Origin of the sequence: Bradyrhizobium uaiense (genome assembly GCF_010811875.1) — a bacterium.
GTDB lineage: Bacteria > Pseudomonadota > Alphaproteobacteria > Rhizobiales > Xanthobacteraceae > Bradyrhizobium > Bradyrhizobium uaiense.
Genome location: NZ_VKHP01000024.1, coordinates 1 through 56,695 on the forward strand (window position 1 = coordinate 1; position 56,695 = coordinate 56,695).

Annotated in this window: 51 protein-coding genes, 1 tRNA gene and 1 pseudogene; 24 read left to right on the top strand and 29 right to left on the bottom strand. The window is 63.5% G+C overall.

The window, feature by feature from the left end; all coding sequences use genetic code 11:
- Positions 1 to 43: 43 nt before the first annotated feature.
- Positions 44 to 1,366, bottom strand: coding sequence for an ABC transporter substrate-binding protein (locus FNJ47_RS08835; RefSeq protein WP_163152659.1), 1,323 nt, complete (start codon positions 1,364 to 1,366; stop codon positions 44 to 46).
- 112 nt (positions 1,367 to 1,478) lie between these two features.
- Positions 1,479 to 2,546, bottom strand: coding sequence for an ABC transporter ATP-binding protein (locus FNJ47_RS08840; RefSeq protein WP_163152661.1), 1,068 nt, complete (start codon positions 2,544 to 2,546; stop codon positions 1,479 to 1,481).
- A 205-nt stretch (positions 2,547 to 2,751) separates the two neighbouring features.
- Between FNJ47_RS08840 and gntR the strand changes: the two genes are divergently transcribed.
- The 4 genes from gntR (at position 2,752) to FNJ47_RS08860 (ending at position 7,617) form a co-directional block, all read left to right on the top strand.
- Positions 2,752 to 3,780 (top strand): HTH-type transcriptional regulator GntR, encoded by a 1,029-nt coding sequence (gntR, locus tag FNJ47_RS08845; RefSeq protein WP_163152663.1) that lies wholly within the window; start codon positions 2,752 to 2,754, stop codon positions 3,778 to 3,780.
- A gap of 213 nt (positions 3,781 to 3,993) precedes the next feature.
- Positions 3,994 to 5,832, top strand: a complete 1,839-nt coding sequence (locus FNJ47_RS08850) for an IlvD/Edd family dehydratase (protein WP_163152665.1) — start codon at positions 3,994 to 3,996, stop codon at positions 5,830 to 5,832.
- Positions 5,833 to 5,951: 119 nt separating this feature from the next.
- A complete protein-coding gene (locus FNJ47_RS08855) occupies positions 5,952 to 6,683 on the top strand; it encodes an SDR family oxidoreductase (RefSeq protein WP_163152667.1) in 732 nt (243 codons plus the stop codon).
- A gap of 187 nt (positions 6,684 to 6,870) precedes the next feature.
- Positions 6,871 to 7,617: an SDR family NAD(P)-dependent oxidoreductase gene (locus tag FNJ47_RS08860; protein ID WP_163152669.1), complete on the top strand. Its 747-nt coding sequence runs from the start codon at positions 6,871 to 6,873 to the stop codon at positions 7,615 to 7,617.
- Here the strand turns inward: FNJ47_RS08860 and FNJ47_RS08865 are convergent.
- Positions 7,614 to 8,483: a LysR substrate-binding domain-containing protein gene (locus FNJ47_RS08865; RefSeq protein ID WP_163152671.1), complete on the bottom strand. Its 870-nt coding sequence runs from the start codon at positions 8,481 to 8,483 to the stop codon at positions 7,614 to 7,616. The genes FNJ47_RS08860 and FNJ47_RS08865 overlap by 4 nt on opposite strands.
- A 93-nt stretch (positions 8,484 to 8,576) precedes the next feature.
- On the opposite strand from FNJ47_RS08865, the gene FNJ47_RS08870 reads away from it, so the two are divergent.
- The 4 genes from FNJ47_RS08870 (at position 8,577) to FNJ47_RS08885 (ending at position 12,173) form a co-directional block, all read left to right on the top strand.
- Positions 8,577 to 9,479 carry a DMT family transporter gene (locus tag FNJ47_RS08870; protein WP_163152673.1) on the top strand — a complete coding sequence of 301 codons (903 nt, stop codon included), beginning with the start codon at positions 8,577 to 8,579 and terminating at the stop codon, positions 9,477 to 9,479.
- Positions 9,480 to 9,562: 83 nt separating this feature from the next.
- Entirely contained in the window at positions 9,563 to 10,243 is a 681-nt protein-coding gene (locus FNJ47_RS08875) for a site-2 protease family protein (protein ID WP_163152675.1), read from the top strand.
- Positions 10,244 to 10,345: 102 nt separating this feature from the next.
- Positions 10,346 to 10,753 carry a hypothetical protein gene (locus FNJ47_RS08880; protein WP_163152736.1) on the top strand — a complete coding sequence of 136 codons (408 nt, stop codon included), beginning with the start codon at positions 10,346 to 10,348 and terminating at the stop codon, positions 10,751 to 10,753.
- A 196-nt stretch (positions 10,754 to 10,949) separates the two neighbouring features.
- Positions 10,950 to 12,173 carry an ABC transporter substrate-binding protein gene (locus tag FNJ47_RS08885; protein ID WP_163152677.1) on the top strand — a complete coding sequence of 408 codons (1,224 nt, stop codon included), beginning with the start codon at positions 10,950 to 10,952 and terminating at the stop codon, positions 12,171 to 12,173.
- 60 nt (positions 12,174 to 12,233) lie between these two features.
- Here the strand turns inward: FNJ47_RS08885 and FNJ47_RS08890 are convergent, their stop codons facing one another.
- The 7 genes from FNJ47_RS08890 to FNJ47_RS08920 form a co-directional block, all read right to left on the bottom strand.
- Positions 12,234 to 13,031 carry a TonB family protein gene (locus FNJ47_RS08890; protein WP_163152679.1) on the bottom strand — a complete coding sequence of 266 codons (798 nt, stop codon included), beginning with the start codon at positions 13,029 to 13,031 and terminating at the stop codon, positions 12,234 to 12,236.
- A gap of 12 nt (positions 13,032 to 13,043) precedes the next feature.
- Positions 13,044 to 13,508, bottom strand: a complete 465-nt coding sequence (gene exbD / locus FNJ47_RS08895) for a TonB system transport protein ExbD (RefSeq protein WP_163152681.1) — start codon at positions 13,506 to 13,508, stop codon at positions 13,044 to 13,046.
- A gap of 3 nt (positions 13,509 to 13,511) precedes the next feature.
- The gene (exbB, locus tag FNJ47_RS08900) at positions 13,512 to 14,561 is read right to left on the bottom strand and encodes a tonB-system energizer ExbB (RefSeq protein ID WP_163152683.1); all 1,050 of its coding nucleotides are present in this window, start codon (positions 14,559 to 14,561) and stop codon (positions 13,512 to 13,514) included.
- 3 nt (positions 14,562 to 14,564) lie between these two features.
- Positions 14,565 to 15,254 (bottom strand): Fe2+-dependent dioxygenase, encoded by a 690-nt coding sequence (locus tag FNJ47_RS08905; RefSeq protein WP_163152685.1) that lies wholly within the window; start codon positions 15,252 to 15,254, stop codon positions 14,565 to 14,567.
- A gap of 20 nt (positions 15,255 to 15,274) precedes the next feature.
- Positions 15,275 to 17,827, bottom strand: coding sequence for a TonB-dependent receptor (locus FNJ47_RS08910; protein ID WP_163152687.1), 2,553 nt, complete (start codon positions 17,825 to 17,827; stop codon positions 15,275 to 15,277).
- Between the two features lie 253 nt (positions 17,828 to 18,080).
- A complete protein-coding gene (locus tag FNJ47_RS08915) occupies positions 18,081 to 18,320 on the bottom strand; it encodes a hypothetical protein (RefSeq protein ID WP_163152689.1) in 240 nt (79 codons plus the stop codon).
- Between the two features lie 119 nt (positions 18,321 to 18,439).
- Positions 18,440 to 18,901 carry a MarR family winged helix-turn-helix transcriptional regulator gene (locus tag FNJ47_RS08920; protein WP_163152690.1) on the bottom strand — a complete coding sequence of 154 codons (462 nt, stop codon included), beginning with the start codon at positions 18,899 to 18,901 and terminating at the stop codon, positions 18,440 to 18,442.
- A 182-nt stretch (positions 18,902 to 19,083) separates the two neighbouring features.
- Between FNJ47_RS08920 and FNJ47_RS08925 the strand changes: the two genes are divergently transcribed.
- The 3 genes from FNJ47_RS08925 to FNJ47_RS08935 are packed head-to-tail and all read left to right on the top strand — an operon-like array spanning position 19,084 to position 24,014.
- Positions 19,084 to 20,253 carry an efflux RND transporter periplasmic adaptor subunit gene (locus tag FNJ47_RS08925; RefSeq protein WP_163152692.1) on the top strand — a complete coding sequence of 390 codons (1,170 nt, stop codon included), beginning with the start codon at positions 19,084 to 19,086 and terminating at the stop codon, positions 20,251 to 20,253.
- On the top strand, positions 20,250 to 23,396 hold the full coding sequence (locus FNJ47_RS08930; protein ID WP_163152694.1) for an efflux RND transporter permease subunit: 3,147 nt from the start codon (positions 20,250 to 20,252) through the stop codon (positions 23,394 to 23,396). The genes FNJ47_RS08925 and FNJ47_RS08930 overlap by 4 nt, the downstream gene beginning before the upstream one ends.
- Before the next feature lie 57 nt (positions 23,397 to 23,453).
- Entirely contained in the window at positions 23,454 to 24,014 is a 561-nt protein-coding gene (locus tag FNJ47_RS08935; protein ID WP_163152696.1) for an invasion associated locus B family protein, read from the top strand.
- Positions 24,015 to 24,132: 118 nt separating this feature from the next.
- On the opposite strand, the gene FNJ47_RS08940 is transcribed toward FNJ47_RS08935, so the two are convergent.
- Positions 24,133 to 24,807: a DUF262 domain-containing protein gene (locus FNJ47_RS08940; RefSeq protein WP_163152698.1), complete on the bottom strand. Its 675-nt coding sequence runs from the start codon at positions 24,805 to 24,807 to the stop codon at positions 24,133 to 24,135.
- Positions 24,808 to 25,319: 512 nt separating this feature from the next.
- Between FNJ47_RS08940 and FNJ47_RS08945 the strand changes: the two genes are divergently transcribed.
- Together FNJ47_RS08945 and FNJ47_RS08950 are read left to right on the top strand one after the other, a co-directional pair.
- The gene (locus tag FNJ47_RS08945; protein ID WP_163152700.1) at positions 25,320 to 26,021 is read left to right on the top strand and encodes a hypothetical protein; all 702 of its coding nucleotides are present in this window, start codon (positions 25,320 to 25,322) and stop codon (positions 26,019 to 26,021) included.
- Position 26,022: 1 nt separating this feature from the next.
- Positions 26,023 to 26,487, top strand: coding sequence for a hypothetical protein (locus tag FNJ47_RS08950; RefSeq protein WP_163152702.1), 465 nt, complete (start codon positions 26,023 to 26,025; stop codon positions 26,485 to 26,487).
- A gap of 381 nt (positions 26,488 to 26,868) precedes the next feature.
- Here the strand turns inward: FNJ47_RS08950 and FNJ47_RS08955 are convergent, their stop codons facing one another.
- The 3 genes from FNJ47_RS08955 to FNJ47_RS08965 form a co-directional block, all read right to left on the bottom strand.
- Positions 26,869 to 27,276, bottom strand: coding sequence for a GNAT family N-acetyltransferase (locus FNJ47_RS08955; protein WP_163152704.1), 408 nt, complete (start codon positions 27,274 to 27,276; stop codon positions 26,869 to 26,871).
- A gap of 187 nt (positions 27,277 to 27,463) precedes the next feature.
- Positions 27,464 to 27,537: transfer RNA gene (locus FNJ47_RS08960), tRNA-Gln, on the bottom strand.
- Between the two features lie 910 nt (positions 27,538 to 28,447).
- Positions 28,448 to 30,922 carry a penicillin-binding protein 1A gene (locus FNJ47_RS08965; RefSeq protein WP_163152706.1) on the bottom strand — a complete coding sequence of 825 codons (2,475 nt, stop codon included), beginning with the start codon at positions 30,920 to 30,922 and terminating at the stop codon, positions 28,448 to 28,450.
- 480 nt (positions 30,923 to 31,402) lie between these two features.
- Between FNJ47_RS08965 and FNJ47_RS08970 the strand changes: the two genes are divergently transcribed.
- On the top strand, positions 31,403 to 31,831 hold the full coding sequence (locus FNJ47_RS08970; RefSeq protein WP_235999691.1) for a hypothetical protein: 429 nt from the start codon (positions 31,403 to 31,405) through the stop codon (positions 31,829 to 31,831).
- Between the two features lie 64 nt (positions 31,832 to 31,895).
- Here the strand turns inward: FNJ47_RS08970 and ggt are convergent, their stop codons facing one another.
- The 11 genes from ggt to FNJ47_RS09025 form a co-directional block, all read right to left on the bottom strand.
- Positions 31,896 to 33,632, bottom strand: a complete 1,737-nt coding sequence (ggt, locus tag FNJ47_RS08975; RefSeq protein ID WP_163152708.1) for a gamma-glutamyltransferase — start codon at positions 33,630 to 33,632, stop codon at positions 31,896 to 31,898.
- Between the two features lie 124 nt (positions 33,633 to 33,756).
- Positions 33,757 to 33,942 (bottom strand): amino acid permease C-terminal domain-containing protein, encoded by a 186-nt coding sequence (locus FNJ47_RS08980; protein WP_163152710.1) that lies wholly within the window; start codon positions 33,940 to 33,942, stop codon positions 33,757 to 33,759.
- A gap of 108 nt (positions 33,943 to 34,050) precedes the next feature.
- Complete coding sequence (locus FNJ47_RS08985; RefSeq protein WP_163152712.1) at positions 34,051 to 35,622, bottom strand: porin; 1,572 nt, start codon at positions 35,620 to 35,622, stop codon at positions 34,051 to 34,053.
- A gap of 239 nt (positions 35,623 to 35,861) precedes the next feature.
- Positions 35,862 to 37,346 (bottom strand): amino acid permease, encoded by a 1,485-nt coding sequence (locus FNJ47_RS08990; RefSeq protein ID WP_165445607.1) that lies wholly within the window; start codon positions 37,344 to 37,346, stop codon positions 35,862 to 35,864.
- Between the two features lie 147 nt (positions 37,347 to 37,493).
- The gene (locus FNJ47_RS08995) at positions 37,494 to 37,793 is read right to left on the bottom strand and encodes a BA14K family protein (RefSeq protein WP_235999695.1); all 300 of its coding nucleotides are present in this window, start codon (positions 37,791 to 37,793) and stop codon (positions 37,494 to 37,496) included.
- A 177-nt stretch (positions 37,794 to 37,970) separates the two neighbouring features.
- A complete protein-coding gene (locus tag FNJ47_RS09000; RefSeq protein ID WP_430649367.1) occupies positions 37,971 to 38,468 on the bottom strand; it encodes a c-type cytochrome in 498 nt (165 codons plus the stop codon).
- Between the two features lie 34 nt (positions 38,469 to 38,502).
- Positions 38,503 to 39,780 carry a sulfite dehydrogenase gene (gene soxC / locus FNJ47_RS09005; protein ID WP_163152716.1) on the bottom strand — a complete coding sequence of 426 codons (1,278 nt, stop codon included), beginning with the start codon at positions 39,778 to 39,780 and terminating at the stop codon, positions 38,503 to 38,505.
- A gap of 102 nt (positions 39,781 to 39,882) precedes the next feature.
- Positions 39,883 to 40,374, bottom strand: a complete 492-nt coding sequence (locus tag FNJ47_RS09010) for a DUF1801 domain-containing protein (protein ID WP_163152740.1) — start codon at positions 40,372 to 40,374, stop codon at positions 39,883 to 39,885.
- Positions 40,375 to 40,523: 149 nt separating this feature from the next.
- Complete coding sequence (locus FNJ47_RS09015) at positions 40,524 to 41,480, bottom strand: catechol 2,3-dioxygenase (protein ID WP_163152718.1); 957 nt, start codon at positions 41,478 to 41,480, stop codon at positions 40,524 to 40,526.
- 144 nt (positions 41,481 to 41,624) lie between these two features.
- Positions 41,625 to 41,810: a hypothetical protein gene (locus tag FNJ47_RS09020; RefSeq protein ID WP_163152720.1), complete on the bottom strand. Its 186-nt coding sequence runs from the start codon at positions 41,808 to 41,810 to the stop codon at positions 41,625 to 41,627.
- A gap of 95 nt (positions 41,811 to 41,905) precedes the next feature.
- Positions 41,906 to 43,798 carry a putative bifunctional diguanylate cyclase/phosphodiesterase gene (locus tag FNJ47_RS09025; RefSeq protein WP_430649366.1) on the bottom strand — a complete coding sequence of 631 codons (1,893 nt, stop codon included), beginning with the start codon at positions 43,796 to 43,798 and terminating at the stop codon, positions 41,906 to 41,908.
- Positions 43,799 to 44,195: 397 nt separating this feature from the next.
- Between FNJ47_RS09025 and FNJ47_RS09030 the strand changes: the two genes are divergently transcribed.
- The 3 genes from FNJ47_RS09030 (at position 44,196) to FNJ47_RS09040 (ending at position 47,156) form a co-directional block, all read left to right on the top strand.
- A complete protein-coding gene (locus FNJ47_RS09030; RefSeq protein WP_163152723.1) occupies positions 44,196 to 45,944 on the top strand; it encodes a helicase HerA domain-containing protein in 1,749 nt (582 codons plus the stop codon).
- A 98-nt stretch (positions 45,945 to 46,042) separates the two neighbouring features.
- A complete protein-coding gene (locus tag FNJ47_RS09035; protein ID WP_163152724.1) occupies positions 46,043 to 46,621 on the top strand; it encodes a peroxidase-related enzyme in 579 nt (192 codons plus the stop codon).
- 22 nt (positions 46,622 to 46,643) lie between these two features.
- Positions 46,644 to 47,156 (top strand): MgtC/SapB family protein, encoded by a 513-nt coding sequence (locus FNJ47_RS09040; RefSeq protein ID WP_163152725.1) that lies wholly within the window; start codon positions 46,644 to 46,646, stop codon positions 47,154 to 47,156.
- Here FNJ47_RS09040 and FNJ47_RS09045 read toward each other — a convergent pair.
- Entirely contained in the window at positions 47,117 to 47,743 is a 627-nt protein-coding gene (locus FNJ47_RS09045) for a ParB-like protein (RefSeq protein WP_163152726.1), read from the bottom strand. The genes FNJ47_RS09040 and FNJ47_RS09045 overlap by 40 nt on opposite strands.
- 87 nt (positions 47,744 to 47,830) lie before the next feature.
- Between FNJ47_RS09045 and FNJ47_RS09050 the strand changes: the two genes are divergently transcribed.
- The 7 genes from FNJ47_RS09050 (at position 47,831) to FNJ47_RS09080 (ending at position 53,561) form a co-directional block, all read left to right on the top strand.
- Entirely contained in the window at positions 47,831 to 48,712 is an 882-nt protein-coding gene (locus FNJ47_RS09050; protein WP_163152727.1) for an ion channel, read from the top strand.
- An 87-nt stretch (positions 48,713 to 48,799) separates the two neighbouring features.
- Positions 48,800 to 49,156, top strand: coding sequence for a hypothetical protein (locus FNJ47_RS09055; RefSeq protein WP_163152728.1), 357 nt, complete (start codon positions 48,800 to 48,802; stop codon positions 49,154 to 49,156).
- 181 nt (positions 49,157 to 49,337) lie between these two features.
- Positions 49,338 to 49,637 carry an acyl carrier protein gene (locus tag FNJ47_RS09060; protein ID WP_163152729.1) on the top strand — a complete coding sequence of 100 codons (300 nt, stop codon included), beginning with the start codon at positions 49,338 to 49,340 and terminating at the stop codon, positions 49,635 to 49,637.
- 9 nt (positions 49,638 to 49,646) lie between these two features.
- Entirely contained in the window at positions 49,647 to 50,123 is a 477-nt protein-coding gene (locus FNJ47_RS09065; RefSeq protein WP_163152730.1) for a 3-hydroxyacyl-ACP dehydratase FabZ family protein, read from the top strand.
- Complete coding sequence (locus FNJ47_RS09070; protein ID WP_163152731.1) at positions 50,116 to 51,300, top strand: beta-ketoacyl-ACP synthase; 1,185 nt, start codon at positions 50,116 to 50,118, stop codon at positions 51,298 to 51,300. Before FNJ47_RS09065 ends, FNJ47_RS09070 begins: the two co-directional genes overlap by 8 nt.
- A 27-nt stretch (positions 51,301 to 51,327) precedes the next feature.
- The gene (locus tag FNJ47_RS09075; RefSeq protein WP_163152732.1) at positions 51,328 to 52,605 is read left to right on the top strand and encodes a beta-ketoacyl-ACP synthase; all 1,278 of its coding nucleotides are present in this window, start codon (positions 51,328 to 51,330) and stop codon (positions 52,603 to 52,605) included.
- A 20-nt stretch (positions 52,606 to 52,625) separates the two neighbouring features.
- Positions 52,626 to 53,561 carry a lipid A biosynthesis lauroyl acyltransferase gene (locus tag FNJ47_RS09080; protein WP_163152733.1) on the top strand — a complete coding sequence of 312 codons (936 nt, stop codon included), beginning with the start codon at positions 52,626 to 52,628 and terminating at the stop codon, positions 53,559 to 53,561.
- Positions 53,562 to 53,586: 25 nt separating this feature from the next.
- On the opposite strand, the gene FNJ47_RS09085 is transcribed toward FNJ47_RS09080, so the two are convergent.
- From FNJ47_RS09085 to FNJ47_RS09095, 3 genes and pseudogenes are all read right to left on the bottom strand, one after another.
- A complete protein-coding gene (locus FNJ47_RS09085) occupies positions 53,587 to 54,531 on the bottom strand; it encodes a pyridoxal-phosphate dependent enzyme (protein WP_163152734.1) in 945 nt (314 codons plus the stop codon).
- Positions 54,532 to 54,686: 155 nt separating this feature from the next.
- Positions 54,687 to 55,796 (bottom strand): polyamine ABC transporter substrate-binding protein, encoded by a 1,110-nt coding sequence (locus tag FNJ47_RS09090; protein WP_163152735.1) that lies wholly within the window; start codon positions 55,794 to 55,796, stop codon positions 54,687 to 54,689.
- A gap of 7 nt (positions 55,797 to 55,803) precedes the next feature.
- Positions 55,804 to 56,571 (bottom strand): annotated as a pseudogene (locus FNJ47_RS09095) (aminotransferase class I/II-fold pyridoxal phosphate-dependent enzyme); the annotation flags it as partial.
- Positions 56,572 to 56,695: the final 124 nt, after the last annotated feature.

Here is a 56,695-nt window from a genome sequence, read left to right on the forward strand (position 1 = left end):
CCTATGGACTGGAGCCGGCGCGGCTTGCCGCGCCGGCCGTCACCTAGCGGAAGATGCGCTTGGCCGCGCGCTCGGCCGAAGCCATCGCGGTCTTCACATCTTCACGTCCGGTGCAGTAGTTCGCATACATGTCGACGACGACAAAGTCGGCGATCGCGGCAGCGGCGTTTTCGCTCATCTGCGCTTCGCCCGCCGGGGTCGATGCGGTCTGGGCCACGCTCCGATACGGCGTCGTCTTCGGGTCAGCCGTCCAGACCGGATTCTTGTCGTAGTCGAGCAGGAAGTGCGACAGGTAGCCCTGCGCCGCCTCGATCCACGGATTGAACTGATCCGGCTCGAGCATGAAGGCCGTGAACGCCTTGCAGGTCTGCGGATATTTCGAGAAGCTGAAGATCAGGATCGGGAAGCCGAGATGCAGCTCCCGCGTCTTGCCGTCGAGACCGGCCGGCAAGTGGGCGTGATTCATGTCCTCGGCGATCTGCGGATTTTCCTTCTTCGCCGTGACATAGATCGAAATGCCGTTGACGGTGAGATGCAGCTGCCCGGCAAGGAACGCCTTGTTGTTGGAGCTGTCGTTCCATGACGCTGTGCCCGGCACGAAATTGTCGTAGAGGCCCTTGACGTATTCGAGCGACTTTGCGGTTTCCGGCGAATTGACGACGACCTTATTGTCCTTGTCGATCAACTTGCCGCCATGCGCCCACAGCGCCCAATGCAGCCAGCCATTGGCGTCGCCCGAGGCGTGGCCGAGCGCCATGCCGGCCGGGGTGCCGTTCTTGTTCATGCCCTTCACCAGATCGGCGAAGCCGGCGAGATCCTTCGGGAACTCCTTGTGGCCGGCCTTTTCCATGGCCGCGACACGATAGTTGACGAGGCCGCCGGTAGCGGCGACCGGAATGCCGATCCACTTCCCGTTCAGCATGCCGTACGCCTTGCCGGAATCGGCCCAGCCACCGCACTTCTTGCCGAGATAATCGGCAACATCGGTGACGTCGACGCACTTGCTCGGGAACAGGAAGGGCAGCGAATAGAGGCCCCAGACCATGTCGAGGCCCTGCCCCGTATTGGCCGCGACCGACGCCTTCGGCTGAATATCGTCGTAGGATTCGTTGGAGACGTTGATCGTGACGTTGTTGGCCTTCTGGAAGGCATCGACGATCTTCATGAAGGCCACGTCTTCGGCTTCCACGAAGCGCTTCCAGCGCAGCAGATTGATCTTGGCGCCCGGCTCCGGCTTCCATTGCGAGGTCTGGGCCCAGGCCTTGGCATAGCCGAGCAGTTGATCGCTCGACATCGTCGCTGCGGCGGCCAGCATCGTGGCGCCGCCCTTGAGCAGCGAACGGCGGTCGGTGTTGAACATGGACATTGGCAATTCTCTCCCGATTTTTGGTTGTTGCTTAGAAATGATCCCCGCCGCTTGCGCGACGGCCGAAACCCCGGTCGAAATGATGCGCTGACGGGACGTGCGGGCGCGGGTGTCAGCTATTCAGTCGCTTCCCCGTCGAATCGTCGAACAGATGAACCAGCCCGGGATCCGGCTTGAGCCGAACCTTGTCGCCCGGGTTGAACAGATGGCGCTCCCGGAACACGGCGACGACCTGCTCGCCGCCGAGCTTGGCGAACACCTGGGTCTCGGAGCCGGTCGGCTCGACCACCACGATCTCGGCCTCGGCGCCGTCATCGGCGATGGTGAAATGCTCGGGCCGCACGCCGTAGACGGCAGGCTTGCCGTCGGAATTGGCCGGAGCCGATTTCAGCGGCAGCTTGACGCCGTTCGGCCCCTCGAAATAGGCGGCGCCGTTGACCCTGACGCTGCCCTTGAGGAAATTCATCGCGGGCGAGCCGATGAAGCCGGCGACGAACTGGTTCGCCGGCGTGTCGTAGAGCTCGAGCGGAGAGCCCATCTGCTCGACGATGCCGTCATGCATCACCACGATCTTGTCGGCCATGGTCATGGCCTCGATCTGGTCGTGGGTCACGTAGACGGTCGTGGTGCGCAGCCGCTGGTGCAGCTCCTTGATCTCGGTACGCATCGCCACGCGCAGCTTGGCATCGAGGTTCGAGAGCGGCTCGTCGAACAGGAACACCTGCGGATCGCGCACGATGGCGCGGCCCATGGCGACGCGCTGGCGCTGGCCGCCGGAGAGCTGGCGGGGATAGCGGTCGAGCAACGGGGTCAGCGCGAGGATTTCGGCGGCGCGCTTGACGCCGGTCGAGATTTCCTCGGGCTTCGCGCCGCGCAGCTTGAGCGAGAAGCCCATGTTGTCGGCGACGGTCATGTGCGGATAGAGCGCGTAATTCTGGAACACCATCGCAATGTCGCGCTCTTTCGGCTGGACATTGTTGACGACGCGGTCGCCGATCGAGATCGTGCCCGAGGTGATGTTCTCGAGCCCCGCCAGCATGCGCAGCAGGGTCGACTTGCCGCAGCCGGAGGGGCCGACCAGAACGACGAATTCGCCGTCCTCGATCGGGATCGACACGCCGTGCAGGACTTCAAAATTACCGAACGATTTCCGCACGTCGCGAATCTGGACCGACGACATCCACTTCCCTCCTCAAATTCCCGACGGCATACGACGAGTGCCGCCACCGCTCTGTTTTGTTCCGACCGCGCTGGGTGCGCGGCACTGTTGGACTGAGTTTATTGTCCGCAGTTTATCCGGTTTTGGCAATCGTTCGATTAGCAATCGCTTGGTAGCGCTGTCAATATCGGTTTGTCTGCGACGAACGTCGTGATATGAGCGGCAGATGGCCCGAAAGCGCATCACGCCAGGCAAGATCCGGCTCGCCGAAGTTGCGAAGCTCGCCGGTGTCAGCCCGATTACGGCCTCACGCTTCTTCAGGAATCCAGACGCGCTATCGGCCGGCAAACGCGCACGGGTCGAAAGTGCGGCAAAAGAGCTCGGCTACGTGCCCAATCTCGCGGCACGCGCGCTGGCGTCGCAGCGCACCGAGGTGATCGGTGTCCTGATCCCGTCGCTGACCAACAACGTGTTCTCCGATGTGCTGCGCGGCATCTACGACACGCTCGACGGCAGCCGCTACAGCATCCAGCTCGCCAACACCCGCTACAGCATCCTGCAGGAAGAGCGCCTGCTGCGTCTCTTTCTGGCGCAGAAGCCGGCCGGCCTCATTGTCACCGGGATCAACCAGACTGCCGATTCTCGGGCCATCATGGAGACGGTCGATTGCCCGATCGTCCAGATCATGGAGCTCGGCCCCACCCCGATCGACATGATGATCGGATTCTCGCATTTTGACGCCGCAAAAGCGGCCATCGGCCATCTGCTTGCACAGGGTTACCGCCGGATCGGCTTCCTCGGCGCGCGGATGGATCCACGGGTGCAGCGCCGGCTCGACGGCTATCGCGCCGCGATGACCGACGCTGCACTGTTCGATCCGCAGAACATTGTCACCACGGCAATTCCGACCTCGGTGACGTTGGGCGGGACGTTGTTTGCCGACCTGCTCGCCAAGGCGCCTGACATCGACGCAGTATTCTGCGTCAATGACGACCTTGCGCTCGGCGCGCTGTTCGAATGCAAGCGCCGGCACATGGCGGTGCCGGAGCAGATGGCGATCGTCGGCTTCAACGACCTCGAATTCATGGCGTCGAGCGAACCGACGCTGAGCAGCGTGCGCACCAACCGCTACGAAATGGGCAGGAACGCTGCCGCGATGGTGATCGAGACGCTGGAGGGCCGCCGACCCACCGAGCCCGTCGTCGATCTCGGCTTCAGCGTCATTGAGCGGCAAAGCTCGGCGCGACGCGGCTGACATCCGCCCGACACCTGCCTGTCACAAGGGAAGCGAAAAATGACAAAATGGTAGCGCAACCAAGTCCCTTCAACTAAGGTCCAATCCATCCAGCGAAACACCACTGCGTGATCGTCGAGGTTTGTAATGCGCGATGATTTGCGCGAGGTAGAACAACGCTGAACCAGAGCCCTTGTATGGGCCCATCAAGAGTTTGCATTGCGGGAGAAACAGATGACAAAACCCCACACCAACGGGCACAGCGCCGCAGGCGAAACCACCAAGGGCAAGGGCCGCAGGCTCCGCTCCCAGGAATGGTTCGACAACCCGCACAATCCGGGAATGACCGCGCTCTATCTCGAGCGCTACCTCAATTACGGCCTGACGCGCGAGGAATTGCAGTCGGGCAAGCCGATCATTGGCATCGCCCAGACCGGCAACGATCTGTCGCCCTGCAACCGGCATCACCTCGAGCTTGCGCACCGCGTCCGTGAGGGCATCCGCGCCGCAGGCGGCATCGCGATGGAGTTTCCGACCCATCCGATCCAGGAGACCGGCAAGCGCCCGACCGCGGCGCTCGACCGCAACCTCGCCTATCTCGGCCTGGTCGAGGTGCTGTTCGGCTATCCGCTCGATGGCGTGGTGCTGACCACCGGCTGCGACAAGACCACGCCGGCCTGCATGATGGCGGCGGCAACGGTCAATCTGCCGGCGATCGTGCTGTCGGGCGGGCCGATGCTGAACGGCTGGCACGAGGGCCAGCGCACCGGCTCCGGCACCGTGGTGTGGAAGGCGCGCGAGCGGCTCGCCGCGGGCGAGATCGACTATGAGCAGTTCCTCGAGATCGTCGCCTCCTCGGCACCCTCGGTCGGCCATTGCAACACGATGGGCACCGCCTCGACCATGAACTCGCTCGCAGAAGCGCTCGGCTTCTCGCTGCCGGGCTGCGCGGCGATCCCGGCGCCCTATCGCGAGCGCGGCCAGATCGCCTACGAGACCGGCAAGCGCATCGTCGACATGGTCTGGGAAGACCTCAAGCCGTCCGACTTCCTGACCCGCGAGGCGTTCGAGAATTGCATCGTGGTCAACTCCGCGATCGGCGGCTCGACCAACGCGCCGATCCACATCAACGCGCTGGCGCGCCATGTCGGCGTCGAGCTGTCGATCGACGACTGGCAGAAATACGGCCATGACATACCGCTGCTGGTGAACATGCAGCCGGCCGGCTTCTATCTCGGCGAGGAATATCACCGCGCCGGCGGCGTGCCCTCGGTGGTGCGCGAGCTGATGAAGCACAAGCGCATCCATGAAGGCGCGCTCACCGTCAACGGCCGCACCATGGGCGAGAACTGCAAGGAAGCGGCGAAGCCCGACGGCGACGTGATCTGGGGCTACGACAAGCCGCTGGTGAAGGACGCCGGCTTCCTCGTGCTGCGCGGCAATCTGTTTGATTCCGCGATCATGAAGACCAGCGTGATCTCGAAGGAATTCCGCGACCGCTATCTGTCCAACCCGAAGGACCTCAACGCCTTCGAGGGCCGCGCCATCGTGTTCGAGGGCCCAGAGGATTATCACGCACGGATCGAGGATCCCGCGCTCAACATCGATGAGCACTGCGTCCTGTTCGTCCGCGGCACCGGCCCGATCGGCTATCCCGGCGGCGCCGAGGTGGTGAACATGCAGCCGCCGGCGGCGCTGATCAAACGCGGCATCCTGTCCCTGCCCTGCATCGGCGACGGCCGGCAGTCGGGCACCTCGGGCTCACCGTCGATCCTCAACGCCTCGCCGGAGGCCGCCGCCGATGGCGGGCTCGCGATCCTGAAGACCGGAGACAAGGTGCGCATCGACCTCAACAAGGGCAGCGCCAACATCATGATCTCGGAGGATGAGCTGCGCACCCGCCGCGCCGAGCTGAAGGCCAAGGGCGGCTTCCCGCACCCGGCCAACCAGACGCCGTGGCAGGAGCTCTACCGCCAGACCGTCGGCCAGCACGCGACCGGCGCCTGCCTCGAGCTCGCGACGCGCTACCACGACATCGCCGGCAAGGTCGGCGTGGCGCGCGATAATCACTAGCACGGTACCCAACGCCGTCATTCCGGGGTGGTGCGTTAGCACCAGACCCGGAATCTCGAGATTCCGGGTTCGCGCTGCGCGCGCCCCGGAATGACGAACACAAGAAAGGGAAGAAACGCATGTCAGACAGACTGAAGGGAAAGCGCGCCGTTGTCACCGCCGCAGCGGCGGGCATCGGGCGTGCATGCGCGATCGCATTCGCGCGTGAGGGCGCCACCGTGATCGCCACCGACATCAATGAGAGCGGCATCGCCACGCTCGGCAAGGACGGCATCGCCGAGACCGCTCGGCTCGACGTTCGCAGCACGGGTGACGTCAACAGCTTCGCCGGGCGCGTCGGAAAGATCGACATCCTGCTCAACGCGGCAGGCTTCGTGCATCACGGCACCATTCTGGAATGCTCGGACGAGGACTTCGACTTCTCGTTCGATCTCAACGTCAAATCCATGCACCGGACCATCAAGGCGTTTCTGCCTGCGATGCTGAAGGGCGGAGGCGGCAGCATCGTCAACATTTCGTCCTGCGCGGCGTTGCGGCCGCCGGCCAACCGCTATGTCTACAGCGCGTCGAAGGCTGCCGTTTCGCTGCTCACGCGCGCGGTTGCGCTGGACTTCATCAACCAGGGTATCCGCTGCAACAGCATCTGCCCCGGCACAGTCGAGACGCCCTCGATGCTCGAGCGCGCGGCTGCGGCAGGCCCGGACGGACGCGAGAAGTTCGTCGCCCGGCAGAAGATGGGCCGGCTCGGCACCGCTGAGGAGATCGCGGCCATGGCGGTCTATCTTGCGAGCGACGAAGCCGCATTCACCACCGGCGTCGACATGGTCGTCGACGGCGGCTTCATGCTCTGATCTTCAAACCTCTCCCCGCTCTTTGCGGGGAGAGGTCGGAAGCGAAGCTTCGGGTGAGAGGCGAGGCACAATACCTCCGCACCAATATGCGGAGACAACCCCTCACCCCAACCCTCTCCCCGCAAGTGCAGGGCGAGGGAGCAGAACGTCCGTGCGGCCGCACCGAGGAAATCAAAGGACAACACCAATGAACAAGATCGATCTCAACGGCCGCTGTGCCGTCGTCACCGGCGGCGCGCAAGGGTTCGGCCGTGCCATCACCGAGCGCTTCGTCGCTTCGGGCGCCAAGGTCGCGATCTGGGATTTCGACCAGCCGCTGGCCGAGACGACCGCGCGGGCGATCGGCGAGAACGTGATCGCAATCAAGACCGACGTCACCGATCCCGATGCGGTCGACGCCGCGCGCGATCAGACGCTGCGGGCGTTCGGCAAGATCGACATTCTCGTCAACAACGCCGGCATCACCGGAGCCAACAAGCCGGTGTGGGAAACCGACCTGGACGACTGGCGGAGGGTGATGCGCCTCAATCTCGAGGGTCCCTTCATCTGCTGCAAGGCGATCGTGCCGACCATGATCGGCCAGAAATACGGCCGCATCGTCAACATCGCCTCGATCGCCGGCAAGGAAGGCAATCCGAACGCCGCGCACTATTCATCATCGAAGGCGGGCCTGATCGCGCTGACCAAATCGCTCGGCAAGGAGCTCGCGCAGCACGACATCCTGGTCAATGCGGTGACGCCGGCAGCGGCGAAGACCGCGATCTTCGACCAGATGACCCAACAGCACATCGACTTCATGCTGTCGAAGATTCCAAAAGCCCGCTTCGTGCTGGTCGAGGAGCTTGCCGCGATGGTGGCGTGGCTGGCGTCGGAAGACTGCGCGTTCTCGACCGGCGCGGTGTTCGACATCTCCGGCGGACGGGCGACGTACTAGCTCGTTCGCTTCGCCGGCTGCCGCAGCGCGGCGACGAGATGATCGGCGAGCAGAGACGCCGCGCGCGAAAGATTTTGCGCGCGGTGCAGCCGGATTTCGGCCCCCGGCAACCGCGGCATGCCGTCGCGCGCGGTCAGGCGCCGCAGTGTGGCCGGAAAGGTGCCCGACTTCACCACGGTCACGGCGAGCCCCTGCGCCGCGATCGCCTCGACCGCGGACAGGCTGTGGCTGACGAAGGCGAGCCGCCACGGCCGGTTGGCTTCGTCCAGCGCCTGCATCGCCCAGCTCCGGAACAGGCAGCCCTGCGGATAGAGCGCGACCGGCAACGGATCGAGCTCTTCGACACGATGCGCGGCGCTTGCGGCCCACACCGCCTGCTCGGTGCGCAGCAGCTCACCCTCGCCGCGCCCCTCGGGGTGCATCGCGATCACGAGGTCATAGGCTTCGCCGAGCCGGTCCGTCATCGACGACGTCAGCCCGGTCTCCATCTCGACATGGATCAGCGGATAGCTGGCGATGAAATCCTTGAGCAGCGACGGAATGATCAACGTCCCGTAGTCGTCCATCACGCCGAGACGAACCCGCCCGTCGGTGCCGTGCGCACGCACCCGCCCGACCGCCTCCGCGTTGAGGCTCAGAATCCGTCGGGCGTAGCCGAGGAGCCCTTCGCCGGCCGCGCTCAGATCGACACTGGTCGTGCTGCGGTGAAACAGCTCGGCCTGCAACCGCTCCTCCAGCCGCTTCACCTGCATGCTGACGGCCGATTGGGTCCGGTTCAGCGCCGAGGCGGCACGGGTGAAGGAGCGATGGTCGGCTACCGCGACAAAGGCCTGCAGGAGATCAGGGTCCAGGGCGGGCGCGCTCATAACGATCCGTGATTCAATTGATCAGATTTATTCGATTTCCTGATTATGACCTCTTCCCTAGATTGCGCAAGCGGAACAGCGGGATCGAAACGGATGGGCGAAATCTGGGGGGTGTTGGCGGCGGTGCTGTCGAGCGCGCTCGGCGGAACCTCGATCGGGGCGACGCGGTTTCTGGTCGGTGCGATTGATCCGTTGGCGATCGGCGCGTTCCGCTTCGGCATCGGAGTCTTGTTGCTGCTGCCGCTGGCACTGCTGCAACGCGGCAGCTGGCCGCAGCGGGGCGACTGGCTCGGCACCGCCGGGCTCGGCCTGCTGTTCTTTGCGGCGTTTCCGATCCTGTTCAACGCCTCGCTGATCTTCACCACGGCGGCGCGCGGCGCGCTCGCGCTCTCGACACTGCCGCTGCTGACCATGCTGGTCGGCGCAGCACTCGGCGCCGAGCCACTGACCGCGCGCAAGACCATCGGCGTCTTGGTCACGATCCTCGGTGTCTCGATGGCGCTGCTATCCGGCCTCGCCACGGCGCCGCCGGGCGCCTGGCGCGGCGATCTGCTGATGGTCGCAGCCGCGCTGTGCATGGCGCTCTACAGCATCTGGTCGAAGCCCTACATCCGCCGCTCCGGCCCGATCCCCTTCACCACGCTCGCCATGGCGGCCGGAGCTGCGGTCCTCGTCGCAGCCTCGTTGTTGCGCGGCAGTTTTGCGCCGGTCGCCGACTTCGGTGCGCCGCAATGGTTCGGCGCGACCTATCTCGGCGCCTTCGGCGCAGCGCTCACCTTCTATCTCTGGGCTTTCGCTCTGGAGCGGACGACGCCGACCCGGGTGGCGATCTCAGTCACCGTCAACCCGATCGCGGCATCGCTGGTCGGTGCGGCGCTGCTCGGCGAGCCGCTGAGCTGGAATCTGATGGCCGGCATCTTCACCGTCCTTGCCGGGATCTGGATCGCGACCACCCAGCCGCAACAGGCCCGCGTGGTCGCGCCGGATACACACTGAGCCGCGGCCACTCGCCGGCAAAGCCGTCAGCGAATCCGTGCTAGCCTGAGGCCCGGTCCAGGCGAACCCGAGGCGGCACGCAGTTGAATATTTCCCTCTCCGTCGTCTCCGTCTGGGTGCTGCCGCTGGTCATCGCGATCACCTTCCACGAGGCCGCGCACGGCTTCGTCGCGCATCGGCTCGGCGACGACACCGCCTGGCAGCTCGGCCGCGTCAGCTTCAACCCGCTGAAGCACATCGATCCGTTCGGCACGCTGATCCTGCCTGCGATGCTGCTGTTTGCGCATTCGCCGTTCCTGTTCGGCTACGCCAAGCCGGTTCCGGTGAACTTCCGCAAGCTGAACCATCCCAGGCTCGACATGGTCTGGGTGGCGCTGGCCGGCCCGGTCACCAACATCATCCTGGCGACCGCGGCGGCGCTGGCATTCCACGCACTGCCATTGGTTCCGGCCGATGCGGCAAAATGGACCGCGGACAATCTGAAAAACGCGTTCCTGATCAACATTGTGCTCGCGATCTTCAACATGATGCCGATCCCGCCGCTGGACGGCGGAAGGGTCGCGGTCGGGCTGTTGCCGCGGCCGCTGGCGCTTCCGCTCGCCCGGCTCGAGCCCTACGGCATGCTGATCCTGATCGGGCTACTGATCCTGCTGCCCGTGATCGGCAGGCAGGTCGGCCTAAATCTTGATGTTATTTCAACGATACTGCGAACTCTGACCGGCTATGTGATCAATGCCCTTCTCCTCATTACCGGAAACACATAGCTTTCATGAGCGCATGACCCGATCGGAAAACCGGTGCCCGCTTATCGGGGTCATGCATGGGGACAGGAACGCTTCGAGGCCATGGTGATCAAAGCTGCCGATATGCTGATTGCACGACGCGCCGACACGCGTGCACGGGCTGACTTTGCAACCTGGAAGATGATGGCCAAGCTGAACGGCGCCTCTGCGCTGCCGCCAGAAGCGCAGAATTTCCTCGCCATCTACAAGAAGATCGCGGAGCAGATGAGCGACGCCGAGGCCAGCGAAGCGACCATCCAGGAGATGTATCGCACCTACTATGCGGAGATGGGCGGCGCCGGCAAGGCACCGGAGGTTCCGGCGCGCACGCGCGAACCGGTCGCCGACACCGGCAACGTCACCGCGTTCCGCCGCCTGCCCGCCAAGAAGACGACTGCAGCCGATCCGAACGCCAAGCGTCCGATGCCGGTGGCGCTGATCTTCGCGTGCCTCGTCGTGGTCTACGTCGCGATCCGCTACTACTGGAAATAGCGCGCTCCGCGCTTCTCTTCATCTCCGACACTCATGATCGATAACGGACGCCGCGGCATCCGGTCGCGCGTCGGCGGTCGCTCAATCGCCGCGGCGTGGAATATCGCGCGCGGTCGCACGCGTCGGCGCCCTAGGCGATGCGCCCGATGCCGGGCATAATGAGGAACTCAAAAGCAAAAATCATACTGGAGGAAAGATGAAGCGTTCCATTGCAGCAGCCCTGGTCATGACCACGAGCCTCGCGTTCGCCGGCGGCGCATCGGCGCAGACGATGGACAAGGTCGCCAAGGTTGGCGCCCTCGGCGATCAGTCTGGTCTCTATCAGGATATCGGCGGTCCCGGCTCGACGGTGGCGGCGCAGATGGCGATCGAGGATTCCGGGCTGCTGGCAAAGGGCTGGAAGATCGACCTGATCTCGGCCGATCACCAGAACAAGCCGGACGTCGCGGTCAACATCGGCAAGCAATGGATCGATGTCGAGAAGGTCGACGTGTTCGTCGATCTCGCGGCCTCCAATGTCGGGCTCGCGATTGCCAACCTCGCCAAGGAGAAGAACGTCGTCAACCTGAACTCCGGCTCCGCCTCGTCCGATCTCACCGGCGCGCAATGCTCGCCGAACACGGTGCATTGGGTCTACGACACCTACATGCTCGCGAACGGCACCGGCAAGGCGCTGGTCAAATCCGGCGGCGACACCTGGTTCTTCCTCACCGCGGATTATGCGTTCGGCCAGGCGCTCGAGCGCGACACTTCGGCGGTCGTCACCGCGAATGGCGGCAAGGTGCTCGGCAGCGTCAAGCATCCGCTCAACAATGCGGACTTCTCGTCCTTCCTGCTGCAGGCGCAAAGCTCGAAGGCCAAGATCGTCGGTCTCGCCAATGCCGGCGGCGACACCACCAACGCGATCAAGCAGGCCGCCGAGTTCGGTATCGTCTCGGGCGGCCAGCGGCTTGCCGGCATGCTGCTGTTCATCACCGACATCAACGCGCTCGGCCTCAACGTCGCGCAGGGCCTGAATTTCACCGAGACGTTCTACTGGGACATGAACGACCAGACCCGGGCCTTCACCAAGCGCTTCATGGAGCGTTTCAAGAAGAACCCGCCGACCATGGTGCAGGCCGGCGTCTATTCGTCGCTGATCCACTATTTCAAGGCGCTGGAAGCGCTCGGCGGCAATCCGCATGACGGCCGTGCCGTCGTTGCCAAGATGAAGGAGCTGTCGACCGACGATCCCCTGTTCGGCAAGGGCTCGATCCGCGTCGACGGCCGCAAGATCCATCCCGCCTATCTGTTCGAGGTGAAGAAACCGTCGGAGTCAAAATATCCCTGGGATTATTACAAGCTGGTGGCGACCATCCCCGCGGATGAAGCCTGGCTGCCGCTCGAGAAGAGCGTCTGCCCGCTGGTGAAGAAGAGCTGAGATAACGTCATTCCGGGCTCGCCAACGGGTCCGCGCAAGGCGCGGCCCGGAATGACACAGCTACTTCTTCGGCTGATTGAACGTAACGGGGAGCGTGAACGAGAACTGGTCCTCGGTCAGTCCGGCCGGCGGCGCCGGCACCGGATCGGAGCGGTGAACCATCGAGATCGCCGCGTCGTCGAAGGCGGCATCGCCAGACGATTCCGTCACGGCGACCGACAACACCTTACCGAGACGATTGAGCACCAAGGCAAGCTTCACGTTAGCCGACTTGGTCTTGCCCTTCTCGGGGTATTTCTTGTGCAGGTCGAGATAGGCGCTGATCTTCTTGCCCCATTTGGCGGTCAGCGCGAACTTGTCCTTGCCGATGCCCGGGTTGGGCGCCTTGGTGGTCTCCGATTGTCGCGTCGCGTCCTCCAGCTTGGTCGGCGAACGGTCTTCGTGCTTCTCGGAGGCTTCGCTGGTCTCGGTTTGAACCTTGGCGACCTGAGCATCCTCCTCCTTCGGCTTCTTGCTGTTGTCTTCCGTGACGATGCGATCGGGATCCTCGGCCTCAGTCGGTTGAGCCTGGGGAAGATCGGTATCCTTCACCTCGGCCTTCTGCTGCACCATTTCCGGCGCAGCTTCCTGTGCACGGTCCGGCGGTCCGGGTGGCGCTGGGTCATCCTCCTCGCTTGCGGTGGCAAGCTCGACGGCGTATTCCGCGCCGGCAGCACCGAGCCCCTCGTCGCCGTCGTCGCCGCGCAAATTGGTCAGCGCCAGCGCCGCGCCGCCCAGATGCAGCCCGACCGCCGTCACGGCAGCGATCACCCAGAGCCGCTTGGACGTCCGCAGGTCGAGTTCGGGGTTGCTTGACATCGCTGTTCGCCGTCAGGGTTTGGCCGGCTCGGCCTGTAGGGCTGCGGGCGTTCCCGGCACGCCCTCGAGCGTGACCAGCTTCACATGCGTGTAGCCACCGGTGCGCAGCAGCTCCATCACGCCCATCAACTCGCCATAGGGGACCATGCGATCGGCTCGCAGGAAGACGTATTTGTCCCGGCTCATGTCGGGCACCGCATCGAGCGAATTGACCAGATCGGTCCGCTTCACTGCATTCTCCCCGATCGCCAGCGTGAGGTCGGGCTTGATGCTGACATAGGTCGGCTTGTCCGGCTTCTTCTGCGGCGTCGCACTCGACGTCGGCAGATCGATCGGCAAGTCGACGGTCGAGAGCGGTGCCGCCACCATGAAGATGATCAGCAGCACCAGCATCACGTCGATGAACGGTGTGACGTTGATCTCGTGCGATTCCTCGAAATCGTCGTCGCCATCGTTCTCGGAGATCGAGACGGCCATCGCCTACTCCGCCGCGGCACGCGCGTGGGGAGCGCGCGGAACGTCGCCATGGGTGCGATCGAGATCGCGCGACAGCAGCCGTCCTGCGGCACCCGAGGCGCGGCTGACGAGCTCGAGGTAAACCTTCGTGACGCGCGAGAAATGATTGTAGATGATCACGGCGGGGATCGCCGCGACGAGACCGATCGCGGTTGCGAGCAGCGCTTCCGCGATGCCCGGCGCCACCACGGCAAGGTTCGTGGTCTGCGACTTCGAGATGCCGATGAAGCTGTTCATGATGCCCCAGACGGTGCCGAACAGGCCGACGAAGGGCGACGTCGCGCCGATGGTCGCGAGCAGGCCCGTGCCGACGCGGATCTTGCGGGCTTCGGCGCGCATGATCTCGGCGAAGCTCGAGGCCGCGCGCTCCTTGATGCCGCTGTCGCTCGAGATGCCCGCCGACAGACGTCCCTCGCGCATCGCAGCCGCAATGAACGACGACAGCACGCTGCCCTTGGCGCCGAGTGCGAACTGCGCTTCGGCCAGCGACCGCGATTCAGCGATCTTGGCGAGCGCGCCACGCAGCTTGCGCTGCGCCACGGTCAGCTCGACCATCTTGGCGATGAAGACCGTCCAGGTCACGAGCGAGGCAAAGGCGAGACCGAGCATCACCGCCTTCACGATGATGTCGGCATTCAGGAACATGTTCCACGGCGACAATTCGTGCAGGCCGGTCGAGGTCGACTTCAGCGGTTTGGCGTCGCCGCCCGCGGGTGCAGCCCGGGATGCCTCATTCGCCGTCGGTGCCGGAGCCGCCGCGGCAGGTGCCGGCGCGGCTTGTGCCTGAGGCGTCGCGGGCGCCGCCTGCGGGGCCACGGGCGCGGTCTGGGCAGCGGCCGCAGGCTGGGCCTGGGCAGCCGGCGCCTGAGCCACGGGTGCGGGCTGAGACCGGGTCGCGGGCAAGGGCTGCGCGGCAGGCGCCGTTTGCTGCTGCGCCGAAGACGGCGCGGCAAGCATCAGCATCGCCAGCGAGGCGATCATGGCGGATGCAGCGGGGAACTTGAATGTCATCATCAGTTACACTTCAGCCCAGTGACGGATCAGGTTGTGATAAATCCCGGTCAATTTGACCGTTTCAGGGTCATCGCGCCCCAGCCGCTCCACCAGAGCCTGGATGGCAGTATCGAGATCAAAGATCAGGCTGCGCGCGTGTGCATCCCGTACCATGCTCTGCAGCCAGAAAAAAGACGCTACCCGCACTCCCCGCGTGACCGGCGTGACCAGATGCAGACTGGAAGCAGGATAAAGTACCAGATCGCCTGCCGACAGCTTGATTTCATGCGATCCGTAGAGGTCCTCGATGACGAGCTCGCCGCCATCGTAGTCTTCCGGCTCCGATAAAAACAGCGTGACCGACAGGTCGGTCCGGATCCGCAAGCCGGTCAGCTTGTCGCCTCGCACCGCATTGTCGACGTGCAGACCGAAATGGTGGCCGTCGCTTGCCGAATAGCGGTTGAACAAGGGTGGAAAGATTTGAAGCGGGATCGCCGCCGAGATGAACTGCGGGCTTGCCGACAGTGCCGTCAGGATACGGTTGCCGAGCTGCCGCGCGACCTCGCTGTCGGGCGGCAGCTGCTCGTTGCGTTTGACCATCGCGGAAGCAGCACCCGCGGTGGAGCGGCCGTCCTCCCATTCGGCTTGCTCCATGATGCGGCGGAAGTCCGCCACATCAGCCTTGCTCAATACGTTGGGAACACAGACCAGCATCTCGTGCCGCGAAGCCTCCGTCAGTAACGCGCAGACACAACCAGATACGCAGCGCGTCCCGGCGCTTCGAGCACGAACGGTGCCGCGCTCTGGTACAGCGCGTCGTAGTAGCGCTTGTCGAAGATGTTGTTGACGAACAGCTTCATGGTCCAATTCTTGTCGATCTTTGCCTCAGCGAACGCGTCGAAGCGCCAGTAGCTCGGGATCGAGGTGCCCTGGTTGGCCGCGAGGAAGGTGCCGCCATACACCTTGGAGCGATACACCGCCTGCCCGCCGATCTCCCACATGTCGGTCAGCTGGTATTTCGAGAGCATGCTGAACGACTGATGCGCCACGTTGGCGAGCGGCAAGCCGACGTTCGAGGTGTACAGAAGCGTGTTCGCTGGCGGAATATTCGATTTGGTCACTTCCGACTGCATCAGCACGAGACCGCCGAACACGCTCCATTTGTCGGTGATCTTGCCGCCCACTCCGAGATCGATGCCCCGGATGCGATAGGCCGCGCCAGCGCTGATGCAGGAGACAGTGCCGGTCGTACCAGCCGGATAAGGACATGCGGCAGTTGCGGTCGCCGCGGTGATGTTCATGGATTCGCGCGCGTTCTCCTTCTCGGTCTGGAACAACGCCGCGGTCACCAGCAGATGGCGGTCGAACAATTCCCACTTGGTGCCGACTTCAATGGCCTTGTTCTTCTCCGGCCCGAAGATCTGGCTCGGATTGCCATTGAGAACCGGCGCGAGGCCACCATACTGAATGCTCGTGCCGTCAAACTCCGCGCCGACCGGGTTGGATGATGTGGCATAGGCGGCGTAGACGCTTCCGTTCGGCAACGGCTTCAGCGTCAAGCCGAGGTTGAAGTTCGGCATGCCGTAGTCTTGCTGCTGCTGGCCGAAGACGTTGGCGACACCATTGACCGTACCGTAGCCGCTGGTCTTGATGGTGTAGTCGTCATAGCGGACGCCGCCGTTGAGGATCACGAGGTCGTTGTAGTTGGCGCTATCCAGGACATAGACACTCTTCGTATCGACGGTGAGTTTGGTCGGCAGCCCGGACAGCCCCGACGGAATCGGGAACGGAATGTTGGTGTATTGCGGATTGAAGACGCTGACGCCTGAGAGCGATCCGCTGCCGCTGAATCCGCCGGGCAGCGCCTCCGAGTTCAGACCGAGATATTTGTCGAACGAGGACCTTTCGTTGTTGTACTCGAACCCGGCAAGCGCCGTGTGCTTGAAGCCGGCGCCGTCGTTGAACTTGTAGGTCGCCTCGGTCTGGTTGGCGAACACGTCGGTGGCTTGATAGCGGCTCTGCGGATTGGCACTCAGCGTCGAGGCCGAGAGCGGATTGGCCAGCACCGGCGATTCCGGCAGCGTTCCGATGTAGTTCTGGGTCGAACGCGATTCCCGGATCTTGTTGCTGATCGTCAGGTCCGGCGTGATCCGCACTTCGGCATTGATCGTACCGATATCCTGCCCGGTCCTGAAGAAGTCACGATTGACGAAGCCATAGAAATTGTTGCGGTTGACACCGAAATCCGGGAACGGGCCACCGGCGGTGCTCGCCGTACTCGGCCGGTAGTAAGGCACGCCGAAATCCGGGATACCGGTGAGTTCGGTGTGAATGTAGTTGCCGCTGATCGTCACCGCGTCGACCGGCTTCCAGGTGCCGGCGACGAATGCACCATCGCGGTTGTCGGTGACATAGCTGCGGCCGGCGACGCCGGCATCCTGGAACAGGCCGCCGGCACGGATCGCCAGCGTCGGGCTGATCACCTGGTTGACGTCGAGCGTCACCCGCTTGGTGCGATCGGTGCCGAACGAGGTGTCCATGTTGTAGAAGCTCTTGTCCGTCGTCGCCTGCTTGGTGACGATGTTGATCGCGCCGCCGGTGGTGCCGCGGCCTGCGAAGGAGGAGCCCGGGCCGCGCAGGATCTCGACCTGCTCGGTGAAGAAGTTCTCGCGAACGCTGACGCCGGCGTCGCGCACCCCGTCGATGAAGATGTCGTTGCGCGCATCGAAGCCGCGGATGAAGAAGCGGTCGCCGAACGCATTGCCGCCCTCGCCCGTACCGAGCGTGACGCCGGCGGTCGACAGGATCGCCGATTTCAGCGAGGTGGCGTTCTTGTCTTCGAGCACGTCCTTGGTCAGCACCGTGACCGACTTCGGCGTGTTCAGGATCGGCTCGGGATACTTTCCGGATGCCTGCAAACGATCGCCCTTGTAGGGCGCCGCCGGATCCGCATAGCGGTCGCGGTCGGCGGGAAGACCACCGGCACTGGGAAACGGCACCGGCGCCTGCTGTGCCTGCTGGTTGTTGCGGCGCGCGGCGCGGCGCAGGGCGTTGCGGGCGCGGACCTGGTCCGACGTGGGCTTTGACGTGACGGGCCGCGGGCGAGCGACCGGGGCATCGACATTGACCGGCGGCAGATTCGATTGCTGCGCTTCGGCTCCCGAAAACGACGCCACCGCGATCAGGCTCGCGACCGCGGAGACCTTCGTCGCGGAATGACCGGTATCATTGGCCGAACCGACCGCGGCATCGAAGCGCAGCGATCGCGGCGCCTTCACATTGCTCATTTCTTGCACGCCCCCAGAAAACCAAGTTCGTTCGCGAAATCACGCTGCGACGAACTGTCTCTTTCGGTTATCGAGCGTGAGTTTTTTTATCAATGCGACGAGCGCCACACTTCGCTTGAATCGCCCCAATTCAAAGCGATTCTAATCTGTGGTTTGAAATCGTTCTAAACTCCAGTTTTTAAGCGTTCTAATTGCCGTTCTAAACTGGTGTCATTGGCCGCGCCGTGCACGGCCCGTCAATGCGCCTCCCCGATCACTCGGCGCTTGGTGGCTTCATCAGCGAAAACAGCTCGTCGATGGTCCGCTGTGCGACCTGACGCACGCGGTCGCTGTTGTCGAGGCCGGCGATATTGACGCCGTTGACGACAGCTTTGATCTCGTCGCGGAAGTCGGTGAGAAACCGCAGCGGATCACGCTGCTCGCTGGCGACGCGCGCGATCAATCCGGTGACCATGATCTGGCATGCCATCATGCGCCCGTTCAATTCGTCCATCGCAGCCCTCATCCTCTCGCATCGTCGCTGCGCGATATGGACGACATCCCGGCGTGTTTCAACCGGGTCGCACAAGCCGCTGAACGGATGGAGAGCAAGTCTGCGCGACGAGGCGCGCGCTATTTCGCGGCGATGTGCTCGGCGTCCTCGCCGAGCGACTTGATGCGATCCTTGACCGCGCGAAGCGTCGCAAGGCCGCTTTCGACATGCTTGTCCGACACGTCGCGGAGCACGTCGCCGGCGATCGCATCACGCAAGCTGTCGAGATCGTCGACGAGGCGACGCCCGGTTTTGGTCAGGAACAGACGATTGGCGCGGCGATCCCTGGGGTCGGGACGGCGTTCGAGCAGGCCATGCTCGACGAGGCGATCAAGCAGGCGCACCAGCGAGATCGGCTGCAATTCGAGCACGTCGGCGAGATCGACCTGGGACAATCCCTCCTGCTCGCGCAAACGGAAGAGTACAATCCACTGCGCGCGCGTGGTGCCTCGCGCCTTGGCGCGATGATCGATATAATTGCGCAGCAGCCGGGAGCTCTCGACGAGCTGCGCAACGAACTGGCGTTTGAGATCGAGCGACATAGGGGTCCTCGGTGCGTTTCCCAGACGGAATGTTTCTGCTCGTTTCCGACCTAAACCTTTCCAAATGTTTAGGATTCTCAAGCCTTGGTGTGTTTACACATTAAGTGCACGCATATTATATCCGCAAGCTCTGTGAACCGTTTCGATCACCCTTTATTGTTACGTCGAACCCAAGAGTCCGCATGTCAAAGTCACGCACCATCGGTTGGGTTTTAGTGATCGCTGCGGTCTGTGCCGCCGGCTATTACGGCTGGCAGAAACACACGAGCGACCAGCAGGCGGCCGAAGCCGCACACAAGCGTTCCGCCCAGCGCCCGGCCGTCCCGGTCAAGATCTCGCCGGTCGAGAAGGCCGACTTCCCGGTCTACCTCACCAGTCTCGGCACGGTGCAGGCGTTCAACACCGTCCAGGTCCGCACCCGGGTTGACGGCCAGATCACCAAGATCGCCTTCAAGGAAGGTCAGTTCGTCAAGGCGGGCGACACGCTGGTCGAGATCGATCCACGGCCCTATCAGGCGACGCTCGACCAAGCCAAGGCCAAGAAGGCCCAGGACGAGGCCAACCTTGCCAATGCCAACCTCGACCTGCAACGCACCACAAGGCTCGGCGAGTTCGCGACGCGCCAGCAGTTCGACACCCAGCGCTCCACCGTGGCCCAGCTCACGGCCCAGATCGCGGCTGACGACGCCGCCATCTTCAACGCCCAGACCCAGGTCGACTACGCCACCGTGAAATCCCCGATCGACGGCATCGTCGGGCTGCGGCTGGTCGATATCGGCAACATCGTCAACGCCTCGGCCCAGACCGGCATCGTAACGATCACCCAGATCGAGCCGATCACGGTGATCTTCACCGCGCCGGAAGACCAGCTGCCCGATATCAAGGCGGCGCTGGCGGTAGCGCCGCCCAAGACCATTGCCCTGACCACAGACGGCAAGCGGGTGCTGTCCACCGGAACCCTGTCGCTGATCAACAACCAGGTCGACACGACGAGCGGGACTGTCCGGCTGAAGGCGGTGTTTGATAACAAGGACCATGCGCTGTGGCCGGGCCAGTCGGTTTCGACCCGGCTTCTGGTCAGAACCTTGAAGGATGCCACCGTCGTCCCGGATGACGCGGTGCAACATGGCACCGAAGGGCTCTACGCGTATTCAGTCAATCAGGAGAACAAGGCCGAGCTTCGCAAGCTCAAGGTCAGCCAGTCGATCGACGGCAAGTCGGTGATCGACGAGGGCCTGACGCCGGGACAGCAGGTGATCACCGCGGGGCAGTACAAGGTCTCGCCGGGAACCCTGGTGACGACGGCGGTGGCGAGCTCGGATCCGTCCCAGTCGAAGGTTACGCAGGAATGAGCGACGGAATTTCCGCACCATTCATTCGCTTCCCCATCGGCACCTCGCTACTGATGGCGGGCATCCTGTTCGTCGGCCTCGTCGCCTATCCGCTGCTGCCGGTCGCACCGCTGCCGCAGGTCGACTTCCCCACCATCCAGATCACCGCGAACCTGCCGGGCGGCAGCCCGGAGACCATGGCGAGTTCAGTCGCCCAGCCGCTGGAGCGCCAGTTCGCGCAGATCCCCGGCATCGCCCAGATGACCTCGACGAGCTATCTCGGCACCGCCTCGGTCACGATCCAGTTTGACCTCAACCGCTCAATCGACGGCGCCGCCAACGACGTGCAGGCCGCCATCAACGCCGCCAGCGGTCAACTGCCCAAGAACCTTCCCTCGCCGCCGACCTATCGCAAGGTCAATCCGGCGGACGCGCCGATCATGCTGCTGTCGGCGACGTCGGACACGCTGCCTCTGACGACGGTCAGCGACTCCGTCGACGCTCAACTTGCCCAGCAGATCAGCCAGATTTCCGGCGTCGCGCAGGTCGTCATCGGCGGCCAGCAGAAGCCGTCGGTCCGCGTTCAGATCGACCCGGCCAAGCTCGTCGCAAAGGGCCTGTCGCTGGAGGACGTCCGCGCCGCGATCAACATCGCAACCGTCGACAGCCCGAAGGGCAATATCGACGGCGCCACCCGCGCCTACACCATCTATGCCAACGACCAGCTGCTCACGGCGGAGCCCTGGAACGACGTGATCATCGCCTACCGCAATGGCGGGCCGCTGCGGATCCGCGACATCGGCCAGGCCGTTACCGGGCCCGAGGACGCCAAGCAGGCCGCCTGGGCCAACGGCAAGCGCGGCGTGTTCCTGGTCGTGTTCAAGCAGCCGGGCGCCAACGTCATCGACACCGTCGACAAGATCAAGGCGGCGCTGCCCCGGCTGGTCGCGGCTATCCCGCCGGCGGTCAAGATCGAGATCATCAGCGACCGCACGACCACGATCCGCGCCGCGGTGGAGGACGTCCAGTTCACCCTGCTCCTGACCATCTTCCTGGTCGTGATGGTGATCTTTGCCTTCCTGCGCAGCTTCTGGGCCACCGTCATCCCTGCCGTGACGGTGCCGCTGGCATTGCTCGGCGCCTGTGCGCTGATGTGGGTATTCGGCTACACGCTCGACAATCTGTCGCTGATGGCGCTGACGATTGCGGTCGGCTTCGTGGTCGACGACGCCATCGTGATGCTGGAGAACATCAGCCGCTATATCGAAGAGGGCGAGCGGCCGATGGCCGCCGCCTTCAAGGGCTCCAAGGAAATCGGCTTCACCATCGTGTCGATCAGCATCTCGCTGGTCGCGGTGCTGATCCCGCTGCTGCTGATGGGCGGCATCATCGGCCGCCTGTTCCGCGAATTCGCGGTCGTGCTGGCGATGACGATCTTCGTCTCGATGTTCGTGTCGCTGACGCTGACCCCGATGATGGCCTCGCGCTTCCTGCGCGCCCATAATGAGGAACGGCACGGCCGTCTCTACAAGCTCAGCGAGCGCGGCTTCGATGCGATGCTGCGCGGCTATCAGAACGCGCTCGACGTCGCGCTGCGCTGGAAGTTCACGACCCTGATGATCTTCTTCGCGACGCTGGCGCTGTCGATCTACATGTTCGTCATCATCCCGAAGGGCTTCTTCCCGCAGCAGGACGTCGGCCTGATCACCGCGACCTCGGAAGCCAATCAGGACATTTCGTTCGCCCAAATGAAGGGGAAGCAGGAGGAGCTCAGCAAGATCGTCATGCAGGACCCCGGCGTGGCGACGGTGGCGATGGCGATCGGCGGCAGCGGCCGGGCCGGCAACAACGGCAACATGTTCATCACGCTGAAGCCGCTGAACGAACGTGATGCCAACGCGCAGCAGATCATCGCCCGCCTGCGGCCCAAGCTGGAAAAGGTGCTCGGTGCCCGGCTGTTCATGCAGGCCGCCCAGGACGTTCGCCTCGGCGGTCGTCCGACCCGCACCCAGTTCGAGTTCACGCTGCAGGACGCCAACCTTGCCGAACTGAACGAATGGGCGCCGAAGATCCTCGGCAAGATGCAGACGCTGCCGCAGCTGCGCGACGTCGCCACCGACCAGCAGACCAACGGCACCACGGTTGAGCTCAAGATCAACCGTGACACCGCCTCACGCTACGGCATCCAGCCGCAGCTGATCGACGACACGCTCTATGACGCGTTCGGCCAGCGCCAGGTGACGCAGTATTTCACCCAGCTCAACAGCTACCACGTCATCCTCGAGGTGCTGCCAGAGCTGCAGGGCTCGATCGACACGCTGAACAACATCTACCTCAAGTCGCCGCTGACGGGCGAACAGGTGCCGCTGTCGACCTTTGCGAAGTGGACCACCGTGCCGGTGCGGCCGCTGTCGATCAGCCATCAGGGCCAGTTCCCGGCGATCACGATCTCCTTCAACCTGGCGCAGGGCGTAGCGCTCGGCCAGGCGACGGAAGCGGTGCAGAAGGCAATGGTGGACCTCGGCGCGCCGCCGACCCTGAGCTCGAGCTTCCAGGGCACTGCGCAGGCGTTCCAGCAATCGCTGTCGACGGTGCCGCTGTTGATTCTGGCTGCGCTCGTGGTCGTCTACCTGATCCTCGGTATCCTCTACGAGAGCTACATCCACCCGATCACCATTCTGTCGACGCTGCCGTCGGCCGGCGTCGGCGCGCTGGCGATCCTGATGGCCGCCGGCTTCGACTTCTCGCTGATCGCGCTGATCGGCATCATCCTCTTGATCGGCATCGTGAAGAAGAACGGCATCATGATGGTCGACTTCGCGATCGCCGCCGAGCGCGACCAGCACATGGAGCCGGTGGCGGCGATCCGTCAGGCCGCCCTGCTCCGCTTCCGCCCGATCATGATGACGACGATGGCCGCAATGCTCGGCGGCGTGCCGCTGATGCTCGGCACCGGCACCGGCTCGGAGATCCGCCAGCCGCTCGGCTACGCCATGGTCGGCGGTCTGATCGTCAGCCAGGCGCTGACGCTGTTCACGACGCCCGTCGTCTATCTCTATCTCGACCGGCTCTCCAACGCGTTTGCGAATTGGGGCCGCTCGCCGCGCGCCGACCACGACGCTGACGACGGCGAAGACGGTTCGGTCAAGCAGGCCGCCGAGTGACTTGACTTTGCCCACATACCGGCACATCCGAAAGATGATCATTTCGGAGCCGGTACCGTGAAGATTGTCGCAACGTCGTTTGTCGTCCTGTTCACCGCGTTCGGCCTGGCCGGCCTTGGCCACGCCCAGGCGCCCAAGGGCAAGACTACGCCCGCGCCGGTCGCGGCGGCCGCTCCCGCCGCCCCTCAAGGTGACGCCGCATCGCCCAACAACACCGGTTGGGTCGCGCGCTGCACCAGCGCCAGCCGCGAGGCGCCGCTCGAATGCGCGATGGAGCAGACCGCGGTGCTCACCAAGACCGGACAGCTGATCGTGCTGGTCAATATCCGCGTCCCCGGCGACACCCGCACGCCGGTTGCGCTGATCCAGCTTCCGCTCGGGCTGAACCTGCCGGTCGGCGCCAAGCTGCAGGTCGACGACGGCAAGGCCGTCGATGTGCCGATCCAGACCTGCGAGGCGCGCGGCTGCTACATCAACGCGCCGATCGCCGCCGACGTCCTGACCCAGCTCAAATCAGGCAAGCAGCTCAAGATCTCGTTCCAGAATCTCGGCAAGGAAACCATCAGCATCCCGATCCCGCTCGCCGACTTCGCGACGGTCTACGACAAGATCAAGTAGCGCTGCTTCTATTGCTACGAATACCGCCAAATAGAGCGAGCAAGACTCGCCAAACGCGCCTGCCTTTTCTCAATTGCTTTACGGTTCCACGCTTGAAAAGCAGCAACGTTTTGCGTTGTCAGGAGTTCGCTTTTGGCAAAGTCAGTTTCTTCGTAGGAAAGCCTTTATTTCCCAGCTTCTCGTTTATCTTGGTCAGTAAACACATGTTCCCTAATCGAACGACGCAATCCTCCACAATCTCGGGATCTGCGGTTAAGATTGCTTTCCAATCAGCCCCTGGCTTCTTGGGCAAGATATGCTCGACCGTTAGCACGGCCGGCTCCCACTCACCCGCCATCTTTCCTTTGGCGAGACGTTGCTCTTCCTTCTCCAGCGCTCGCAAGAAGTATTGCGCCTTCTGATTGGTTCGTTCGCTCTTTAGGGCGAATGCAGCTTCGAAATCTTGATCAGACGGATAGACGTCCTTCAGCTCTGCAAAGGCCACGGCCGCAGTCTTTACGTGCCCATCGAAAATAGATTGAGCCAGCTTAGCCGCAAAAATTACAACTGTCGTTGCCAACCGTTGTTGTCCGTCGAGAATGGTGTAAGCATTTCCGCTATACAGAAAAACAAGCAAGCCAAGAAAATAAGACTCGGACTTTTTGGAGAGGGCATCTATCACGTCATCAAACAGTTGCTTAACGTCGTCATCGCCCCACGCAAAGTCACGCTGGTGCGATGGAACAATGAAGCGACCTTCCTGGAGAAGCCGCGCTATCCCGTATGCAGGCGCTTCAGAGAGAGCGTCAGTCATAGCCCGAACCAATCAAATTCAGAACGATAAATGAGGAAGGTAGCACAAGGTAGTTTTCGCAACCAAATTGGGAAAATAGTCTATCTTAAGTTTCAACAGATAATTGCGCTTTACAAGTCGTTGCCGCGCGCCGTCTGCGCAATCCCCACGCCATCGCCGTCAAACGCGTGATCGTCACACATGACGACCATCATCTGCAAAAACGTGCCAGCCGGCGCCTCGCATCGATTCCCGGCTTCGCCGTCGCTGGTGCGTGTGATGCCGCCCCCCCGAACCGTGACCGACGGCTCCTTGCGAGGCAATTCTCCTAACGTGGCCCCGCAACACTGCACGGCGCGATAGGCATACAGAATGATCCAGAGCCGGCGAGTACGACACAACTTTCAATGCGTCCCTGGAACCAATATAGTGCACAGAGTAGTCGACGTCGGGTACGTTGATGCTCCGCATTCGAGCATCCACCTCTCGTCAACCCGCTTGGATGGGTGGTATGAGGAAGTAGAGGACGCGGCATGATAGTGAAATTGCTGGACGATGTGGCCCCGGACACATGGCAAGAAGCAGCTGCCCGACTCAATGACGTGGGAGTTTTTGCTAACGAAGGCCGCAAGTTTCCCGAGCCTAGTGTGCTTGAAGGTAGCGCATCTGACCTGGATCGCATTCTTCGCGCACAGGGATATAGAGGGGGTCAAATTGGGTTTGCTGAAATAGATCCTCCGAAGGAAGGCGCGTCCCTACTCGTCTTTGATATCAGCCAGATCGCAGACGACGGCTCTGCCGAAACTCGCTGGTATGAAGATTACCGACGACGGTGGAAAAAGCGCGTTACGGATCGGGTAGATGACTGGCTAAGGCGATTGTACCTGCTTAAGGAAGCGATGAGGGATTGGCTGCCTGAAGGCTTCTCGCTCAGAGACCGCCCCTCTGTACCGATCTACGAAGAGATGATGCGCAAGTTCAACGTTGCGTCATCCGCGATGCCCTCTTTTGACATTTTGCAGGGCACCACACCGATTATGCGCGTCCAACCTAAAGGTCTTTGGACGATAGGAGCCAACGGGCGCGTTGATTTGGTAGGCCGCCGAGGAACATTCATTTTAGTCGATCAAAGCGAGGCGCTTTCGACGACTTCGCAATGGGAGTATTACGCGCCCGGCAATCCTAGGGCAGGAATCAAGTTCGACAAGGAAGCGTTCATCAAATTGCTGGTGTGAAGTGTCAATTTTCTCCGAAATCATTGACCAATGGGTCATCGCCGAGACCGCTTTTAGCGACATTGAATCTAGAGCGTTCGCAAACGACGACGAACCTCTTTTTGACAATGCAAGCGAAATGCGCAAACGCAATGATCAGGCCTATTTCCTCTATTTGTTCACTCGATTTGAGGCTGCTGTGAACGAAGCCGTTGTTATTGTTCGCGGCAACAGGACACTACCCTCCATTCCTTGGCCAGAGCGTCGGATGTGGGAAACTATGAACAACAGAGAGATCAAGAACGTGGCGTTCCTCACTCGCGTGGAAATTCTAATGGATAAGTCGAGTAGCGACTACGCGACTGTGAAGTCGTACTACGATGGCCGCAACAAGGTTGCACATGGTGGAGTATGGGATGAGCAGTTTGTAATTCCCTCAATCGCAAGCACCATGGAAACCTTGATGCACGGGTTTCCAACAACTTGAATGTTGGAGCTTGCTTACGTCCGGATGCGTCTGGCCCATGTCGGCCGCAAACTGCGGCAGCGATGGTAGAGCATGATGCGCAGATCGGGGCACAATCGCCTTCAGCTGATCGCAATCCTGTTTGCGATATCAGGCGCGGCAGCAGCCGCGGAGCCCCTGCCGTCGCCGCCGGCATCGACAGGCCAGCCTACGATCCGCGACGTCAGGATACGGCCGCGAACCGAGCTCCCCGACGGCGGACCGTCGTCGACGCGGTACAACGGCGTAGCGCTGCCCGACGCCGACGTGAAACACGTTCGCACGACACGCGAGCGGGCCGACGAGCCGGTGCCCGCGCTCGAGCCGCTGCGCCCGCCTGCCGGCCGTAAGGCGCTGCCTACGCTAGCGCTCGCGCTTGTAGAGGAACGCGTTGTCCGGCTGCGGCATGCCGATCGTCTTGTAGAACCCGATCGAGTCGGGCGCCGACAGCAACAGGCACATCGACTCAGGCCCGGCGAGGCGCCGCGTTTCCGCGATCAGGCGCTTGCCGATGCCGTGCCCCTGGTACTCCCGATCGACCGCGAGATCCGACAAATAGCAGCAATAGGCGAAATCGGTCAGCGCGCGCGAGACGCCGACCAGCTTGCCCGCCTTCCGCGCCGTCACGATCAAATTCGTATTGGCGATCATGCGCGCCATCCGGTCGGTATCCGCGAGCGGACGCCGCTCGCCGAGGCCCGACTGGCGCAGCACATCGATGAACTCGTCGACGCCGATCGACGATTCGCGGGCATAAAGAATTTCGTCCATCAGCTTAAACCTCTGTCGCAATATCCCGGACCACACGCGCGAGACCATGGTGGATTACGCCGGGCTACTCCACCCTCGATGCTGTGACGGCACACGCGGCGTTGCATCCGGTCCCGCATCAGCCGCAGGCGCCGGGCCGGGCAATCTCGTCGGAATTTGGGAGGATTGTTGCGCCACGGAGGCAGATTGGCTGGGGAACCTGGATTCGAACCAAGACAAACAGAGTCAGAGTCTGTTGTGCTACCGTTACACCATTCCCCAAGAATTGCCCGTGGTATCAACAGCTTAGCTGGATGACTGGACATCTCGGTGCAGCGGGTTCGCCTGCCAAATCAGCGCCCGCGCGAGAGCGACCTTCTACCTGCTTGGTCCCACGCTTGGCAAGCATTGTTGGCGAGGGATCGGCGTAAAATCGCCGGCCGGGACACCACTGATCCGACCAGACGAGGCCTGAGGGTTCACAGGTCGGCCAGCAATTCCAGCAGGAGTTCGGGATGGGCGGCAAACAAGGCTCCGATGCCGAACCCAGCAGTGCCGAACCCAATAGCGCCGATTCAGCCGTGCCACCCAAATCCAAGCACCGCGCCCATCAGGGTTGCAATCCAACCACGGAAGCCGTCCAGACGACCCGAACCGCGACCACCAGCGCCTTGACCATTGATGTCACACGCAATCAATTCCCTGAGCAATCGCCTCCGACGCCGGGGGCTCGCCGCGCTTCCGCGCCCACTTCACGACCACATCTCTTGTTTGACGCGCCTCACTGGCGGGCCGTTCACCCACCTCCCCCGGAGTTGATCGCCCACAGGCAACCGAGCGTGAGAGCAAGATGAGATTAGGCTGTGGCCGCGAATGAAGGCGCGTTCCCTCTCCCGCCTGCGACGTGGAAGCTTCAGTTGCAGAAGCCCGCAAAGGCCATATGCGACAGTCTTGGTCGAGGGAGACTTGGGGCGAAGGAGACTTGGGGCGAGGGACATTCGCACAATTTTCGGAATATTAGAAGTTTGCCCCTGAGTTGCCCGACGTGTCAAGTTGCTTGGCCGGACGCCGGCCACCGCCGGCTCCTTTGCATGGGGTTGTTTTCGATATTTTGGCAGCGCCCGCTGTCGCATGCATCGCACGTTCGTGCGAGATCGAGCCGTGGCGTCTTGTTGAATGCCTACCGCAGCCGTCAGTACAGCCCGCCGGTCCCCGACCGCATCACGGCCCGATCCGCATCCGGCGAAATCGGCTGCTGGGTGCCGTCGATCACGTCAGTGCCGGCGACCAACGAGGAATCATAGGCCGGCGGCGCCTGGCCCGGCTTGAAGGCTTCGAGCACCACGCCCTTCTGTCCGGACGAGGCGCGCAGGCCCGTCTTGGCGTCGACGAGCACCAGCCGGATGCCGACCGGCTGCTTGAACGGGGTGGCCGGCTTGTCGGCGAGCGCGAGCTTCAGGAAGTCGCGCGCGATCGGCGCCGCGGTGTGACCGGCCTGCGCGTTGCGGCCGAGCGAGCGCGGCTTGTCGTAGCCGACATAGAGACCGACCACGAGGTCCGGCGAGAAGCCGACGAACCAGAGATCCTTGGCCTCGTTCGAAGTCCCGGTCTTGCCGGCGAGCGGCTTGCCGACGTCCTTTAGCGCCGTGCCGGTACCGGCCTGAATCACGCCTTCCATCAACGAGGTGATCTGGTAGGCGGACATCGCGTCGAGCACCCGCTCGCGACGGTCGACGAGCTGCGGCTCGGGCTGGCTCTTCCAGCCCTCCGGCGCGTCGCAGCCGCGGCATTCGCGCTGGTCGTGCTTGAAGATGGTGTGGCCGTAGCGGTCCTGGATGCGGTCGATCAGGGTCGGCTTCACGCGGACGCCGCCATTGGCGATCATCGAATAGGCCGTGGCCATCCGCATCACCGTGGTCTCGCCGGCGCCGAGCGCATAGGCGAGATAGTTCGGCAGCTCGTCGTAGACGCCGAAGCGCTTGGCATACTCGCCGATCAGCGGCATGCCGATCTCCTGCGCGAGCCGCACCGTCACGGTGTTGAGCGACAGGCGCAGCGCGTTGCGCAGCGTCACCTGACCCTGGTACTTGCCGGTCGAGAAGTTCTCCGGGCGCCAGACATTGCCCTGCCCCTGGTCGATCTCGATCGGCGCGTCGATCATGACGGTCGATCCGGTATAGCCGTTGTCGAGCGCCGACGAATAGACGATCGGCTTGAACGTCGAGCCGGGCTGCCGGTAGGCCTGCGTGGCGCGATTGAACTGGCTCTGGTCGAACGAGAAGCCGCCGACCATCGCGAGCACGCGGCCGGTATGCGGATCCATCGCCACCATCGCCCCCGACAGTTCGGGGATCTGGCGCAGCCGGTACTGGCCCTCGATGGCGCGGCCGTCCTTGAAGAGCGGGTCGGCATAGATCACGTCGCCGGGTTGCAGCACCTGCGAGACCGCCGTCGGCGTCTTGCCCTTGCTCCTGGCCCAGCGCACGCCGTCCATCGTGATGATGCCGGTCTCGCGCTGCTTGCTGATGGCGCCGCCGAGTTCGCGGCCGGGCTGGAAGCCGATCCGCGCCGACTGGTCGTTGCTCTCGAGCACAACAGCCATTCGCCACGGCGAGATGTCGGAGAGCGACTTGATTTCGGCGAGCGGCACGCCCCAGTCGGCGGAAAGATCGATCTTCTGGATCGCGCCGCGATAACCCTGCTGCTCGTCATAGTTCACGAGCCCCGCCACCATCGCCTTGCGCGCCATCACCTGGACCTTGGGGTCGAGGGTGGTGCGCACCGACAGGCCGCCTTCATAAAGCTTCTTCTCGCCATAGCGCTCGAAGATGTCGCGGCGGACCTCTTCCGAGAAATATTCGCCGGCGAAGGTGTGCGCGCCGTTGCTGCGGTTGGTGACGGTCAGCGGGTCCTTGCGCGCCTTGTCGGCGTCGGCCACGCTGATCCAGCCGTTCTCCTGCAGGCGGTCGATCACGTAGTTGCGGCGCTCGATGGCGCGCGCATGGTTGCGCACCGGATGCAGGCTGGCCGGCATTTTCGGCAGCGCCGCCAGATAGGCCGCTTCGGCGACCGTCAGTTCATTGACGGACTTGTCGAAGTAGACCAGCGAGGCCGCCGCGATGCCGTAGGCGCCGAGGCCGAGATAGATTTCGTTGAGATAGAGCTCGAGGATCTTGTCCTTGGAATAGGCCCGCTCGATTCGCATCGCCAGCAGGGCTTCCTTGATCTTGCGACTGAACGACACCTCGTTGGTCAGAAGGAAGTTCTTGGCGACCTGCTGGGTGATCGTGGAGGCGCCCTGCGGACGACGATTGGAACCGAAGTTCTGGACGTAGGAGACGCCGGCGCGCGCCATGCCGGTATAATCGATGCCGCCATGCTCGTAGAAATTCTTGTCCTCGGCGGCGAGGAAGGCGTTGATCACGAGCTTCGGCACCGCCTGGATCGGCAGGTACAGCCGGCGCTCCTTGGCGAACTCACCGAGCAGCGAACCGTCGGCCGCGTGGACGCGGGTCATCACCGGCGGCTCGTAGTTCTGGAGCTGTGAATAGTCGGGCAGATCCTTGGAAAAATGCCAGAACAGCCCTGCGACGGCGGCCAGACCAGCCAGGAACAGGATGGTTCCTGCGGTGAACAGGAACCCGAAGAACCGCAACAGAAATTTCATCGACCAGATTTCCGTGGCGAATACGTCGCTCGTTCTGAGCGCGCTGCGTGCCACTTAGGCCGCCCGGTATATCGGTCGCTCCCCTGACCTGCAATTCAGCACCGGATAATTAAAGCGCGCCAGGCGTCAAACTTATGCCATAGAGCCCGGCTCGCGCGCGCTGCCAAATCAGCAGACCTTCCTGGCCCGGCCTGGCGAGCCCCCGGGTGGCAGCGTCCACCGTACGCTACGGCGCCGCTCGATTCGCGTGTGCCTCGCCGAATCCTGCTCCCCCTTGATCGTCGCGCTTGCGCCGACGGCGCGCTGCGAAAGGAAAGCGCTGGACGGACCGACCGCTTTCCCCAACCCGGCTGCCGTTGCGGGCAACGAGTCACCAGAAAACCGGTGGACAGTCCCGCGGCGCCCACCGGATCAATGATTTGTTAACTATAACTACCGCAAGTTGTTGGCATACACGCAACTCGCGACGGGCTGATTTCCATGGCACTGCGCGGATTTAAACGGCCTTTTGCGGTCGACCAGACCGTACTCGGATTTCCAAAACCGCCCACGTCGGCCATGGGCACGGAAGCCTTGGACCTCGTCTATCAGGCGGCGGACTTGTTCCGCAGCATCGAGGACAGGGCTCGCGCCGGGGAAGCCCGCGCCGAGGCTGCCGAACAGGCGCAGCTCGAAATCATCGCTGCCACCGAGCGCAAGCTGAGGGATGCGTCGCGGGCGCTCGAAGAGGCCCGGCGGCGCATCGAGTCCCAGCAGGAGCAGCTCGATGCGGCTGAATTCCGGGCCCAGGCCGCCGAAGCCGAGGCGCGTGAAGCCAAGCAGTCGCTGGCCCTGGTCGAGGACGCGATCCGCCGGCGCCTGCTGCTGACGAGCGGGCACGACGACGGCAGGTCGAGCGCCGTCGCCTGAGGCGCGGCCGATTTCGCCCGCTGCGGCCCTGCCCGACCGCCACCACGCGATTGTGCAACGACAATCAGTAGCCGCTAGCGAGCCCCGAGTTACGGCGCGGATCGTTCGCGCCATAGAAGCGGTTGTTGCCGACCGGCTCACCACCGAGCGCCGGCGCGCCGATGACGATGACCGCGAGGTGATTGGCCGGCTGCGGCGGACCGAACTTGTGGCCCATCCCTTCCAGGATCTTCCGCGTGTCCGGCGACAGCGTGTAGTCCTCGAGGTTGGTCGGTTCCGGAAGCCACTGCTGATGAAAGCGCGGCATGTCGACGGCTTCCTGCGCGTTCATGCCGTAGTCGACGGCGTTGATCATTGTCAGCAGCACGGCCGTGATAATGCGGCTACCGCCCGGAGTGCCCAACACCATCACCGGCTTGCCGTCCCTGGTCACGATGGTCGGGCTCATCGAGGACAGCGGGCGCTTACCCGGGACGATGGAATTGGCCTCCCCCTGCACCAGGCCGTAGAGGTTCGGCACGCCGACCTTGGCGGTGAAGTCGTCCATCTCGTCATTGAGCAGCACACCGGTCTTGGCCGCGGTCACCTTGGCGCCGAACCAGTCGTTCAGCGTGTAGGTGACCGACACCGCGTTGCCGTCCTTGTCGGCGATCGAGTAATGCGTGGTGTTGCTGCCTTCGTGCGGCGGAACGCCGGGCTTGATATCCCTCGATACGCCGGCCTTGGCCGGATCGATCGCGGCGCGGATCTTGGCGGCGTAATTCTTGTCGAGCAGGCGGTCGAGCGGATTCTTCACGAAGTCGGGATCACCGAGATAGCTGTTGCGGTCGACATAAGCGTGCCGCATCGCCTCGATCTGATAGTGCACCGCCTGCGCGGAGTGGTAGCCGAGCTCCTTCAGCGGATAGCCCTCGAGGATATTCAGGATCTCGCAAATGACCACGCCCCCCGAGCTCGGCGGCGGCGCCGAGACCACGTGGTAGCCGCGATAATCGCATTCGACCGGCGCGAGTTCGCGGACTTTGTAGTTGTCGAGATCCTCCTGCGTGAGCAGGCCCTTGCCGGCCAGGCTCGAGGCGACGATGGCCGCCCCCACCCAGCCCTTGTAGAAACCGTCGGTGCCGCGCTTGCTGATCTCGCGCAGCGTCTCGGCGAGCTCGTGCTGCGTCAGCCGCTCGCCGACCTGGAACGGCTTGCCGTTGTTGAGGAAGATCGCCGCCGAGGCCGGATCGTCCTGAAAATCCTTGGTCGAGGTCTGCAGCATGCTGACGTCGCCCTGGTCGAGCACGAAGCCGTCCTCGGCGAGCTGCAGCGCCGGTGCGATCACGTCCGCACGCTTCATCGTGCCGTATTTCTCGCGCGCATATTCCATCCCGGCCACCGAGCCCGGCACGCCGACAGCGAGATGTCCCTTGGTCGACAGGCCGGGGACGACGTTGCCGTCCTTGTCGAGATACATGTTGGCGGTGGCGCCCTTCGGCGCGGTTTCGCGGAAATCCAGGAAAGTCTTGCGCCCGTCGGCAAGCTGGATGGTCATGAACCCGCCGCCACCGAGATTGCCGGCGGCGGGATAGGCGACCGCAAGCGCGTAACCGACCGCGACCGCCGCATCGACGGCGTTGCCGCCCCGCTTCAACACCTCGACGCCGACCTGCGTCGCGAGATGCTGCGCCGAGACCACCATGCCGTTCTCGGCAGCGACGGGCGCGACCGATGCCGCGCGACCCGGCACCGCCGACATGAGGCCGACCGAAACAATCGCGGCGACTATCCACCGCGCGTGCGCTGTTGAATTTTGCATGGGAGCCTCCCCGGGGAATGCCGACGTGTCGCGGCTTGCGGTGCTATCTCAACGCGTACATTTAGCAGGCCGCTCGCTTGCGCACTATAGGCGCGCGCTCCGCTCAGCGCTTACCCGCAACCGGCTATGGCCGTCTGCCATAGGCCGCGTAGCTCACAAGCCCGATCACGAGCCACACCGCGAGCCTGATCCAGGTGTCGAGCGGCAGGCCGAACATCAGGAACAGCGAAGTTCCAGCGGCAGTCGGCGCCGCCAGCCAGTTCGCGGGCGCGATGGGCGCACACGGCGGAGAAAAGCCTCCGGCGGGCATGCCGGAGGCTTCGGAGGTCGTACTGAAGATGGAAGGAACACCTCTTTTGGTTGTGGTCAATGAGACGTTTTAAAACTCAACTTCCCGAAGCGATCTCTCGCCGATAGTTCACCAGTTGCGCTGAGCGCGGAGGAGCAAGAGAACCGTGTTCTGATCCTTCAGCTCGTAGATCGCGCCGGGCTTGCCAATGGCGGGGCTGCCGGGGAAGGCGATCGTGCCGGCCATCTTCTGATCCAGATGGGTGTAGGTGAAATCTGCCGAGAAGGTCAGGTTCTTCACCGGGGTCCACTGGGTCTGGGTACCGAGCTGCGCGATGTTGTAGTCCGGGTTGCATGCCGTCAGGGCCGAGCCAGCACCGAAGAAGTTGCTGAGCGAACCACCGACACCATTGCCAGCCGGGCCGCAGATATAGCCCTTGGCCGTGTCGGTGTAGCGGACGCCAGCATAAGCACCGTAGATGCTGGTGTTCCAGTTCGGGTTCCAGTTGTGCACATATGCACCGCGGAAGCCCCAGGTCTTGATGGTCTGCTGCTGACCGCCGGTGACGAACACGGTGTCAGGCGCGATGCCAAAGCCGATGCTCTGGTAGGCGCCGGGAACACCGGTGCTGCCGAAGATCGTGTTCTGACCAGCCGAGCCGGCAAGGTCCTGGATGTTGTAGCGGGTCGCGCCGTCGGTGTAGACACCCTGCAAGTTGATGGTGTCGCCAGGTCCGGTCGGGATGTTCTTGATCGACAACGCCAACTGACCAGCCCAGCCCCACTTGTCGTCCGGATGACCGGTCAACTCGGTGCCGCCGTAGTAGGCCGCGTGGTTATCATGCGCTGCGAACGACGCCTGGAACAGACCCCAGGCCTGATCGACGCGCAGCATGGCCACGAAATCCGGCGCGATCGTGCCGGCGTAGTCGCCGATGCCGAACACGTTGGTGTTGCTGGGAACGCCGAAGTTGACGGGCGCACCGAGGTTGACGACGCCAGCCTGATAGTAGGCCGTCTGATCCTGAGCCGACAGAGACAGCGACACGCCGTTGCCAAACTCAGCGGTGTAGGTGAACTGGTTCACACCAGTGATCGTGCCGCCGCCGCCGACGAGACCGTCGAAGTTGTTGCCCGGATAGGCGGTCCAGGGAGCAGAGAACTGCGAGACCGCCTTACCGATGGTGAAGCCGGCGAACTGGATGAAGGCGTAGTAGACGCCAACCGTACCAGCCGCAACCGCACCCGTATTGGCGTTGTTCGGCGCCTGAACCGTGCCGATCGGCGAGTAAACGGTCGCACCATTGCCCTGGCCGGCGTAGCTGTCCGAGGTCCAGTTGAACGTCGCATCGAAGAACGTGCGGACCACGCCGTATTCGGTCGCAGTGCGCGTATCGATGTTCAGGTCTTCACGCGAACGCCAGGTGTAGCCGTTGGTGAAGCGGTTCCGAGCGCCAGCGGCGCCCGAGGTGTTGCCGGTGTTGTCAACGTTCGAGTTCGCCAGGACGTCGACGCGCAGGTAGCCGCCCAGCTTGATGCAGGTGTCGGTGCCCGGGATGTAGTAGAACCCTGGACCATAGAGCGAGCAAACCTTCACGTACTCGACCGCTTTGGCCTTGACTGGAAGATCGGCCGCCTGAGCTCCCCCGGCTGCGACGAGAACCGCCACCGAGCCGAGGATAAAGCTGTTCGAAATTTTCATGTTAACCCCCAAGTTCACGTATGTCAGGAAAGGCCACGGATCGCTCAGTCGCTCAGCGCCTTCGACACACCCTCCAAATGCTCCGAGGGTCCGCCCATTCCTCACCGATTCTGAAAGCGCGAAAATAGCGTAGCGGATGGTTGTACCGGGGCCTTACGAATTGTTCTGATAAGCCTCATCAGCTCTGCGAATGAGGCAGCCGGGTCGACCGTTGCGGTGGACGCGCTTGGGAACGCGCCTTATGCGCCGCTCGCTCGCAGCCGGCTGTGACGCCGGCCATAGGCCGCATAGATCGCAAGCCCGATCACGAGCCACACCGCGAGCCTGATCCAGGTGTCGAGCGGCAGGCCGAACATCAGGAACAGCGACGTTGCAGCGGCGGCCGGCGCCACCAGCCAGATCGCGGGCGCCTTGAACGGCCGAGGCAATTCCGGATCGCGGACACGCAGCACCAGCGTGCCGATCGAAACCACCGTGAACGCAAACAGCGTCCCGATCGAGACCAGTTCGCCGACCAGCCCGATCGGCAGCAGGCCCGCCAGGACCGCGGCAATGATGCCGGAGAAGATGGTCGAGACGTAGGGGGTCCGGAAGCGCGGATGGATCTTTGCGGCAAAGCCCGGCAACAACCCGTCATGCGCCATGGCGCGAAAGATCCGCGGCTGCGCCAGCAGCATGATGAGGATCACGGATGTCAGTCCGAACAGGATGCCGAGCTTGATGAACGGACCGAGCCAACCGATGCCAACGGCATCGATACCGACCGCGATCGGATCGGGCACGCTGAGCCGATCATACGGCACGATACCGGTCAGCACGAAGCCGACCGCGACATAGAGCGCGGCGCAGACGACCAGTGAGCCGAGAATGCCGATCGGCATGTCGCGCTCCGGCACCTTCGCTTCCTGTGCGGCAGTCGAGACTGCGTCGAAGCCGATATAGGCGAAGAACACCACCGCTGCGCCACGGATCACGCCGGACCAGCCGAACACGCCCGGACCGGCATTCGGCGGAATCAGCAAGCCCTCCGGATTGCTCGACGTCACCCAGTTCGCGAGCGTCACCGAGGAGGCCGCGGTGGCGAGAAACAACGCGATGACGACGAGCTTGACCACGACGACGAAGCTGGTGAAGCGCGCGGACTCGCGAATGCCGACCACGAGCAGCGCGGTGACGAAGGCGATGATCGCCATCGCCGGGATGTTGACGACCGCACCGGTCGATGACCACGCACCGCTGTTGGCGTCGTAGGCGAGCGGCGCCGAGGTGAATTGCTGCGGCAGATTGATGCCGAAATCGCGCATGAAGCTGACGAAATAGCCGGACCATCCGACCGAGACCGCGATCGCGCCGACCGCGTATTCGAGGATCAGGTCCCAGCCGATGATCCATGCGATCAGTTCGCCGAGCGTGGCATAGGCATACGTGTAGGCGCTGCCGCAGATCGGCACGGTCGACGCCATCTCGGCGTAGCACAGGCCGGCGAAGGCGCAGGCGACGGCACCAAGCATGAAGGAGAGCGTGACGGCGGGACCGGCATTGGCGGCCGCCGCGTGCCCGGTCAGCACGAAAATGCCAGCGCCGATGATGCCGCCGATGCCGAGCGTGACCAGTTGCAACGCCGACAGTGAGCGCTTGAAGACCGGCGTCTCCGCGTCGCCGTCGGCCCGTGCCGCCTCCCGCAACAGCTCGGAGGTCGACTTTCGATCCCAGAAGCCAGCCAGGGTGTCCGTCACGCCAGATGCCCTCCGCCGCTCGGGCCCGGCGGGACCCGACGCGATCAGTGGACTATAACGCGCCTAACGTCAGGTCGTTCGCGCGGATGGCGACGGCCGGAGCCCTTATCCACCACCAAGCGAGGTACCGCGCCCTCATTGGCAGGGATGACGGCGACCGTCGCGGGCAAGGAAGGTGCCGGACGCCGGGTCGAACGAACGATAACGGGCGCAAGAGGACGGTGCCGGCGGGATGGTGCCGTAGGCGTTCTCCGGGTTGCCGCTGCGCTGCGTCGCCTGCGCCTCGCCCCATGGCGTGAGAGCACCGCCGTTGATCGCGCTCCGCCCCGGATTCTGGGCGTCAAAAAGTGCCGGCTCCGATATCTGGGCCGCCACCGGCGTGAACGTCATTCCCACCAGCAGCACAGCGGCTGCAACGGCCTTGAGCCCGGCCATACGACCTCTCCGATGCATCAATTGAAAATTGCCATGGGGCAGCAGGAACGCCCTCGTGCCCGGGCTTGATGTGGTCACGATCAAATTCCGGGCACAGGGGCAGCATGTCACAATGCTGCGAGGCTGCCCCAGTGGAGCACAACGACTGCGGTTCGCGACTGACGTCCGGCTCGCCGCTCAGCGGTTATGCACGTCAGGCCGCGGGTCGGAGACGAACCCGTCGCGGTTCGGCATCTTGACCGCCGCAAGCGACTTCGCGTCGAGCACGGCATTGGCCGGCACGATGCCGTTCAGGCTGAGGATGTAGGCGGACACCGCGTAGACGTCCTCATTGCTCAGCGACTGCGGCGCATTCTGCGGCATTGCGCGGCGGATGTAGTCGAACAACGTCGGGGCATACGGCCAATAGCTGCCGACGGTGCGGATCGGTTTGGGGCTCGCCAGCGTACCCTGTCCGCCGACCAGGCGATCGCCGACGCCGCCCTGCCCGCTGTTGCCATGGCACGCCGTGCACTGCTCGGCGAACACGGCGCGGCCGCGTTCGACACTGCCGCTGCCCGGCGGAAGGTTGGAGCCGTCGCGACCGATATCGATGTTCCAGCCCGCGATCTCCGCAGGCGTTGCCGGACGCCCGATGCCAAAGCGATCCTCGGCCTGCGCAGCAGCGGCAAGCATCGCGATCGCCCCCACGAGAAACGCCGCCTTGAGCTTACGCCTGGCCATTGGTCACCTCGCCATTCGCATCGATGCGCCAGGGCCAGATTGCGTTGTTGTGGTAGAACGAGTTGAGGCCACGCACCGCCACCAGTTCTGCCAGCGTCGGCTGGATGTAGCCGGTCTCGTCGATGGCGCGGCTCTGGATGACGGCGGGAGTGCCGTCCCAGTGCCAGGGCAAACGAAAGCGCGTGAGCGCACGCGTCAGCACCGGCTCCTGAAGTTCGGCCTGCTGCCAGCTCTTGCCTTCGTCGAGCGAGACCTCGACGCTCTTGATCTTGCCGTGGCCACTCCAGGCGATCCCCGTGATCTCGTGAAAGCCATGTGTGGTCAGCTTCTGGCCGCCGGACGGCCGCGTGATGATCGACTTGGCTTCCATGTAGAAGGTGAATTCGCGCGACGTGCCGTCGGGCATCGGGTCGGTGTATTTCGAGGTCTCCTCGCGCGAATAGGCTGGCTCGGCGACGACCTTGAGCCGGCGCAGCCATTTCACGTTCATGTTGCCCTCGAAGCCCGGCAGCAACAGGCGCAGCGGATAGCCTTGTTGCGGACGCAGCCGCTCGCCGTTCTGGCTGTAGACCAGCATGGCGTCGTCGAGGCATTTCTCGATCGGGATCGAGCGCGTCAGCGCGGCCGCATCGGCGCCCTCGGCAACGATCCATTTGGCTCCCGCCTGCACGCCCGCTTCGTCCAGCACCGTCTTGAGCGGCACGCCGGTCCATTCCGCGCAACTCAAAAGGCCGACGAGGTCCGAGGCCGTCTTGCCGTAGGGCTTGGTGTAGACCGGATTGCCGGAGCACTCGAGGAAGTGAATCCGCGACTGCGACGGAAAGCGGCGGATGTCCTCCATCGTGAACACCAGCGGGCGATCGACCATGCCATGCAACATCAGCCGGTGCTCGGCCGGATCGATGGTCGGCACGCCGCCATGGTGGCGCTCGTAGAACAGGCCGTTCGGCGTGATGATGCCGTCGAGCTCCTGCAACGGCGTACGGCCCGAAGCGGAGATATACTGCGGCAGCGTCTTCGAGATGTTCTTGATGACGCCTTTCTCGTGGACCGAGGGCGCGCCGTAGGGCTGGCTTCCCATTGGGTCGCCCGGCGTTTTCATCCATTCCGGTACGCTGGGCGGAAGATTATTCCCTTGTTCGGCAAGCGCGGTAGAACCGGCAACTCCCGCGATCGCGGAGCCACCGGCCAGTGCTGCACCCGCCTGAAGGAAACGCCTGCGAGACGCCTCTCGCACGCGCTTGTCCGTCGTGTGTTCGCTCATCGACGTTTTCCTCTGACGTTAGGCGATGCAGCCTAACACCAAACGCCCGAGGCGAGGCAATGGTCCCGCGCGCAGAGCTGCATCGACGACGCCTCGTGGCGGTCACATCTGTTCGCCGGGCATTTCGCTGGCCCGCTTCACCCAGGCGGCGAACTGGGCTTCGTCGAGCTCATCGTTCTCGTGAATGTCGAGATACCGCGTATGCTGCTGCTTGGACTCGCCCGGCGGCACCGGATGCAGCGACGCGCCGCGAAAGAACGCTACTTTGACGTAGCGCGCGAAGACATGGATACCGAGAAACCAGCCTTGCCCTTCCATGCCGTAGAGCGGCGAATTCCACTTCACCGCCTTGTGCACGCGGGGGATCGTGCGCACGATAAGCGCGTCCAGCTTGCGTCCGATATCGCGCTTCCACCCCGGCATCGCCGCGATATAGGCTTGCACGGGTGCGTCACCATACCCCTTCGCGATCTGCGGATTGCCGCCCGAGAGCAGGCGCGGCTTCGCAGTATCGCGCTTCGCGGCGCTCTTCACGCCCTTTTTGGTACCCTTCTTCGCGCTTTTCGCCGACGTCTTGGGCGTCTTGCCAGCCATTGTGCTTGTTTCCATCGGTTCACGTATCGCGCGCGGCGTCGGCCGCTCGAACAGGATCATATCGACCATGCGCCCATGTTGTCGTCATCGACCGCAGGCGTTCGCGGCGGCGTATCGACGCGCGCGACCTTGCGCGCTGCGGCCGAAGCCTAACCGGTCACCGGCGGCGTGCCGTGGGTGTGGAATGACTCGATCGTTTTCAACCCCCAGGCCTGTCCCTTCTTGCGCTCCTCCTCGGTCCACACGATCGGCTTCCAGTCCGGCGCTAGGATCAGGCGGGCGCCAGCATTGGCGACCTCGACGCGGTTGCCGCCGGGTTCATAGACGTAGAGGAAGAAGGTCTGCTGGATCGCGTGCTTGTGCGGCCCGGTCTCGATATGGACGCCGTGCTCGAGGAAAATATCCGCGGCCCGCAAGATCTCCTCGCGGCTGTCGAGCGCGTAGGTCACATGATGAAACCGGCCACGCTTGCCGTAGTGGTCGCGCGTGTAGGCGAAATCGTAGCTCTTGTTCGACATCGTCATCCACATCGCCGCTTCCGTGCCGCCGTTGAGCACGATCTGCTCGGTGGTGCGGCATCCGAGGTAGTTTTCGAAAAACAGGCGATTGGCCCTGATATCGACCGCGAGGCAGTTGAGATGATCGAGCCTGCGGACATTGACGCCGCGCGCCGGAAAGCGCTGCGCCTGGTTCTTCAATGCGGGCTTCAGTTCGGCCGGCGCCTCGTACCATTCGGTCTCGTAATAGAGTTCGATGACGTGGCCGTCGGGATCGCGGCAGCGGAATGCCGGTCCCTGCCCCATGTCATCATCGACCCAACCGATGTCGAAGCCCGAGCCCTTCAGCGCGGCGACGCGGCGTTCGAGCGCCTGCGGGCTGCGCGCCCGCAGCGCCATGTGCTCCATGCCTGAAGTGCTCGATGCGGTCAGCTTCAGCGAATAGCGCTCGTAATCGTCCCAGCCGCGCAGATAGACCGAGCCGCCCTTTCGGCCGCTGACTGTCATGCCCATGACGTCGACGAAGAATTTCAGACTCTCGTCCGGCTTCGGCGTCAGCAGCTCCATGTGCCCGAGATGAGCGAGATCGAAGATCGGTTCCGGCTGCATGGGGCGGTCTCCTTCGGCGACGGCGCCGGATCGACGTCGTTCCAATCGGGCGGCGAGCGGCGGCGCGTCGATTTGTACCAGTGTACAAAGGATTAGGTCCAGTCAACAAATTGGTGGCGCCGGCGACCGCGGCAGCATCGCCAGTCAGCCCTTCGACGCCACCACCGGCGCCGATCGGTGCGGCCGGGACGCGGTCGCCGACACCGTCAGCGCGACGGCGAGCGCGCACACCATGCACAGCTTCATCCGCGCGGTGCGGCGATCGGTCATCGGCAGGAAGAAGAAGAACGCGATCGCCAGAACGAGCAGCGCATTCACGAGATAATACATGGCCGAGCCCTCTTGTTGCGGATCAACAAGATGGCCGGCCCGGCCGCGGCGGTCCGTGGCCGGAATCACAGAGTGAATGCGGTCGAGGCCGGCGGTCAGGCGACCGAGACGACCTTCTCGCGATGCGACGACAGCAGCTTGCGGATCTCGACATCCGGCACCGGCCGGCTGAACAGATAGCCCTGCATCTCGGTGCAGCCGATGACGCGAAGCAAATTGCGCTGCTGCTCGGTCTCGACGCCTTCGGCGGTCGTCGTCATGTCGCTCGCGGCGGCAATGTTCACGACGGCCTGGACGATCGTGGACGATGCGCCGGTACCGGCGAGATCCTTGACGAAGGCGCGGTCGATCTTGATCTTGTCGAACGGGAAGCGCTGCAGGTAGCTCAGCGACGAATAGCCGGTGCCGAAATCGTCGAGCGCGATGCGGACGCCGAGCTCGCGCAACTGGTGCAGGATATCGAGTGCGGCCTCGTCGTCGCGGATCAGCACCGCCTCGGTGATCTCGAGCTCGAGCCGCGAAGGCGCGAGCCCTGACGCCGCGAGCGCAGCGGCGACGTTCAGCGCCAGCGTCTCGCTCTTGAACTGGATCGGAGACACGTTGACCGCGACATGGATATGGTCCGGCCAGTTCACGGCTTCACGGCACGCGGTGTTGAGCACCCAGTGCCCGAGATCGTTGATCAGGCCGGTATCCTCGGCGACCGGAATGAAATCCGCGGGCGAGATGGTGCCGCGTTCGGGATGACGCCAGCGCAGTAGCGCCTCGCAGCAGCTGACCCGGCTGTCCTCGAGATGAAGCAGCGGCTGATAATGCAGCTCGAAGCTGCCGTCGACGATGGCCTGGCGCAGTTCCAGCTCCAGGCTGCGCCGCGCCTTGGCGCGCGCGTCCATGCCGGCCTCGAAGAAGCGGTAGGTGCGGCGGCCGTCGCTCTTGGCGCCATAGAGCGCGAGGTCGGCGTTGCGCAGCAATTGATCGAGCTCGAGGCCGTCGGCGGGCGCGACCGCGATGCCGATGCTGGCGTCGGTGGTGATCAGGTGCCCGCTGCACTCGATCGGCTGGCGGATCGCCTGATAGATCGCGGCCAGCAGCTGCATGGTCTGGGTCTGGTCGCGGACCGCGGTCTGGATCACCGCGAACTCGTCACCGCCGAGCCGCGCCGCGACATCGCTCTGCCCGAGGCAGGAGCGCAGGCGATCGGCAATTGCCCTGAGCAGTTCGTCGCCGATCTGATGGCCGAGCGCATCGTTGACGCTCTTGAACTCGTCGACGTCGATATACATGACCGCGAGCTGCTCGTCGGGCCCGATCGCCCTCAACGACTGTTCGAGGCGCTGGCGGAACAGCACACGGTTGGGCAAATCGGTCAGCGCATCATAATGCGCCATGTGGGCGATCTTGTTCTCGGTGCGCGTGCGCTCGGTGATATCCTCGATGGTCGCCACCCATCCGCCGTCCGGCAGCGGCGTGTTGACGATCTCGATCGCGCGCCCGCCCGGCGCCTGGGTCAGCTGACGCGTCGCCTTGCCGAGCTTCACATTTCGGATGATGGCATCGCAGAACTCGTCGACGTCGCCGTCGAACGAGCCGGTCTCCTGTCGGTGCGCAATCAGCCGCTGCATGGTGCAGCCTGGCTTCGCCACGTCGGGCGAAAGCCCGAACATCTCGATATAGGGACGGTTGCAGATGATGATGCGCGCTGACGCATCGTAGAGCACGAGCCCTTGCGGAATGTTGTTCACGGCCGTGATGAGATTGCGCCGCTCGGTGGCGAGCCGCGCGTCGGAGACTTCGTGCCGCTTCAGTAACAGGAAGACGATCGTGGCCATGATCGCAAATGCCGCCATCAGCAGGCCTTCGCGCTCGCTCCACTGTGCAGTCACTGTTCCGAGCAGGCTGCCGACCAGCAAACCGGCACAGAATGCCAGACCCTTGGTCGAGCCGGCGTCGGCATTTCCTGACGATGAATTGAGGTGTTCGATGCGCACGCTGATCTCTCCCGAGCGCGGCATCGTTACGCAGCACTAATGGAAAGGTCGTTACAACTCGCAGTTAGCAATCGGTTACACGTTACCAGGAGTCCGCAAACGACAAATCGCGCCAAGAACCCCGTAAACCTACGGAGCCATCGACGCACTCCTCCGAGATGGTGAATTGCGCATTAACGAAAAAACCGCGAAACAGTCGCGGCTGTGCCAGAAAGCGACGATTTCGTCGCCGATGCGCGTAACGGCGCACAATCTCGCGGTACGATAGAAACAAATCGTCACCGGGAAGGTGTAGATTTAGCCGATGCGAAACCCCGGCGACTTAACGGTTTTTCCAATCCCGGGCGGGCATATTGGTCCGAACATTTAGATTTCGAGAACGAGCCAGGCGAGAACTGTGACATCCTTCGGACGTGTGATCTCTGTGCGCGGCTCGCAGGCCCGGATTGGGCTACTGGCGGGCGGCCAGATGCAGCTTTCAGAAATGCGGGCAACCGTGGGCCGGTTCGTCAGCATCCGCTGCGCGAGTTCGGTCATCGTCGCCATGATCACCGAGGTCACCTGCGAGCACCTGCCGCCGTCCGACGAGTATATGGCGACCGCCTCGGTCGATCTGCTCGGTGAGATCCTTGGCGGCGACCGGCCGAAATTCCAGCGCGGTGTAACCCATTATCCGACCATCGGCGACAGCACCGATCTGATCACGAACCAGGAGCTGCGCACGGTCTATGCGCCGAGCGGCTCGGACCAGATCAATGTCGGCACGCTGCAACAGGATCGCTCGGTGATCGCCTATGTCGACGTCGAGGAAATGCTCTCCAAGCATTTCGCGGTGCTCGGCTCGACCGGCGTCGGCAAATCCACCGGCGTGTCGCTGCTGCTCAACGAGATCCTGAAGTCGCGGCCGAACCTGCGCATCTTCCTGCTCGACGTGCACAACGAATACGGTCGCTGCTTCGGCGAGCGCGCGCAGGTGCTCAACCCGCGAAACCTGAAGCTGCCGTTCTGGCTGTTCAACTTCGAAGAGGTCGTCGACGTCTTGTTCGGCGGCCGGCCCGGCGTGCCCGAAGAGCTCGACATCCTCGCCGAAGTGATCCCGATGGCGAAGGGCATCTACACCCAGTACCAGAACTCGGATCGGGTCGGTCTCGGGCTGAAGCGCGTCGATCCCAAGCAGGTCGGCTACACCGTCGATACGCCGGTGCCCTATCGCCTCGTCGACCTGATCTCGCTGATCGACGAGCGCATGGGCAAGCTCGAGAACCGCTCCTCGCGCATCATCTATCACAAGCTGATCTCGCGCATCGACGCGGTGCGCAACGATCCGCGCTACGCCTTCATGTTCGACAATGCCAATGTCGGCGGCGATACCATGGCCGAGGTGATCAGCCATCTGTTCCGCCTCCCCGCCAACGGCAAGCCGATGACGATCATGCAGCTCGCCGGCTTCCCCGTCGAAGTCGTCGATTCCGTGGTGTCGGTGTTGTGCCGCATGGCGTTCGATTTCGGGCTGTGGAGCGACGGCGTCTCGCCGATGCTGTTCGTCTGCGAGGAAGCGCACCGCTACGCCTCCGCCGACCGCAATATCGGCTTCGGACCGACCCGCAAGGCGGTGTCGCGCATCGCCAAGGAAGGCCGCAAATACGGCGTCTATCTCGGCCTGATCACCCAGCGTCCAGCCGAACTCGACGCGACCATCATCTCCCAGTGCAACACGCTGTTCACGATGCGGCTCGCCAACGACCGCGACCAGGCGCTGCTGCGCTCCGCGGTGTCGGACGCCGCCGCCAATCTGCTGTCGTTCGTGCCTTCGCTCGGCACCCGCGAAGTGCTGGCGTTCGGCGAAGGCGTGGCGTTGCCGACGCGGCTGCGCTTCAAGGAGGTGCCGCCGCATCAGCTGCCGCGCGGCGAGGCCACCATCGCAACGGTGCCGTCGGTCACCGCCGGCCATGACATGCATTTCGTCAGCGCCGTGCTAGAGCGCTGGCGCGGCGCCACCTCGCATCGCGACAGCCCGAGCGGCGACGCCAATTTCAACCCTCCGGCGCCGCCGCGCACCATGGCGCCCGCCGAAGCGCCGATGTTGCAGCCGTCACTTGGCCTCGATCCGGACCGCTTCTCGCTTCTGAAGAAGCCGCTGCGCTAGCATCATTCCGCCAAGGCGCCGATGCGCCTTGCGCCCACCCCGTCATCGACTATGGTTTCGCGTGACGCCGCATCGATGCGGCATGCCGGAACCATCTCATGACGCAGCCGACCGCAAAACGCTTCCCGACGCCCGCTCTCGACAGGCTCCCCGAGGATATCCGCACCCGCATACTGGAGGTGCAGGAGAAGTCCGGCTTCGTGCCGAACGTGTTCCTCACGCTGGCCTATCGCCCCGATGAATTCCGCGCCTTCTTTGCCTATCACGACGCGCTGATGGAGAAGGACTCCGGCCTCTCCAAGGCCGAGCGCGAGATGATCGTGGTGGCGACCAGCGCCGCCAACCAGTGCCAATATTGCGTGATCGCCCACGGCGCGATCCTGCGCATCCGCGCCAAGAACCCGGAGATTGCCGACCAGATCGCGGTCAATTATCGCAAGGCCGACATCACGCCGCGGCAGCGCGCGATGCTCGACTTCGCCATGAAGGTGAGCCGCGCGGCCGAGGAGGTCGCGGAGGCGGACTTCGCCGCGCTCGCCGTCCATGGCTTCAGCGACGACGACGTCTGGGACATCGCTGCCGTCGCGGCGTTCTTCGCGCTCTCGAACCGACTAGCGAACGTCACCGGCATGCGGCCGAACGCCGAGTTCTACATGCTCGGGCGGCAACCGAAATAGAGGACGGCTTGTAGAGGACATCTTGGCAGACTGGAGCGAAATCGTCCTGCGTCTCGGTGCGGCGACCCTTGCCGGCGGCGCGATCGGACTCGACCGCGACCTGCGCGGCAAGCCGATCGGCCTGAAGACGCTGGGTCTCGTCAGCCTTTCGACCGCTACCGTCGTGCTGCTTGCCTTGCAGGCGGTCGATCCCGGGAAATTCACCGATGCCGTCAGCCGCGTGATCCAGGGCGTGCTGACCGGGATCGGCTTTCTCGGCGCCGGCGTGATCGTCCGGCGGGGCGATCAATATCACGTCCATGGCCTGACCAGCGCCGCATGCGCGTTCTTCGCCGCTTGCGTCGGCATTGTCTGCGGCGCCGGACATTGGCCGATCGTCCTCACCGCGCTCATGCTGGCATTCCTGCTGCTGACTTTCGGCAAGCGGACCGAGCGGTGGCTGCACAACGTGCTCGGCGGCAAGGAAGATCCTCCCCAACCGGAGGCCGCGCCCGGTCAGTCGTCGGATGCCGGCCCGCACCAGCCGGGCAGATAGACCGCTCCTCCACTGCGTCCCAGCGCAAGCCCCTTCTCCAGCGCCTTGGCGAAATTGTTCTCCACCGTCTTGCGCGGGATGTGGCGGCGCAGGAAATCCGCCCACAGGAATTCGCTGAACGGCGTCGTGTCCTTGGCGAAGCCGCCGGCCCGGCGCATCTCACCGGCAAGGCTGCGGAACGGATCGTCCTTGAGATCCTTGATCGATTTCGGAATATCCCTGAAGTGGCAGCGCTCGCCCTTGGAATTGTAGGGATAGACCCAGCGCTTGTTGTCCATCACGCCCCAGAACACGTCACGCTCGACCATCGTGAGATCGCCGATCACCGTGACCAGGATGTCCTTGACGCCCTCCTCGTGCAGCGCCCGCGCCATGTGATGGTGGTCGACCACGTAGTAGCGATCGTCGGGTCCGTGAACGACCGGGATCATGTGCTTGCCCAGCAGCTCTGCGCGCTTCTTGTCCGAGTTGTGCTCGCGCCAGCGCTTCCGCTTCTCCTTCACCTCATGCATGCCGACCGTCATCTGGGTCGGCCGTAGCGACATGATCGGGACCGGTTTGACATAGGGCTCGCGCGTATGGGCCATGAATTGTACTCCCGTTTGACCGGCACTCCGGAATGGGTTCCATTATGACATGATGCCACAGGCAGACGAAAGGGCCGGTTCGGCGGAATGGCTTTGAGAGCAAACGAGCGCCTGAAGGCCCGCACGATCCGCCTCGGCAACCGGGAGGTTGTGACCGAGGGGTTGGAGCTCAGCTTCTGGGCAGACATCAGCCATCGCTGCATGACGGCATCCTGGCCCGCCTTTATTGGCGGTGCAGCATTGGTGTTCGTCGCCTTCAATGCCGTGTTCGCCTTGCTCTATTGGCTCGGTGATCACCCGATCGCCAACGTACCCGACGGCCAGTACGTCGACTACCTCTATTTCAGCATCGAAACACTTTCGACCGCCGGCTACGGCGACATGCACCCGCAGACCCATTACGGGCACTTCATCGCCACCATCGAGCTCTTCACCGGCATCTTCTCGATGTCGCTGATGACCGGACTGATCTTCGCGCGCTTCTCGCGGCCGAGCGCGCGGCTGCTGTTCGCCGACTATCCCGTGATCTCGAACCATGAAGGCCAGCTGACGCTGATGATCCGCCTTGCCAACGAGCGGCACAACATCATCGCCAATGCCACCGCGCGGCTGTGGCTGTTCAAGAACGGCGTCAGCAAGGAAGGCATGCCCTATCGCCGGTTCTACGAACTGCCGCTCTCGCGCAGCGAAAGCCCGGCGCTGGCGCTAAGCTGGACCCTGTTTCATGTGATCGACCAGCACAGCCCGCTGCACGGCCTCGACGCCGCGGACCTGGAAGCCGTCAATGCCGGTCTCGGCCTCATCGTGTCGGGCTACGACGACGTTGCAGCGCAAACCTTGCATGCGCGAAAATCGTACGAACATTCCGACGTCCGCTTCGGCCATCGCTATGTCGAGATCCTGCAGGCGACCGACGACGGCCGCCTCAGGATCGACTACAGTCGGTTCCACGAGACCATCGAGGGATAAATACTACCTCTGCGCGCATCAAGATTTTAGGTGTGATGTGCAGCGAACGTGCTACACATAAACGGCGACGCGACCGGACTGACAACAGTGAAGACGCAGCGGCCAATTTCCTCGGATGACGAGCACGTGGTGCTCAAATTCCGGCCGCGTACCTCAGCGCAGCCGCCAGGCAAACGCGAGGAGCGGGTCCGTTCGACCCGCCCCGCTTCCATCGCTCCTGTTTCCGTCGCCAACGACCTCTCTCGCTATGAGAAGCCGCGCGAGGAGCCGGACGATTTCCGCCAGCGCATGCTCGCCAACATCGCCGCCTTCGCCTTCACGGTGGCACTCACCGCCATCGGTATCTGGCTCGCCATGAGCATCGCCGATTTGCGCAAGACCCAGGATTGCGTGCTGATGGGTCGCCGAGATTGCGCGAAGATTACGGTGATGCCGCGCAGCTAGGCTCACCGGAACCGTGCCCAAAAACCGTCCTTGCCAGGCCGGCCAAGCTCCATTGAACTAACGGCCCTGCTCCGATATACGGGCACACGACTCCGGCAGCAGCAATAGGGAATTCCGGGGCAACGTGCCCGTCTCCTCCAAGTCGACCCGGAATTACCTTCAATATATCAAAGGCTTAATGATGTCCTCCACATTCGAGCAGATCGCCAACATTATCGCGGAGACCTGCGACATCCCGCGCGATACGATCAAGCCGGAGAGCCACGCGATCGACGATCTCGGGATCGACAGCCTCGACTTCCTCGACATCGCCTTTGCCATCGACAAGGCATTCGGGATCAAGATGCCGCTCGAGAAGTGGACCCAGGAGGTCAACGACGGCAAGGCCACGACGGAGCAGTACTTCGTGCTGCAGAATCTCGCCGACCGCATCGACGAGCTGGTTGCAGCCAAGAACGCGGGCACGGGCTCGGGCTCGTAATCGCCCATCATGCAGCTTGAAACCTTTCAGCTGATCGATCGGGTCGTCGACCTCAACCTCGACGCAAGGACCATTGTCGTCGAGGCGGACGTCCCGCCGGACAGCCATTCGGTGTTCACGGGACACTTCCCGGGCTACCCGATCATGCCCGGCGTGCTGCTCACCGAAGCGATGGCCCAGAGCTCCGGCTGGCTGATCCTCGGTCTGACCAAGTTCGAGCGCATGCCTTTCCTCGCCATGGTCAAGGAAGCCAAGATGCGTGGCTTCGTCAGCCCCGGATCGACGCTGACGATCGAAGCCAAGATCGAACACGAAGGTTCAGGCTTCACCGTGACCTCGGCGAAAGTCCGCGTCGGCAAGGAGCTCAAATGCAACGCCGAGCTGACCTTCCGTCATATCCCCTTTCCCAGCCCGGACTTGCGTGTGCACATGGACGCGATGGCCAACAAGATCGGGTTTCCGCTGCAGGCAATGAGTAATGGCTGAGAAGGAAGTCTGGATCACCGGCGTAGGCCTGCTCTCCTCGCTCGGCGAGGGGCTGGATACGCATTGGGATGCGCTCGGCGCCAAGCGCGTCAATGCCGACGAGAAGCGCCTCGCGCCCTACGTGATCCATCCGATCGCCCCCGTCAGCTTCGACGCCCAGATCCCGAAAAAGGGCGATCAGCGTCAGATGGAGATGTGGCAGCGGATCGGCACCTATGCTGCCGGGCTGGCGCTCGATTCCGCCGGTGTCAAAGGCAATCAGGAAATCCTGTCGCGGATGGACATGATCATCGCAGCCGGTGGCGGCGAGCGTGACCTCAATGTCGACCTGGCGATCATGAACGCCGACGCGCAGGGCAAGCTGCCCCCTGCCCTGCTCAATGAAAAGCTGATGAACGAGCTGCGCCCGACGCTGTTCCTGGCGCAGCTCTCCAACCTGCTCGCCGGCAATATCGCGATCGTCCACGGCGTGTGCGGGACGTCGCGCACCTTCATGGGCGAGGAAGCCGCGAGCATCGACGCCGCGCGGATCGCGGTCGCGCGCATCGGGGCCGGACAGAGCGACATCGCCCTGGTCGGCGCGGCCCATAATGGTGATCGCGGCGACCTGCTGATGCTCTATTCGTTCGGCGACTTCGCCCTCAAGGATCAGCATACGTCGGTCTGGGCCCGCAGGAACAACCCGGGCTTCGCGATCGGCTCCGCCGGCGCCTTCCTGGTGATGGAATCGCGCGAGCACGCCGAGGCACGCGGCGCCACGCCATACGCCAAGCTGACCAAGGTGGTCGCCGATCTGGCCAAGCGCAAGCAGCCCGGCGCAGTGAAGCAATCGCTGCAGGCGATGTGGCCGCAGCTTGGTGTCAACGATGCCAATGCCATGCTGATCACGGGTGCGACCGGCGCGGAGCCTGCGACCGCCGAAGAGCGCGAATTCCTCGGTCAGCACCCCGGCCTTGCCGTGCGCGCCACCGGAACGACCTTTGGGCACACCATGGAGGCGCAGTTCCCGCTCGGGCTCGCGCTGGCCGCGCTGTCGATCTCGCGCGGCGCGCTTTATCCGGCCAACGACCCGACCGGGCTGGAGGTTGAAAAGACCAAAGCGCCAACCCAGATTGTCGTGTTGGGGGTCGGCCACTGGCAGGGCGAAGGCATGGCACTGGTCGAGGCCGTCAAGTAATTCGGCGCAAGCACCGACGGGGACACCATGACAGCACCACGCGATAAATTCGGCCGACCGATCGTTGTCGTGACCGGCATGGGAATCGTGACGTCGCTCGGCGGCGGCAAGACCGACAATTGGAAACGCCTCAGCGCAGGCGAGTCCGGCATCAAGACCGTCACGCGCTTTCCGCTCGACAGCATGAAGACGACGATGGCCGGCGCCGTCGATTTCGTCACCGTCGATCCGTTCTCGTCGACCAGCCTGTCGCAGCGCCTCGCGGAAATCGCCGCCGAAGAGGCACTGGAGCAATCCGGCATCGGCAGCAAGGGCGACTTCCCCGGCCCGCTGTTCCTGGCGGTCGCGCCGATCGAGACCGAATGGCCGCAGCGGCTCGAAGTCGCGCGCGACGTTCCGACCAAGGACTTTGGCATCATCGAATATCTGGCAACCTGCAGCGGCGGGAAGTTTGCGCACTTCCACCGGCGCTTCACGTTCGGTTCGGTCGCACTCAGCCTCGCCGAAACTTTCGGCACCAAGGGATCGCCGATTTCGCTCTCGACGGCTTGCGCATCCGGCGCGACCGCGATCCAGCTCGGCGTCGAGGCGATCCGCCGCGGCGAAACCGATGCAACGCTGTGTATAGCTACCGACGGCTCGGTCAATCCGGAAGCCATGGTGCGATTCTCGCTGCTGTCGGCCCTTTCCACCCAGAATGATCCGCCGCAGGCCGCCTCCAAGCCGTTCTCGAAGAACCGCGACGGCTTCGTGATGGCCGAAGGTGCCGGTGCGCTGGTGCTGGAGAGCTACGACGCCGCGATGGCGCGTGGCGCGCGCATCCTCGGCGTCGTCGCCGGCTGCGGCGAGCTGACCGACTCCTTCCACCGCACCCGCTCGGCGCCCGACGGCAAGCCGGCGATTGGCTGCGTCCGCAAGACGCTTGCGGACGCCGGCATGGAGCCCGAGCAGATCGATCACATCAACGCGCACGGCACCTCGACGCCGGAAAACGACAAGATGGAATATCTGGCCACATCGGCGGTGTTCGGCGAGCACACCAAGAACATTCCGGTGTCGTCGAACAAGTCGATGGTCGGCCACACCATCTCGGCCGCCGGCGCGGTCGAGGCGATCTTCTCGCTGCTCACGCTCGAGCATCAGCGGATTCCGCCGACGATCAATTACGAGGTGCCCGATCCCGCGATCCCGTTCGATGTGGTGGGCAACAAGGCGCGCGATGCCAAGGTGACCGCCGTGATGTCGAACTCGTTCGGGTTCGGCGGGCAGAACGCCTCGCTGATCCTGACGCGCGAACCGGCCTGATCCACGCCTCGCCTCGTCCGATGAAACGCCTGCTCCTTCGTACCCGGGCGCGCCTGCGTGACGCAGCAAAGCCCGTGACCAACGTCGCCATTGGCGCGTTGACGACCGGGCTGCTGCGCACGACGCGCTATTTCGATCCGGAAAAGACCGCACGATTCTTCGGCCACGCCGCGCATTTCATCGGCCGCCGGTTGCGTGAAGATCGCATCGGCCGCGAGAACCTCACGGCCGCCTTCCCGGAGAAGTCGCCGCAGGAAATCGAAGAGATCCTGACTGGCGTCTGGCACAACCTCGGACGGATCGGCGCCGAATTCGCGCATATCGACCGCATCTGGGACCATGACCCCAAGAATCCCGACAAGTCGGGCCGCGTTGAATTCTCGGCGCGCAGCAAGCAGCTGTTCGATCAATTGCGTGACGACGGCAAGCCGGCACTATTCTTCGCCGCACATCTCGGCAACTGGGAGCTCTCGCCTATTGCCGCCGCCGCGCATGGCCTCGACGCCACGATCCTGTTCCGGCGGCCGAACATCGAAGCAGCCGACCGCGCCATCGAACGCATCCGCGCCGTCAATTTGGGTACGCTGGTGCCGGCCGGCCGCGACGCGCCGCTCAAGCTGGCGCAGGCGCTTCAGCGTGGCCAGCACGTCGCGATGCTGGTCGACCAGTATTTGACCAACGGCGTTCCCGTCACCTTCTTCGGCCGCAAGACCACCGCGAACCCGCTGCTGGCGCGCCTGCGCCGGCAGATCGATTGCCCGATCCACGGCACGCGGATCATCCGCCTGCCCGATGGCCGTTTCCGCGGCGAGGTCACCGAGGAAGTGAAGCCGGTGTTCGACGCGTCCGGCCAGGTCGATATCCAGGGCACGACGCAGGCGATCACCGACGTCGTCGAGGGCTGGATCCGCGAATATCCTGATCAATGGCTCTGGCTGCACCGGCGCTGGCGGTAGCGATCCGTTACGTCCGCCACTGGCATCACAGACCTTCGCGATCGAGCGACGGTACGTTCCCTCCGCAAGCGATTACCCATACACGCGAACGCTCGCTGTCGACGACGCCGCCCAAGACCGCCGCCATCGCCAAGGCGCCGCTCGGCTCGACCCGGATGCCGCAGGTCTCAAGCAGCAACCGGGCAGCGTATTGCACAAGCTCATCGCTAACAGCGCATACCTGAACATTCGACCATTGCAGAATTTCGAAGGCCCGCACTCCGATCTGCCGGGAGCGCAAGGCATCGCATAGCGTATCTCCAGGAGGATCAATCCGGATCGGAATGCCAATCTCGCGGGCACGCGCGTAGCGTTGGTGAGTCTGCGGTTCTGCAACATAGATTGCAGTCGAGATGGACCAGGAGCGCAAAGCAAGGGCAACGCCAGCAGCCAGCCCACCGCCGCCACAGGCAACAATCACGGCATCAGAGGCTGGGCCACTTGCCTGAATGGCAGCTGCAATCTCCGAACCCAGCGTGAAGCTTCCGGCAATCATCTCGACGTCTTCGAACGCGTGAAGGTTACGCCAACTGCGTCGATGGGCCTCCATTCGAGCGCAATCGACCAACTCCGACCGCTCGACGATCTTTACCTCAGCTCCGGTTTTTCGGGCCTGCTCCCTTTTGAAGGCCGCTACGTCCGCGGGCATGACCAAACAGGCGGGCTTGTCCAGCGCCTGAGCGGCCAGGCCGACCGCAATCGGAAAGTTTCCTGATCCTGCGGCGACAACTCCTCGCTCAGCATTTCTCGTCCCAAGGATAGCTCCTCGAAACTTGAACGAACCGCCATATTGAACGGTCTCGTCTTTGACGAGGATTGTTCGCCCGGTCACTGCGTCCAACGCGGCGCACGATCGTATGGGTGTCTGCAGCGCCCGGCCTGCAATAAATTCGAGATCGTCACGGATCAAATGAATCGGCTGACGGGGCATCCTGGCCTCTGCGGCAATCGCAAACGAGTACCAAGGGCTAATCGGACACGCCTGCACAGGTGTCCAATCAGCTGTTGTGACTGCTCGATTTATCTTGTGAACGCCTGAAGTATCTCAGCTCGTCATAGGGCAACAGCGTCGTGCCTACACGCAGCCTAGCGCCCCGTCTTCACCCGCGTCCACAGCCGGTTGATGATCCGCTGCGTCGCCGGATCGCGCGCCGTGATCACGAACAGCTTCTTCTGCATCGCCGCGTCGGGATAGATGTTCCTGTCGTCGAAGATCTTGGGGTCGATCAGCTTCTGGCTCGCCAGATTGCCATTGGCGTAGGACAGGAAGTTCGAGTTCTTCGCCGCGACGTCGGGACGATAGAGGTAGTTGATCAGCTCATAGGCCTCAGCGACGTTCTTGGCATCGGCGGGGATTGCGAGATTGTCGAAGAACATCTGCGCGCCCTCCTTCGGGATCGTGTAGCCGATCTCGACGCCGGTCTTGGCTTCCGCCGCCCGGCTGCGCGCCTGCATGATGTCGCCCGACCATCCGACCACGAAGCAGATCTCGCCCGAAGCCAGCGCGCTGAGATATTCGGACGAATGGAATTTGCGCACATAGGGCCGGATCTTGGTGACGAGATCGGCGGCCTTCTCGAGGTCGGCCGGCTTGGTCGAATTCGGATCGAGACCGAGATAGCTCAGCGCCGCCGGCAGGATGTCGTCGGCCGAATCCAGCATGTGGATGCCGCAATCCCTGAACTTGGCCAGGTTCTCCGGCTTGAACACCATGTCCCAGCTGTCGATCTTCGCGTCAGGTCCGAGGATATTCTCCGCCATCTTGACGTTGTAGCCGATGCCGGTGGTGCCCCACATGTAGTTGGCGCCGTAGTTGTTGCCCGGATCGTAGGTCGCGAGTTGCTCCGTCACCACCGGCCAGGCATTGGCGAGGTTCGGCAGCTTCGACTTGTCGAGCTTCAGGAACACCTTCGCGGTGATCTGCCGCTGCAGGAAATAACCGGTCGGCACCACGACGTCGTAGCCGGACTTGCCCGCGAGCAGCCGGGTCTCCAGCGTCTCGTTGGCGTCGAACGTATCGTAGACGACCTTGATGCCGGTTTCCTTGGTGAAGTCCTCGAGGACTCCCGGCGCCATGTAGTTCGACCAATTGTAGAAGTTGACCGTACGATCCTCAGCGCCGGCGGAGGCCGAGAGCAGCAGGAGCGTCGCGACCGCGCCGACGATGCTGACGAGACGACGGTGCTGCTCTCGCATCCTGGCCCTACCTCTTGCGGCGGTGAACCGCGTCCGACAGCCGCTCGAGCGCGGTATCGAGCGTCGAGTCCTTCTTGGCGAAACAGAAACGCACAACGGACGTCACAGCATCCTGCTCGTAAAACGCCGACACTGGAATAGCCGCAACCTTGTAATCCTGCACAATTCGCCAGCAGAACTCAGCATCGGTCTCGTTGAGGCCGAGCGGCGATAGGTCAACGGTGAGGAAATACGTCCCCTGCGACTTCAGCACCGGAAAGCCGATGCTCTCGAGCCCCTTGGAGAGACGGTCGCGGCTCCGCGCCATGTCCTTGCGCATGTCGAGGAAATAATCGTCTGGCTTGCCGAGGCCGTACGCAACCGCGGCCTGCAGATTGGGTGCCGTCGTGAAGGTGAGGAACTGGTGCACCTTCGCCGCCACGCGCAGCAGCGGCGGCGCGGCGCAGACGAAGCCGATCTTCCAGCCCGTCAGCGAGAAGATCTTGCCGGCGCTGCCGACCTTGATGGTGCGATCGCGCATCCCCGGAATCGTGATCAGCGGGATGTGCTCGCGGCCGTCGAACACGACGTGTTCCCAGACCTCGTCGCAGATCGCGACCACGTCGAACTCCTGGCAATACCGCGCCAGCAATTCGAGGTCCTCGCGCGGATAGACCACCGCGGCCGGGTTGAGCGGATTGTTGAACAGCACCGCCTTGGTCTTGTGGTTGAAGACGCTGCGCAGCATCTCCTCGTTCAGCCGCCACTCCGGCGGGCCGAGCCGCAACAGCCGCGGATGCTTCCATCAACGGCTACAACCAGTATCCGTCGATGATGGGCATTCCGGAGCTCCGTCAGACGACAGCTACGCATTGTGGCATCCTCCCCAGGGTCACGACCAAGCACGTGCCGCAGATGTG

Bases quoted from the DNA above. Each gene is read 5' to 3' on its own strand.
- FNJ47_RS08835 (WP_163152659.1), bottom strand. From the start codon at position 1,366: ATGTCCATGTTCAACACCGACCGCCGTTCGCTGCTCAAGGGCGGCGCC.
- FNJ47_RS08840 (WP_163152661.1), bottom strand. From the start codon at position 2,546: ATGTCGTCGGTCCAGATTCGCGACGTGCGGAAATCGTTCGGTAATTTT.
- gntR (WP_163152663.1), top strand. From the start codon at position 2,752: ATGGCCCGAAAGCGCATCACGCCAGGCAAGATCCGGCTCGCCGAAGTT.
- FNJ47_RS08850 (WP_163152665.1), top strand. From the start codon at position 3,994: ATGACAAAACCCCACACCAACGGGCACAGCGCCGCAGGCGAAACCACC.
- FNJ47_RS08855 (WP_163152667.1), top strand. From the start codon at position 5,952: ATGTCAGACAGACTGAAGGGAAAGCGCGCCGTTGTCACCGCCGCAGCG.
- FNJ47_RS08860 (WP_163152669.1), top strand. From the start codon at position 6,871: ATGAACAAGATCGATCTCAACGGCCGCTGTGCCGTCGTCACCGGCGGC.
- FNJ47_RS08865 (WP_163152671.1), bottom strand. From the start codon at position 8,483: ATGAGCGCGCCCGCCCTGGACCCTGATCTCCTGCAGGCCTTTGTCGCG.
- FNJ47_RS08870 (WP_163152673.1), top strand. From the start codon at position 8,577: ATGGGCGAAATCTGGGGGGTGTTGGCGGCGGTGCTGTCGAGCGCGCTC.
- FNJ47_RS08880 (WP_163152736.1), top strand. From the start codon at position 10,346: ATGCTGATTGCACGACGCGCCGACACGCGTGCACGGGCTGACTTTGCA.
- FNJ47_RS08885 (WP_163152677.1), top strand. From the start codon at position 10,950: ATGAAGCGTTCCATTGCAGCAGCCCTGGTCATGACCACGAGCCTCGCG.
- FNJ47_RS08890 (WP_163152679.1), bottom strand. From the start codon at position 13,031: ATGTCAAGCAACCCCGAACTCGACCTGCGGACGTCCAAGCGGCTCTGG.
- exbD (WP_163152681.1), bottom strand. From the start codon at position 13,508: ATGGCCGTCTCGATCTCCGAGAACGATGGCGACGACGATTTCGAGGAA.
- exbB (WP_163152683.1), bottom strand. From the start codon at position 14,561: ATGATGACATTCAAGTTCCCCGCTGCATCCGCCATGATCGCCTCGCTG.
- FNJ47_RS08905 (WP_163152685.1), bottom strand. From the start codon at position 15,254: ATGCTGGTCTGTGTTCCCAACGTATTGAGCAAGGCTGATGTGGCGGAC.
- FNJ47_RS08910 (WP_163152687.1), bottom strand. From the start codon at position 17,827: ATGAGCAATGTGAAGGCGCCGCGATCGCTGCGCTTCGATGCCGCGGTC.
- FNJ47_RS08915 (WP_163152689.1), bottom strand. From the start codon at position 18,320: ATGGACGAATTGAACGGGCGCATGATGGCATGCCAGATCATGGTCACC.
- FNJ47_RS08920 (WP_163152690.1), bottom strand. From the start codon at position 18,901: ATGTCGCTCGATCTCAAACGCCAGTTCGTTGCGCAGCTCGTCGAGAGC.
- FNJ47_RS08925 (WP_163152692.1), top strand. From the start codon at position 19,084: ATGTCAAAGTCACGCACCATCGGTTGGGTTTTAGTGATCGCTGCGGTC.
- FNJ47_RS08930 (WP_163152694.1), top strand. From the start codon at position 20,250: ATGAGCGACGGAATTTCCGCACCATTCATTCGCTTCCCCATCGGCACC.
- FNJ47_RS08940 (WP_163152698.1), bottom strand. From the start codon at position 24,807: ATGACTGACGCTCTCTCTGAAGCGCCTGCATACGGGATAGCGCGGCTT.
- FNJ47_RS08945 (WP_163152700.1), top strand. From the start codon at position 25,320: ATGATAGTGAAATTGCTGGACGATGTGGCCCCGGACACATGGCAAGAA.
- FNJ47_RS08955 (WP_163152704.1), bottom strand. From the start codon at position 27,276: ATGGACGAAATTCTTTATGCCCGCGAATCGTCGATCGGCGTCGACGAG.
- FNJ47_RS08965 (WP_163152706.1), bottom strand. From the start codon at position 30,922: ATGAAATTTCTGTTGCGGTTCTTCGGGTTCCTGTTCACCGCAGGAACC.
- FNJ47_RS08970 (WP_235999691.1), top strand. From the start codon at position 31,403: ATGGCACTGCGCGGATTTAAACGGCCTTTTGCGGTCGACCAGACCGTA.
- ggt (WP_163152708.1), bottom strand. From the start codon at position 33,632: ATGCAAAATTCAACAGCGCACGCGCGGTGGATAGTCGCCGCGATTGTT.
- FNJ47_RS08980 (WP_163152710.1), bottom strand. From the start codon at position 33,942: ATGCCCGCCGGAGGCTTTTCTCCGCCGTGTGCGCCCATCGCGCCCGCG.
- FNJ47_RS08985 (WP_163152712.1), bottom strand. From the start codon at position 35,622: ATGAAAATTTCGAACAGCTTTATCCTCGGCTCGGTGGCGGTTCTCGTC.
- FNJ47_RS08995 (WP_235999695.1), bottom strand. From the start codon at position 37,793: ATGGCCGGGCTCAAGGCCGTTGCAGCCGCTGTGCTGCTGGTGGGAATG.
- FNJ47_RS09000 (WP_430649367.1), bottom strand. From the start codon at position 38,468: ATGCTTGCCGCTGCTGCGCAGGCCGAGGATCGCTTTGGCATCGGGCGT.
- soxC (WP_163152716.1), bottom strand. From the start codon at position 39,780: ATGAGCGAACACACGACGGACAAGCGCGTGCGAGAGGCGTCTCGCAGG.
- FNJ47_RS09010 (WP_163152740.1), bottom strand. From the start codon at position 40,374: ATGGCTGGCAAGACGCCCAAGACGTCGGCGAAAAGCGCGAAGAAGGGT.
- FNJ47_RS09015 (WP_163152718.1), bottom strand. From the start codon at position 41,480: ATGCAGCCGGAACCGATCTTCGATCTCGCTCATCTCGGGCACATGGAG.
- FNJ47_RS09020 (WP_163152720.1), bottom strand. From the start codon at position 41,810: ATGTATTATCTCGTGAATGCGCTGCTCGTTCTGGCGATCGCGTTCTTC.
- FNJ47_RS09035 (WP_163152724.1), top strand. From the start codon at position 46,043: ATGACGCAGCCGACCGCAAAACGCTTCCCGACGCCCGCTCTCGACAGG.
- FNJ47_RS09045 (WP_163152726.1), bottom strand. From the start codon at position 47,743: ATGGCCCATACGCGCGAGCCCTATGTCAAACCGGTCCCGATCATGTCG.
- FNJ47_RS09050 (WP_163152727.1), top strand. From the start codon at position 47,831: ATGGCTTTGAGAGCAAACGAGCGCCTGAAGGCCCGCACGATCCGCCTC.
- FNJ47_RS09060 (WP_163152729.1), top strand. From the start codon at position 49,338: ATGTCCTCCACATTCGAGCAGATCGCCAACATTATCGCGGAGACCTGC.
- FNJ47_RS09065 (WP_163152730.1), top strand. From the start codon at position 49,647: ATGCAGCTTGAAACCTTTCAGCTGATCGATCGGGTCGTCGACCTCAAC.
- FNJ47_RS09070 (WP_163152731.1), top strand. From the start codon at position 50,116: ATGGCTGAGAAGGAAGTCTGGATCACCGGCGTAGGCCTGCTCTCCTCG.
- FNJ47_RS09075 (WP_163152732.1), top strand. From the start codon at position 51,328: ATGACAGCACCACGCGATAAATTCGGCCGACCGATCGTTGTCGTGACC.
- FNJ47_RS09080 (WP_163152733.1), top strand. From the start codon at position 52,626: ATGAAACGCCTGCTCCTTCGTACCCGGGCGCGCCTGCGTGACGCAGCA.
- FNJ47_RS09085 (WP_163152734.1), bottom strand. From the start codon at position 54,531: ATGCCCCGTCAGCCGATTCATTTGATCCGTGACGATCTCGAATTTATT.
- FNJ47_RS09090 (WP_163152735.1), bottom strand. From the start codon at position 55,796: ATGCGAGAGCAGCACCGTCGTCTCGTCAGCATCGTCGGCGCGGTCGCG.